Genomic DNA, 57,133 nt, shown 5'->3' on the forward strand with positions numbered 1-57,133 from the left:
TCTGACACCGGCGTGGCGAAGTCGGCCAGCACGGCGCCTTCACGCGAGAGCTTGTGCAGGCGCACGCCGTTGAGCGCGACGATCGCGCCGTCGTCGGCCTGCGTGACGTCGGAGTAGCCGCCGGTCGAGGTGACCTGGTACTGGCGGGCGCCGTCGGGCGTGGTCAGCCAGACGTTGCCGTCCTTGATGTAGGCGATGGAATCGGCCGAGGCGCTCGACGCGCACGCCAACACGAGGAAGGCGGCGGCGAGGCCGGAGAAGAGGGAGCGGAGCATGCCCGCCATGGTGCGGAGCGGCGCTTGCCGCCCGCTTGCCGCGACCTTGCCGCGTTTCCTAAAGAGGGACAGTCCCTCTTTAGGAAACGGAACGCAGCCGAACCTGAACGGCGCCTGGCGCCGTTCAGGAAGCGCCCTGGGCCAGCAGCCACAGGGCGAGCGACGTGAAGCCGACCATCACGCCGAGCATCCAGTACTGCGAGCGCACCGCGAGCTTCGCTTCGCCGTACAGCGTGAGCGCGCGGTCGTGCGCGAGCGCGAGCGCCGCGACGTGGCCGATCACGACCACCGCGACCTGCACGTACCACGTGTTCTCCTGCGGGAAGACGGTGTAGTCGATGCCGTTGTCGACGGTGCCGAACAGGTTCCAGCCCTGCTCGAACGGGTCGCTGGCCAGGTAGCTGATGGCCTGGCCCTCGTAGAAGATCAGCGTCAGGTAGTGCGCGGCGACGTAGACGGCGGCGATCGGCACCAGCGAATGCACGAAGCCGTACTCGAGCTTGTGCAGGCTGAGATTCCCGCCCACCGAGCGGGCGCCCTCGATGCCGAGCCGGTAGAAGCCCCACACGATCAGCACGCCGAGCAGCATCCCGAGCGTGCCGGCGATCCGGGTCGCGGTCAGCACGCCGATGCCGACGCCGTCGAGCGAGTCCACCACGCCGGTCTGCAGGTCCCGCCACAGCTGGCCCTGGCTGAGCCCGTCGAACGTGACCGTGCCGATCATCACCATCACGAACGCGACGGTCCCCGCCACGTCGTCCAGCCGCGGCAGCCCGCCGAGCGGGCGCCGCAGGCCGAGCGTGCCGCCACGCGTCTCGAACACCGACATGCGCGCGAACAGGCCGAAGTAGACCGCGAACGCCTCGCCGTTGCGCGTCCACGTCTCCACGCCGAAGTAGCACTGCGCGGCCAGCGTCAGCACCGTGTAGCCGAGCGCGGCGGTGACCAGCAGCGACGGGTTCGTCTCACCCCACTTGCCGACGAGCTCGATCCAGACGAACGCGAACAACAAGATCGCGGCCGGCCAGCGCCCGAGCTTCTCCGGATACGGCCGGTTCAGCGACGGCAGCAGCCGCCCGAGCGCCCGCCACGGGCTGAGCGCGCGGAACACGTCGCCGAACAGGATCGAGATGAACACGAGCCCGACCCAGAACGTGATCAGGATGAACGTCGACGAGAAGTGGTTGAGCGCGAGCCCTTCCGCGATGTAGCCGGCGAGGACCGTCACGGCGAGCAGGAAGATGCCGAGCGCGCCCCACAGGATCTGCAGCGGCAGGCTGCCCCAGCCCTTGCCGAACGGCAGCGGGCGCCAGTTGTCCTGCTCGAGCCGCGGCGTCGGCCACAGCACCGCGAGCGCGAAGAACGAGATCACCAGCACCGCCGCGGCGGCCCACGCGAACAGCCACTGCGGGATCGGCAGCGGTGGGCGCTGGACGAGGCCGTGCGCCTCGGCTGCAGCGGGAAGGAGGACGAGCAGGGCGGCGCCGAGCGCCGCCGGGGCGAGCTTTCTCACAGCCCGGTCTTCACCGCGTCCTCGAACTGCTGGACGCCGATCGAGCCCTCGAGGCGGGACGTGATCTTCCCGCGCTTGTCGACGACGAACAGCCACGGCTCCGACGGGAGGTTGAACTGGCGCAGCGGCTCGCGCAGCCCCTTGCTCACGTCGTTGTCGACGTAGACCTCCTGGTGGATGAAGCTCATCCGGTCGCCGTACTTGGCCTTGATCTGCAGCGCGATGTCCGCGACCGGGCCGCACACCTGCGAGGCGCACAGCTGCGGCGTCGCGAACAGCAGCGCGACCGGCTTCTTGCCCACCACCTGCGCGAAGTCCTCGTGCATGTCGCTGGGCGGCTCGCGCGTGTCCAGCAGCGCCTCGTCGCCCTTGGTGGTCTCCAGCGTGTCCGTGGTGACCTTGGGCGCCTCCTCGCCGACGGCGGGGATCGGGTCGGCGCCCTTGCTGGACACCTGGATCTGGCTCGTGGCGCCGACGAACTTGCCGTCCGCGCCCTTGGTCGCCGACAGCACCGAGTACTGGCCGCGCTTCGGGAAGCGGACCTGCGCGGCGTAGATCGCGGCGAACGGGCTGTCCTCGGTGGCGGCCTGCTTGGAGCGGTAGCGCGCGTCGGTCAGCAGCACGTCGGCGGGCGCGACGAACGGGCCCTCGGCGGGCGAGTCCGGCGTCGGCGCGATGTAGACGGCGGTCGGGCCGTAGACGGGGAGGCCGTCCTGGCCGATCACGCCGAACGCCATCCGGCTGTCGCCCCCCGTGGTGAAGATCGAGGTGGCGAGCGCGAAGTCCGGGCCGGCGGTCATCTCGTTCGCGAGCTGCTCGAGCGTCTTGCCCGCGGGCGCGGGGAACTCGGCCTCGTCCGGGTTGACGGCGACCTTCACGCGCTCGCGCACGCCCGCCTCCTGGGGCACGTTCTCGACCGGGTCCTTCGGCGCGTCGTTGTCGCCCGCGCCACCGCACGCGGCGGCGAAGACGGCCAGGACAGCAGCGAGCAGCACGACGAACCGAGGCATGAGCGGGCCTAGGTTAGTCGGCGGCGGGTCGAACGGACGTGAGTGCGTCGACCAACGAACGGGCGTCGAACGCTTCGGTGTGGTGGACGCCGTTGACGAAGAACGCCGGCGTGGAGGCGATGCCGTTCGCGCGCGCGGCGTCCGCGTCGCGCGCCACGCGGGCGGCGGGCGCACCGGACGCCAGGTCGGCGCGGAAGCGGTCGGGGTCCAGCCCGATCCGGTCGGCGAGCGCGAGCAGGTCCGCGTCCGAGAAGCGGCCGCCGTTGGCGTAGAGCGCGTCGTGCATCTCCCAGAACGAGCCCTGCAGCGAGGCGGCCTCGGCCGCCTCGGCGGCGCGCTCGGCGTCCGGGTGGACCTCGGTCAGCGGCAGGTGGCGGAAGACGAACCGCAGGCGCCCGTCGAGCCGCTCGCGCACGCGCCGGACGATCGACTGGGAAGCCGCGCAGTACGGGCATTGGAAGTCGCCGTACATGACGAGCTCGAGCGGCGCGTCGAACGGGCCGGCGACGTGGTCGTGTTCATCCAGGGGCGGCTGCAGGGGCATCGTCGGTTTCGATCCTAGACTTTCCGCCTCCGTGGGCGAACTCGAGCTGTTGTTCGCGCTCCTGTTCGCTGCCGTGCTGCTCGTGCGTGCGGCCGACCGGCTGCGCATCCCGTACCCCATCGTCCTGGTGCTGGGCGGGCTCGCGCTCGCGTTCGTGCCGGGCATGCCGCGCGTGAACATGGACCCGCACGTCGTGCTGCTGGTGTTCATCCCGCCGCTGCTGATGAGCGCCGGCTGGAACTCCTCGCCGCAGGAGCTGCGCGCGGAGGGCCGGGCGCTCGGACTGCTCGCGCTGCTGCTCGTGCTGGTGACGACGAGCGTCGTCGCGGTCGCCGCACACTGGCTCGTCGACGGGTTGAGCTGGCCGGCCGCGTTCATGCTCGGGGCCGTGGTCGCGCCGACCGACGCGGTCGCGGCCGTTGCGACGTTCTCCACCGTCCACGTGCCCGAGCGCGTGCGGCGGCTCGTGGAGGGCGAGTCGCTGATCAACGACGCCACGGGCCTGACCGGGTTTCGCGTGGCGCTCGGCGCGGCCACCGCAGGCACGTTCTCGCTGCTGGATGCGACGGTCGAGTTCCTGATCGCGGCGATCGGCGGCGCGGCGATCGGCCTCGCGGTGGCGCTGGGCGCGCTGCGGGCGATCCGCCGCCAGCCCGACGTGACGATCTCGGTGCTGCTGACGATCCTCGCCGCGTACGCGAGCTACATCGCGGCCGAGGAGGTCCACGCGTCCGGCATCCTCGCCGCGGCCACGTGCGGCGTCGTCGCGGGCTGGAAGCAGTCGACGTACTTCGACGCCGACACGCGCCTGACCGCGAACGCGTTCTGGCGCATCCTCGTGTTCGGGCTGGAAGCGATGCTGTTCGTCCTGCTCGGGCTTCAGCTCGAGGAGGCCGTGGAGAGCATCCGCGGGCAGGTGGGCACGCTGGTGGCGATCGGCGTCGCGCTGGCGCTGCTGACGATCGTCGTGCGGATGGTGTTCGCGCTGCTCCCGGTGGCGCCCGGCCTCGGGCTGCGCGAGCGCGTGGTGGTGGGCTGGTGCGGCATGCGCGGCGCGATCTCGCTCGCCGCCGCGCTCTCGATCGCGACCGACATCCCGGGCCGCGACGAGGTCGTCTTCCTCACCTTCGTCGTGATCCTGGTGACGCTGGTCGGCCAGGGCCTCTCGCTGCCCATGGTTGTCCGCGCGCTGCGCATCCCGAGCGAGCGCGAGTGGTCCCCGGAGGAGGCGATCGCCCGCCTGGAAGCCGCCCAGACCGCGCTCGACCGCCTCGACGAGCTCGAGGACGACGACCGCATCGCCGAGGAGCCGCTGCGCCGCCTGCGCGAGCTCTACCGCGCCCGCTTCCAGCAGTGCGTGGCCGTGCTCGGCGGCGAGAAGGCGCCCGACCTCGCCGACGACGCGCGCATGCGCTACTCCAACGTGCGCCGCGACCTGATCCGCTCCGAGCGCTCCGCCGTGCTGACCTTGCGCAACGAGGGCCGCATCTCGCAGGAGACCCAGCGCGTGATCGAGCGCGACCTCGACCTCGAGGAAGCGCGGCTGCGCTAGGCGGGCTCGTTGTCGAGCGAGCGCCAGAGGTAGAGGCACGCCCGCGTGCGGTGCGGGCGCCACGGCTCGGCGAGCTCGGTCAGCGCGTCCGGGGTGGGGACCGCGTCGAGGCCGTAGGCGGTCATCACGGCGTTCTTGATGCCCTGGTCGCCGGTGGGCAGGACGTCCGGACGACGCAGCGTGAACATCAGGTACATGTGCGCGGTCCATTCGCCGATGCCCTTGACCGCCACGAGCTCGCGGATGACCTCCTCGTCGGGCAGCGCGTCGAGCTGGTCGAGCTGGAGGCGGCCGTCGATGACGTGCTCGGCGAGGGAGCGCAGCGAGGCGGTCTTGGCGCGGGACAGGCCGGCCGCGGCGCGCAGCTCTTCGGGGTCGTCGGCGAGGAGCTCCTCGGGCGTGGGCGCGCGGTCACCGAAGCGCGCGATCAGGCGGCCGTAGATCGCCGCCGCGGCCTTCACGGACAGCTGCTGGCCCGTGATCGAGCGCAGCAGGGCGCCGTATAGGTCGGTGCGGGGCTCGCCCTCGTCGGGGCCCAGCGGGCCGCCGAAGCGCTCGATGAGGTCCGCCATCACCGGGTCCTGGGCGAGGTGGGCGTCGGCGGCGTCCATGGCCGCGGGAGCGTAGCCTCCCGCGCGTGTCCGTGATCGTCAGCTGCGCGGTGACCGGTGCGATCCACGTGCCGTCGCTCTCGCCACACCTGCCGGTCACGCCGGAGCAGATCGCCGAGCAGGCGATCGGCGCGGCCGAGGCGGGCGCGGCGATCCTGCACCTGCACGCGCGCGACCCCGAGACGGGTCAGCCGACCGCCGACCCGGAGGTGTTCGAGCGCTTCGTCCCGCACATCGCCGAGCGCACCGACGCCGTGATCAACATCACCACCGGCGGCGGGCACGGCATGTCGCTCGACGAGCGGCTCGCGGCGGCGCGCCGCTTCCAGCCCGAGCTGTGCTCGCTGAACATGGGCTCGATGAACTTCGGCATCTTCGGGATGCTCGACCGCATCGACACGTTCCAGCACCCGTGGGAGCCCGAGTACCTGGAGATGACCCGCGACTACATCTTCCGCAACACGTTCGCGGACATCGAGCAGATCGTCGGCGAACTGGGCTCAGCGGGCACGCGCTTCGAGTTCGAGTGCTACGACGTCGGCCACCTGTACAACCTCGCCCACTTCGCCGACAGGGGCGTCGTAGAGCCGCCGTTCTTCGTCCAGGCGATCTTCGGCATCCTCGGTGGGCAAGGACCGCACCCGGAGAACCTCCTGCACTTCAAGGCGCTGGCCGACAAGCTGCTCGGGGACGATTACGTGCTGTCCGTGCTCGGCGCCGGCCGCCACCAGATGCCGCTGGCGACGATGAGCGCGATCCTCGGCGGGAACGTGCGCGTCGGCCTCGAGGACAGCGTCTACCTCGAGAAGGGCCGGCTGGCGAGCAGCAACGCCGAGCAGGTGGCCAAGATCACGCGCATCCTCGGCGAGCTGTCGCTGCAACCAGCGACGCCCGCCGAGGCCCGCGAGCGGCTCGCGCTCAACCGTCGGCGTTGATCTTCGCGATCAGCTCGCCGAGGACGCGCTCGGCGTCCTCGTTCTCGACCTGGCAGGTGCCGGCCGCCTCGTGGCCGCCGCCGCCGTAGCTGAGCATCAGCTCGCCGACGTTCGTCTTGGAGCTGCGGTCGATGATCGACTTGCCCGTCGCGAACACCGTGTTCTGCTGCCTGAGGCCCCACAGCACATGGATGGAGATGTTGCACTGGGGGAACAGCGCGTAGAGCATGAAGCGGTTGGTCGGGTGGATGATCTCCTCGTCGCGGAGGTCGAGCACGACCAGGTTGCCGTGCACGGTGGCGCAGCGCTTGATCTGCTCCTCCGCCTGCTCGGCGTGGGCGTTGTAGAGCGCGACGCGCTCGGCGACGTGCGGGTTCTCGAAGACCTCCTCGATCGACATCGCGACGATGACGTCGATCAGCTGCATCATCAGCTGGTAGTTGGAGATCTCGAACTCGCGGAAGCGGCCGAGGCCGGTGCGCGGGTCCATCAGGAAGTTGAGCATGACCCAGCCGGTGGGATGCAGGATCTCGTCGAGGTCGAACTGGGCGGCGTCGCCCTTGTCGACCGCATCCATGAGCTCCTCGATGCCGGGGAAGACCTCGGCGCCACCGTAGTAGTCGTACACCACGCGGGCCGCGGAGTCGGCGTCCGGGACGATCACGTGGTTCGGCTTGTCCTCGCCGACGCGGACGGCCTCGGAGTGGTGATGGTCGAACGAGATCGCCGCGTTCGGGTTGTACGGCACGTTCGTCGTGATGTCGTTCGGGCCGATGTCGACCTTCCCGTCCTGCACGTCCTTCGGATGGACGAAGAGAATGTCGTCGAGGATGCCGAGGTGCTTGAGCAGTGCGGCGCACACGAGCCCGTCGAAGTCCGAGCGGGTGACGAGCCGGTACCGCTCGACGTGCGTGGAGGTCATAGTCGTACTCATCCCCCGGGTACATCGGCGGTACGCGCTGAAAGTTCAATGAGCGGGTACCTACCGGGCCATGAAGGAGAGAGGCCTCTACAAGCAGCTGTGGTTCTGGGTGATCATCGCGATCGCCCTCGGCATCGTGTTCGGGCTGGTGGCGCCAGGGCCGGCGGAGAGCTCGAAATGGCTCGCCGACGCCTTCATCCAGCTGATCAAGGCCGTCACGGGCCCGGTGATCTTCCTCACGGTCGTGATCGGCATCGCCTCGCTCGGCAACCTCGCGCGCGCGGGCGGGCTCGCGCTGCGGGCGCTGGCCTACTTCTTCGGCATGACCGTCATCGCGCTCAGCCTCGGCCTGCTGGCGGCGAACGTGTTCAAGCCCGGCGCGGGCTTCGAGGGCGAGCCGAGCGAGTCCGCGCGGCAGAGCGCCCAGGAGTCGATTGACGAGGCCGGCGCGTCCGAGGAGGGCGGCCTGGTCGGCTTCATCACCGACGACCTGCTGCCGACGAGCTTCGTCTCCCCGTTCGTGGAGAACGAGATCCTGCGCGTGCTGGTGCTCGCGATCCTCGTCGCCGCGGCCATCTCGATGCTCCCCGACGCCACGCGCAAGCCGATCATCAGCGTCTTCGAGACGCTGTCGAAAATCGTCTTCGGCGTGATCCGGCTGATCATGTGGGTCGCGCCGCTGGGCGCGTTCGGCGGCATGGCCTACACGGTCGCCGTGTTCGGCGCCGAGTCCCTTTCCAACCTCGCCGCGCTGATGGCCGTGTTCTGGGGCACCTGCGCGTTCTTCGTGTTCGTGGTGCTGGGCGCCGTCTCGCGCGCCGCGGGCTTCTCGATCTTCCGCCTGGTGCGGCTGATCCGCGACGAGCTGCTGATCATCGTCGGCACCTCCAGCTCGGAGACCGTGCTCCCGCGCCTGCTGGCCAAGACCCAGGCGGCGGGCGCCTCCAAGCAAGTCAGCGGCATGGTCCTGCCGACCGGCTACTCCTTCAACCTCGACGGCACCTGCATCTACCTCACGCTCGGCGCGCTGTTCATCGTGCAGGCCACCGGCCAGGACATGGCGATCGGCGAGCAGATCGCGCTCGCCGGCCTGATGATCCTGACCTCCAAGGGCGCCGCGGGCATCACGGGCGCGGGCCTGGTCACGCTGACCGCCTCGCTGACCGCGTTCGGCGGCACGTTCTTCAGCGCCGAGGCGATTGCGGTCGGCATCGCGCTCGTCGTCGGCATCGACCGCATCATGTCCGAGGGCCGCGCCCTCACCAACGCGATCGGCAACACGGTCGCGGTGATGGTCATCGCCAAGTGGCAGAACGAGCTCGACGTCGAGCACTTCGACAAGGTCCTGCACGATCCGACGATGATCGACCGCGAGGTCGAGGCCGCGATGCGCGGCGAGGACGTCTCGGAGCCGACCGGCCGCTTCGACCGCGACCGGGACCGCGAGAAAACGCCCGAGCTCGCTACGCCGTGACGGTGGCGGTGGCGCCGTCGAGCGCGTTCAGCGCGCGCTCGACGGACATCGCCACGCACGTGAACGTCGGCGTGTCGCGCTTGGTGAAGGCGGAAGCCTCGGTGGTGCGCAGGCGCTGCACGAGGTCCAGGAATACGGCGGGCTCGTCACCCTCGAAGGCGACCACGAACTCCTGGTCGTCCAGCCCGAAGGAGTACGACGTGTTGAGGTCGATGCTCGGGTACTCGCGGCCCACGCGGATGTGCTCCTGCATGATCCGCCAGCGCTCCTTCGGGTCCAGCCCGTACCACTCGCGCGTCTTGACGAAGGGGTAGACGAACAGGTACTTCGAGTGCGCCTCGCGGACCTCCAGGCGGGACTCGTCGGAGTACTCGCTCGGCTTGGTCATGGCCAGGAAGCTGTAGGGCGTCGTGGCCCAGCTCATCAGCCCGGACTGGGCGAGCACGACGTGGAACTCGTGGATGCGCTCGAGGTTGGTGGCCTGCGTGAGCAGCAGCAGGTCCGCGTCCCCGCGCGTGCCGACGGTCGAGAACGCGCGCAGCAGGCGCTCGGACGCGAAGTCCTCGCACGCGGCCATGAACTCGCGTTTGTGGGTGGCTCGCTCCTCCGCGTCCAGGCGCCGCCAGGCGGGATCGACCTTGAGGAACGTGTACTTGACGAACTGGCGCTCGGGCATCTCTGTGGTCTGCAGGATAGGTGAAGAGCGGTTAGCCGCACCCTGGATTCACGCGCGAACACATAGGATCGCGGAATGCGGGTCGCGCTGGTCTCCCCGTACTCCTGGACATATCCCGGCGGGGTGACCCGCCACATCGAAGCGCTGAGAGCCGAGCTGGACCGTGCTGGTCATGACGTTCGCGTGTTCGCGCCCTTCGACCCTGATCGGCGCCTGACGGCGGCGCTGCACCGCGGTGCGCGCCCGCAGGACCGCGAGGTGCCGGAGTGGCTGACGCCGCTGGGCCCGACGATCGGCTGGCCGTCCAACGGCGCCGTCTCGAACCTCTCGCCGTTCCCGTCGGCCGTCTCGACCCTGCGCCGCGAGCTGCGCGCGGGCGGCTTCGACGTCGTCCACCTGCACGAGCCCGTGGCCCCCGTGGTCGCCTGGGACGCGCTCACGAGCGTCGAAGCGCCGCTCGTCGGCACGTTCCACTGCTACTCGGAGTCCGTGCCGCCGCACAAGGTCGCGGCGCTGATCGGCGCGCGGCGCAAGCTCAACCGGCTCAACGTCCAGATCGCCGTCAGCGAGGCGGCGGCGTGGACGGGGCGCCGTTTCTACGGCGGTCGCTACCGGATCGTCCCGAACGGCGTCGCGCTGCCGGAGGGCGGCGTGCCCGCGCCGCGTGAGCGCGCCGCCGGCGAGCCGCTGCGGATCGTCTTCGTCGGCCAGGCCGTCGGGCGCAAGGGCCTGCCGGTGCTCCTGCGCGCGTTCGAGGCGCTGCGCGGGCAGGTTCCGGCCGAGCTCACCGTCATCGGCCTGACGCAGGCGGAGTTGGCGCCGCTGCTCGTCGAGGGCGAGGGCGTGACCGCGCTCGGCCGCGTCGACGACGCGGTGAAGGCCGCCGTGCTGCGCGACGCCGACGTGCTGTGCGCGCCGTCGCTCGGCGGCGAATCGTTCGGGATGGTGCTGACGGAGGCGTTCGCGGCGGGCACGCCGGTCGTCGCCTCCGACATCGCGGGCTACCGCGACGTCGTCACCGCCGGCACGGACGGCGTGCTGGTCCCGCGCGGGAACGCGACCGCGCTGGCCGAGACGCTGCGGGACCTGGCGCTGGACCCGGGCCGCGTGCAGCGGATGGCGCAGGGCGCCGCCGTGAGCGCCGAGCGCTACGCGTGGCCGCGCGTGGCCGAGCAGGTCGTCACCGCCTACGAGGACGCGCGCGCGGTGCCGGAGCCGTCCACCGCGACCCAGCGCGTGGCCGTCAAGCTCGGCGCGGTGCCGCGCGACGGCCTGCCGCGCGTGGGCGCCCAGCGGCTGCCGTCGCTGGAGCCGGTGCCCGAGCGGCGGCGCGGCGCGCTGGTCCGGCGCGGGGCGATCGGGCTGGCCGGGCTGATGACGGTGGTCGGCGCGGTGCTCGCGGTCGATCACATCGGCCCGGCGCGGATCGGCGACGCGCTCGTGCGCTCGAGCCCGCCGTGGGTGCTGTTCGGGCTCGCCCTGATGTGCCTGTCGATGCTCGCCCGCGCGGTGAGCTGGCACGCGATCTTGAAGGCGGCGCTGCCCGGCGCCCGCCCGAAGCTGGCCGACGCCGTGCAGGGCACGACGATCGGCGTGCTGATGAGCGCGACGCTGCCCGCCCGGCTGGGCGAGCCGTCACGCGCGTTGATCGTGGCGCGGCGATTGGGGCGCGCGCGGGACCGGTTGCCCGTGGTGCTGGGCACGATCGTGTCCCAGACGCTGATCAACGTGCTCGCGCTGGTGATCCTCGGCGCGGTGATGTTCATCACCATCGGGCTCTTCGCGGGCCGCCAGCAGGCGCTGGTCTGGTACGCGCTCGCGCCGATCGGGTTGCTGGCGCTCGTGCTGGTCGCGCCGGCGCTCGTGCGCTCAGGCCGGCCCACGAGGTCGCGCTGGGTGCGGCAGGGCCGCCAGGCCATCGCGCGCGTGCGCTCGGGCCTGGTCGTGTTCCGGCGCCCGCGCGAGGGGTTCGTGGCGATCACGATGCAGCTCGGCGCGTGGGCGCTGCAGTGGGTGGCGTGCTACGTGCTGCTGGTGGCCCTCGGGCTCGAGCACAAGGCCGACCTCGGCGCCGCGGCCGCGATCCTGTTCGCCGTCAACGTCACCGCCGTGCTGCCGGTCACGCCCTCCAACGTGGGCGTCTTCCAGGCCGCATGCATGGCGGTGCTGGTCGGCGCGTACGGCGTCGCGCCCGCGCAGGCGCTCGGCTACGGGATCATCCTGCAGGCGGTCGAGGTCGCGTGCGCGGTCGTCATGGGCGGTCCGGCGCTGGTCAAGGAAGGGCTGAGCTGGCGCGAGGTGCGCCTGCGCGCCCTGCACAGCGCGCCCGTGCGGCTGTCGGCGCCGAAAGCGCCAGAGCCCGCCGAGGCCTAACCGTCAATCAGCCAGCGGCCGCCGACCTTGCGCAGCTGCTGCGTCCAGCCGTGGTCGGTGTAGACGGTCGCGGTGTCGCCCTGGATGCGGATCTCCTCGTTCGCGACCGTCTCAGCATCGAGTGAGACGAGGATCGCCTCGCCGAGGGGCTCGCCGTCGCTCGGCTCGATGGTCTCCTCGGCGTGGCTTGCCAGGGTGCGGATGCCCTCGGCGCAGTCACGCGCATCGCCGGCGTAGGCGCGGCGCAACGCCTCGGTCATGCGCGCGCACGCGGCGTCGTAGTTCAGCTGCTCCCACGCGCGGTCGTAGTCGCGCAGGGCCTGTTGGACGTGCTGCTGCTCCGGCGCGCCGCAGCCGGCAAGGACGACGGCGAGGACCGCAAGGCGGTGCACGCGACTTGACCTTGCCCTCGGGGGAGACATGACAATCCCATTGTGGCCAGACCAAGCGACCTGATCGGCGCGTTCGCGCGGCGGGTGCGGCTGAGCCCGCGCCAGCTGCGCGACTACGACGAGCTCGGCCTGCTCGCGCCCGCCTACGTCGACCCCGACAGCGGCTACCGCTACTACCACCGCGGGCAGGTACGCAGCGCGATCACGATCGGGCTGCTGCGCTCGCTGGACGTGCCGCTGCCGGAGATCCACGCGCTGCTGGTGGCCGACGAGGTCGCGCCGCTGCTGGAGCGCCAGCGGGCGCGGGTGGAGGCGGAGCTCGAGCGGGCGCAGCAGGCGCTGCGGGCGCTGGACCGGCTGATCGGGTCCGACGAGCTGATCCCGTACGCCGTGGTCGAGCGCGACGAGCCGGCGCTGTCGCTCACGGTGCTGCGCGGCCGCTGCGACGCGGCCGAGCTGGACGGCGCCGCGGCGACGCTGATCGGCGAGCTGCCCGACGGTCCCGTGACCGGCCTGTACCCGCTCGACCTCGAAGGCGAGGTCGAGTTCATGGTCGGTGTGCCGGGACCCGGAATGGAGCTGCCGGCGGCACGCGTGGCGGTCGCGACCCACCGCGGGCGCTACGCCGAGCTGCCGCTCGCCTACTTCGCGCTGCTCGCGCACGCCGAGGAGCGCGGCCGCCGGCCGGGCGCCTGGGTCCGTGAGCGCTACCTCGAGGCGGCGTCGCCGGAAGCGGCCGTCACCGAAGTGCTGTTGCCCTACGAATAGGAGGCTGACGATGTCCGTCACCGCGCTGTACCCGGTCCTGATGACCGATCGTCCCGCCGTGCTCGCGCGCTTCTACGCGCAGCTGCTGGACCTGGAGCCCGTGTTCGAGGCCGACTGGTTCGTGCAGCTGACGGGCCAGATGGGCTTCGTCGCCCGCGACCACGACTCCGTGCCGGAGCGCTTCCGCGGCGCTCGCACCGCCGGCCTGCTCGTGACCGTCGAGGTGGAGGACGTCGACGCCGTGCACGAGCGTGCGCAGGCGATGGCGCTGCCGATGGAGCTCACGCTGCGCAGCGAGAACTGGGGCCAGCGGCACTTCATCACGGCCGACCCGGACGGCACGGCCGTCGACGTCGTGCAGGTGATCCCGGTGACCTCCGAGGAGATCGCCGCGCAGTACGTCAGCCCTCCGAGTCGATGAGCCAGCGGTCGTCGACCCTGCGCAGCCGCGTGACCGAGTCGCTGTCGTAACGCACCGTGGCGCGGTCGCCATCCACGTCGATGTCGGTCACGTGGCCCTCGTGGACGTAGAAGACCGCGACCGGCTCGTTGCCGAGCGTGACGTCCATGTCCGCGTCTTCCTCGGGGCAGAACCCGCGTTGCGCGGCGCCCGTGCGCAACGCGCACATCGCGTCCCAGTCGCGGCGCTCGGCCGCCCGTGCGTCCGCGTCGAGCGTCGCGCGCACGGCATCCTCCTCACCGCAGCCGGTGAAGGCGAGCGCGAGCAGCACGGCGGCGACGCGTTTCACAGGGCCTCAGCATAAGCGCGGGCCTCGGCGAACCGGCGCGCGAAGTCCGCGGGCGTGTGGTGGGCGTTGAGCCCGCTCGTGTTCGGGAGGATCCAGACCGGGCGGCCGCCGATGGTCTCGGCCTGCAGGCCGAGCGCGGCCCGGCGGCGCCCGAAGGCGGTCCGGTAGGCGGTGACGCCGACGATGGCGACCAGGCGCGGCCGGAGCTCGGCGACGAGCCGCTCGAGCTCCGCCGCGCCCGCGCGCAGCTCGTCCGCGCTGAGCTCCGACGCCGCGCGGGTCGGCCGGGGCGCGATGTTCGTGATGCCCAGGCCGTACTCGGGCAGCGTGACGTCCTCCTCGGGGGCGAGCAGGCGCGGCGTGAATCCCGACGCGTGCAGCGCGGGCCAGAACCGGTTGCCGGGCCGCGCGAAGTTGTGTCCGGTCTGGGCCGAGCGCAGGCCGGGGTTGATGCCGACGAAGAGGACCTTCAGGTTCGGGGCGACGATCGGTGGGAGCGCCTGCGTCACGGCATGCACGATGACGTAGCCCGCGTCGCCGGACGCCGGGAGGGGGAGCGTCGGGCCATGTCCCACATGCACGGTCCCGCCACGGACTTCGATCGCGCCCGCACCCCGGCGCAGTGGTATTGCCTGCTCGCCGGCGCAGCACTCGCGCTGGCCGGCCTCGCCGGCTTCATCGCCGACGCGAGCTTCGAGTTCGGCGACGGCATCGACGGCGGCTCGCTGCTCGGGTTCGAGGTCAACGGGGTGCACAACCTCATCCACCTGGCGTCCGGTGCGCTGCTGCTGGTGGCGTCGCCGCGGCGCGACACCGCCAAGGCGGTGGCGATCGCGTTCGGGGCCACCTACGCGCTCGTCGCCGTGATCGGCCTGATCGACGGCGATGACGTCCTCGGGCTGATCCCGATCAACAGCGCCGACAACGTGCTGCACGTCGGCCTCGCGCTGGTCGGCCTGGTCGCCGGGCTCGTGTCGCGCAGCGCGAGCCGCCGCGACAGCGACACGCTCGTCGATCGCACCTCGCCGACCGCCTGAGTCACAACTTCAGGGCCCACGCGATACATAGAGCGTGGGTCCTGAGGATGCTCGCACCGATGAAGCGCTGCTGGCCGCGACCGCGACCGACCCGCAGGCGTTCGCCGTCTTCTACCGGCGCCACCTGCGGGCCGTGCTCGCGTTCCTCGTGCACCCACCGACGTCCGCACGCTGGTCCCGTCGCCCGTCGGCCACGCGATCCTCGCCGTCTACCGACGGGGACTTCGTCTCCGGCAGCCTCCGGCTCACCGCCCATCTGCAGGGCGGCGGGACCTGGACGCAGGAGTGCCCGCTGGGCTTCTAGCCGATGCGCCACCGGTCGCCCGGGCGCTTGCGGCCGCCCGGAGCCGACGGCGACCCAACCGGGTCGCCGTCGTCGCAACCGGGTATGGTGCGCCGGGGAGAGCGCGTGACGCGGTCGGTCACAGAAGAACGCGTGGAGCAGAGCCGCGAACAGGCGTGGGATGAGCTCGTGCGCGTGCTCCGCGAATCCGGGATCACCGACGGCAAGGGCCCGATCGCGGAACGGATGGCCGAGCGTGTCTTCACGTTGCCGTCGTACCGCAACGTGGACCCCGAGCTCGTCCGCCAGGGCTGGCTGCGCAACATGAGCGTGTCGATGGTTGGGATGCTCGAGCACCGCGTGCCGGACGAGGACGACGACGACACCCCGCTGCGCGTGACGGGCGAGTCCCGCGCACGCTCGGGCGTCAATGTCGCCGAGATGCTGCAGACCGCCGTTCAGAACCAGTTGATCTTCATGGAGATCGCGGCCGAGCTGGCGCCTGAGTCGCCCTGGCGCGACAGCCTGCTGCTCGAGCTCTTCCAGCTCTACCAGGCGTGGTCGGCCTGGGGCTCGGCCGCGCTCGCCGCGGGTCATCGCGACGCTGAGCTCGAGATGCAGCGCCGCCAGCAGGAACGCCAGGACAACTACGTCAAGCACATCCTGCTCAGCGGCGCGGCCCAGTCGGAGATCGGCGACGGCGCCGAGGCGTACGGCCTGGACCCCGACGCCAACTACCACGCCTTCCGCGCGCGGCTGACCGTCGCGACCGACGTGCGCGCGGTCGAGCGGTACCTGCACGTCGCGCCGTCGGCGGGCCGCCGTGCCGGGTTGATGGCGATCATCGACGGCGACCTGTGCGGGTTCGCGACCAAGCTCCCGGACGCTCCGGCGCCGATGCCGATCGGCATCTCCCACGCCGTGCACATGGAGGAGCTCGCGTCCGTGTTCCGGCTCGCGACCCGAGCGCTGGAGACGGCGCACGCGATCGGGCGGGAGGGGATCGTCGGCATCGACGACCTCGGCCTGCACGCGGCCGTCGTCGCCGACCGTGACCTCGCGGAGCTGATGGTCGCCCGCTACCTGAAGCCGTTCGAGGAGCTCGGGGCCTCCGGCACCGCCGTGCTGGAGACGGTCGAGCGCTACATGGACAACAACAGCGCGCTGGAACGCACGGCCAAGGAGCTCTACGTGCACACCAACACGGTGCGCTACCGGCTGGCGCGGTTCGAGACCGTGACGGGCCGCTCGCTGCGCGACACGCAGACGCTGGTCGAGGTGTGGTGGGCGCTCGCCTGCCAGCGCCGTCCGCACGCTTTGTAGCCGCCCACAAATCCGCGCCGCGAACTTCGGCTCCGCCGCCGTAGCCACGGGGCCACGCGCGCGCGAGCGTTCCGCGGCATGAGGAGAGCCGTGAACCGGGCCAACAACGTGGAGGATCTGCGACGCATCGCCCGCCGGCGATTGCCGAAGGCGGTGTTCGACGTCATCGACGGAGGGTCGGGGGACGACGTCACCCTGCGCGGCAACCGCGCCGCGTTCGAGACCCTGTGGCTGCGGCCGCGCCCGCTCGAGGACGTCAGCCGCGTCGACCTGCGCACGACCGTGCTCGGGGAGGACGTCTCGATGCCGCTGCTGCTGGACCCGTGTAGCTTCGCGCGCATGTGCCACCCGCAGGCCGAGCTGGCGGTCGCTCGGGCGGCGGGCCGGGCGGGCACGATCTACACGATCGCGGGCGGCGCGAGCGAGAAGCCCGAGGACATCGCCAAGGTCGCGATCGGCTCCCTCTGGTACCAGCTGTACATGATGCCCGACCAGGGCATGAACGAGGCGCTGCTGGACCGCGTCGAGGCCGCGGGCTACCGCACCCTGGTGGTCACGGTCGACACGCCGATCAAGCCCTACCGCGAGCTGGACCTGCGCAACCGGATCGAGCTGCCGCTGCAGATCACGCCGCGGCTGATCGCGGCCGGCGTCTCCCGCCCGCTGTGGGCCCGGGACTTTCTGATGGGCAACTCCGGCTCGTCGAACTTCAGCCTCACGCAGGCCAAGAAGGCCTACGACAACTTCGCCGACGCGATCATGCACATGAAGTCGGTCACGCGCACCGACGTCGCGTGGCTGCGCGAGCGCTGGAAGGGGCCGCTGGTGATCAAGGGCGTGCTGCGCGGCGAGGAGGTGCCGGAGCTGCTCGCGCTCGGCGTCGACGGGATCGTGGTCTCCAACCACGGCGGCCGCAACCTGGACGGCGTGCCGCCCACGCTGCAGGTGCTGCCGGAGATCGTCGAGGCCGCCGACGGGCGCGCCGAGGTCCTTCTCGACGGAGGCGTCCGGCGCGGCACCGACGTCGTGAAGGCGCTCGCGCTCGGCGCCCGCGCCGTGCTCACGGGCCGCCCCTACATGTTCGCGCTCGCGGCCGGCGGCGAACCCGGGGTGGACCGCGCCCTCGAGCTGCTGCGCAACGAGATCCACCGCGCAATGGCCTTCTGCGGCGTCACCTCGATCGCCCAGATCGACGCTTCGCTCGTCCACCGTCCCGAGCCCGCGCTCACCCCGCTCGCCGTCTGAGGAGAGACCCTTGACCGTCGTCAAATACCCGATCGTCGACACCGACGTCCACCCCGCCATGAACCCGGCGGTGCCCGGCGTGATGGCGTACCTGCCCCAACGCTGGCGCGACTACGTCGGCGAGATCGGCATCATGCGCAACTTCATGACCGGCGGTGAGCGCCCGCGCCACCGCGAGTTCGCGAGCCGATGGGACGCCACCCCGCCCGCGGGCGGCGCGCCCGGCTCGAACCCGGAGTTCGCGCGCGCGCAGCTGCTCGACCAGTTCGACATGAGCGGCGCGATGCTCAACGACATCGCGCCGATCTTCCTCAATGGCGGCAAGCACCAGCCCGCGGAGCTCGCGGCCGCGTTCTGCTCGGCCGTCAACGACCATCGGCGCGACGAGTGGCTGGCCTCGGACCCACGCTGGTACGGCTCGATCAACACGCCGTACGAGCTGCCGCACCTCGCGGTGGAGGAGATCCGCCGCTGCAAGGAGGACATGGGCGAGTACAACGATCGCTGGAAGCAGGTCATGTTCGCGCCCGACAACGCGCGTCCGCCCGGGCATCCGTCGTACTGGCCGATCTACGAGGCCGCCGAGCACTACGGGCTGCCGATCGGCTTCCACGTGCTCGCCAGCCGCAAGCTCACCTCCTCCGGCAGCTGCAACTTCTACTTCGAGGAGCACTGCGACTGGGCGGCGTTCAACTTCCCGCTGTTGTCGAGCTTCGTCTTCGAAGGCGTCTTCGACCGGTTCCCGAAGCTCAAGGTCGCGATGATCGAGCTGTCGTGGTCATGGGCGATCCCGCTCGCCTGGCGCATGGACCATGCCTACCGCGTCATGAAGAGCGAGGTGCCGCACCTGCAGCGCCTGCCGTCCGAGTACATCCGCGACCACGTCTGGTACTCGACGCAGCCGATCGAGGAGCCCGAGGATCCGCGCCACATCGACGACGTGCTCGAGCTCTTCGAGGTCTCCGGGATGGCGGACAAGCTCATGTACTCGTCGGACTATCCGCACTGGGACTATGACCCGCCGTCGGCGTTCCCGAAGGCCGTGAGCGGCGAGCGCATGGGCCGGATCCTGGGCGAGAACGCCGCTGCGCTCTACGGCATCGACCTGATCGAGGGCACGGGCTGGACGCCCGAGCAGCCCGCGGTCGCCGCCGCCGCGTAGCGAGGGACGAGGGCGCTCGCCGCGACCGCCGCGGCGAGCAGCCCCGCGATCACCCAGAAGGCGGGGGCGAACCCGTGCGCGACGACGATCGTCGCGCTCAGCGTCGCGCCGACGCTGCCGCCGATCGTCCGCATGATCTGGTTGACGCCGGTGGCCACGCCGCTCTGCGTCAGGTCGACGGCGCCCATCACGAGGTTGACCATCGCGGCGTAGGAGAGCCCGATGCCGGCGCCCATCACCGCCGAGGCGACCGCCACGCCGGCCACGCTGCGGTACGCGACCGCGCACAGGACGAACGACAGGCACGAGCACAGCGCGCCGGCCGTCAGGCACGCGCGCGAGCCGAAGCGTGCCTCCAGGCGCCCCGCCGCCGAGCTGAACGCGAGCAGCGTCACCGTCGACGGGAGCAGCAGCAGCCCCGCGCCGGTCACGTCGGTGCCGAGCAGCGGCGCGAGCTGCGGGATCAGCAGCCCGAACGCGAACAGCCCCGCACCCAACAGCAGCGTGGTCAGGTTCGTCGTCCAGACCGTGCGCCGCGCCAGCACGCGCATGTCCACGAGCGGAACGGGCGCCCGCCGCTCCGCCCACACCCACGCCGGGAGCAGCGCCAGACCGGCGGCGCCGAGCACCGCATCGCCCCAGGTCAGGGCGAGCAGCGCCGCCGACAGCCCGGCGGCCATCAGCGCCATGCCCGTCCAGTGGATGCGCCCGCCGCTCGCCCGCACGGGGGAGGCCGGCACCGTGCGCCAGACGGCGACCGTCGCCAGCGCGATGCCCGCCAGCGGAAGCCAGAACAGCCAGTGGTAGGACAGGTGCTCGACGACCGGGCCCGCGAGGACGATGCCGGCGCCGGCGCCGGCGCTCAGGATCCCCGAGAGGAACCCGAGCGCGCCCGGCACCGCGCGCGGCTCGAGCTCGTCACGCACGATCGCGAAGGCGAGCGGGAACACGCCACCGCCCGCGCCCTGCACGAGCCGCGCGGCGACGAGCACCTCGATCGAGCTCGCGAGCGCGCCGAGCAACGTGCCGGCGCACAGCACCAGCAGCACCGCGAGCAGCACGCGGTGCTTGCCGTAGAGGTCGCCGAGCCGGCCGATCACGGGCGTCAGCACCGAGGCGCTGAGCAGGTAGCCCGTCATCACCCAGCTCGCGGTCGCCGGGGTGATCGCGAACGCGCGCTGAAGGTCGGGAAGCGCCGGGGCCAGGAACGACTGCATCAGCGCGTAGCCGGCTCCGGCGGCGGCCAGCGCGGCCAGCAGGCGCCGGCGCGTCATCGTGGGGCGAACGTGCCGGCCGGGAAGGAGGAGCGCCCGGCCGGCACGTCGCCCCGCGGGCTCACGCGATCGTCTCCGCGACCCCGCCGCTGAGGTAGGACTCCTCGATCTCGTCGATGCGCTCGCGCATCTCCGCGGCGTGGCCTGACAGGACGATCTCGCCGCGCCGCATCACGTAGACGCGGTCGGCGTACTTGAGCACCTTGCGCACGTGCTGCTCGACCAGCAGCACCGCCGTGCCGTTCTCCCGCGCCGCGGCGCGCACCGCCTCGAGCAGGCGCGTGACGACCTTCGGCGCCAGGCCGAGCGAGAGCTCGTCCGCGAGCAGCACGCGCGGGGAGCGCGAGAGCGCGCGGGCGAGCGTGAGCATCTGCTGCTCCCCGCCCGAGAGCAGGCCGCCCCGCACGTCGATGCGGCTCTGCAGCTCCGGGAACAGGTTCAGCGCCCGCTGCTCGTCACAGCGGCCGACGCGCAGGTTCTCGGCGGTCGTCAGGCCCATGAACACCGACCGTTCCTCGGTCACGAACGCGAGCCCGTCCCGCGCGCGGGCGTGCAGCGGCGCGCGCGTCGCCTCGCCGTGCAGGCGAACCTCGCCGCCGAGCAGCGGAAGCTCGCCGGCGAGCGCGAGCATGGTCGTCGTCTTGCCCGCGCCGTTGGGTCCGAGCAGCGCGACGATCTCACCGGGCTCGACGCACAGATCGACGTCATTGACCACGGGTTGGCCCGCGTGGTAGCCGACGCACAGGCCGGCGGCCTCGATGGCGTAGCTCACAACGTCTCCTTCACACGGGTGGGCTCGGACTCGATGACCTCGTCGGAGCCGAGATAGGCCTTGATCGTCGCGGGGTCGGCGCGGACGACCTCGGGCGTGCCCTGCGCGATCGTGCGGCCGAAGTCGAGCACCACGATCTCGTCGCACACCGCCATGACGAAGTTCATGTCGTGCTCGACCAGCAGCACCCCGATGCCCCACTCGTCGGCCAGCCGCCGCACCAGCCGCGCCAGCTCGCGCGACTCACGCTCGCCCAGGCCGGCCGCCGGCTCGTCCAGCAGCAGCACGCTCGGCTGCGTGGCCACCGCCCGCGCGATCGCGACCAGCCGCCGGCGGCCATAGGGCAGATCGGACACGAGCCGGTCCAGGTCGCCCTCGAGCTGGAACTCGTGCACGGCCGTCACCACCGCGGCCGGCAGCGGCGGCGTGAGCGGATATACCATGTCGCGCACGTAGGACAGCCGGTCGCGCGGGTCCGAGGCCGTGCGCAGGTTGTCCAGCACGGTCATGTCCTCGAACAGCTCCAGCGACTGGAACGAGCGGCTGACGCCGACCCGCGCGCGTTGTGCGGCGTGCAGCCCGGTGATGTCGACGCCGTCGAGGTCCAGGTGGCCGGTGGCCGGCTCCACGAACCCGGTGATGGCGTCGATGGCGGTCGTCTTGCCGGCGCCGTTGGGCCCGATCAGCCCGACGATCTTGCCCGGTGGGACCGTGAGTGACAGGTCGCTCAGCGCCACCACGCCGCCGAAGCGCACGGTGACGCCCTCCACGGTGAGCGTCTTGGACGCCACCTTCTCGATCCGCGTCGGCTTGTCCAGCGCGGTCGCGGCCGCCGGCTTCTCGGCCTTGCGACGCAGCTTCTTCGCGATGGCCCGGAACTGGAGGATGTTCTGCTTGGCCGCGCCGTCCTCGTTCTGCATCAACAGCAGGATCAGGATCAGGCCGCCGATCGGGATGATGTACTCGGTGACGTTGCCGAACAGGCTGTTGCCGATCTGGGTGCCGAGCGCGCTCGGCGCGAGCGTCGCGCCGATGATCGGGCCGAACACGTAGCCGATGCCGCCGATCACCGTCCACGCGACCGCGTTGATCGACGTGAAGTTCGTGAACTCGGAGAAGATCACGACGTCCGACCGGTAGGCGATCGCGATGCCGCCGAGCGTGGCCACCGCGGCCGAGAAGCCGAACGCGAACGTCTTGGTCTCCGAGACGCTGATGCCCAGCGCCGCCGCGGCCCGCTCGTTGGTGCGCACGGCCAGCATGCGCCGGCCCGAGCGCCCGCGCCGCACGTTGGCCACCGCGAGCGCGGCGACCGTGAACAGCGCCAGGCAGAACAGCGCGTAGCGCGTCGGGTGCATGATCGGCTCGATCGAGAACCCGAGGATCTTCGGCTCGTGGACGTCGGTGCCGAGCAGGCCACCCGACAGCGTGCCGTTGTTGAACACGATCAACTCGATCGCCGCGCCCAGGCCCAGGGTGGCGACGGCGAGGTTGAGCCCGCGGGCGCGCACCGCCGGCAGCGCGAGCAGCATGCCGATCGGGAACGCGAGCGCGAGTCCGATCAGGCAGGCGAGCACGAACGGCACGTCCTGGGTCGCGTCCAGGCGCGCCACGATCCACACGCCCAGGCCCGCGACCGCGTACTGGGCGAGCGAGATCTGGCCCGCGTAGCCCGTCAGCACCACGATCGAGAGCAGCACGAGCGCCATCCCGAACGTGATCGCGAACGACTCCTGCCAGGTCGGCGGGACGACCGCGATCAGCGCCGCCGCGGCCGCCACGCCGGCCACGACGAGCCCGGGCCGGATCCGGCCGGTGCCCACGCCCGGCAGGCGCTGCAGGAAGAAGTCGCGCGTCGGCAGCGCCTTGCCGCGCAGGACCATCACGGCGACGATCACCGCGAACGGCACGGACTGGCCGATGCCGGGCGTGGCGACGTATCGCGTGACCTCGGTCTGCGCGATGCCGATCACGATCGCCGCGACGAACACGATCGGGAACGAGCGGAAGCTCGCGACCAGCGCGGCCGCCAGCGCGGCGATGACGAGGTTGGTCATCGTCGCCGCCTGCAGCTGGACGATCGGCGCGATCAGGATCGCGGCCAGGCCGGCGAGGCCGGAGCCGAGCGCCCAGTTGATCGTCGCGATCCGGTCCGGCGACCAGCCCAGCGACGCCGCGACCCGCTGGTTCTCCGCGACGGCCGCGGTGCCGAGGCCGAACGACGTGTACTTGTAGACCCACCACAGCGCGGCGGTGAGCGCGCCCGCCACGGTCACGAGGATCACGCGGTCGGCGGTGATGGTGATGTCGCCGCCGAGGCGGATCAGGTCCGTCGGCAGCGCGCTGGAGATGGTGATGATGTCCGGGCCGTAGCGCAGGACGACGAGACCCTGCAGCAGGATCAGCACGCCCAGCGTCGCGACGATCCGGGCCAGCGACGACGCGCGCCGCAGCGGCCGCATCACGAACAGGTGCGTGAGCGCGCCGATGCCGGCCGAGACGGCGACGCCGACGACCAGGCCGAGCGCCCACGGCAGGCCCTGCTCGACCCAGATGTCCCACGAGATGAACGCGGCGACCATGCCGATGGCGCCGTGGGCGAAGTTCAGGACGCCCGACCCGCGGTAGATCAGGACCAGGCCCTGCGCGGCGAGGGAGTAGAGCGCGCCGAGCCCGAGGCCCAGCAGCGCGAAACGGATGACTTCTTCCATGCCGGGGCCCCCCTACTGGGCGCTCGCCTGCGCGATCTTGTCGCTCAGGTCGTTGAACTTGCCGTTCTCGAGGGCGGTCAGCTTGCCGTCCTTGAAGGTCTCGAAGACGAGGCTGCGGTTGAACATGCGCGGGAAGTCCTCGACGCTCCACGGCGTGCTCGTGTCGACCGGGGCGAGCAGGCCGTCGGTCTGCACGTCGGAGGTCTTGTTGAACATCGCCAGCACCGACTCGTTGTTGACCGGCTGGCCGGACTTGGCGACGCGGCGCGCCACGTCGACGAACGCGAGGAAGTTCAGGTAGGAGCCCTTGGTGAAGCTCGACGTGAAGTTCGTCAGCTTCTCCTTGTTGATCGGGTCCATCGTCTCGTTGAACTTGTTCCACTTGGGGTCGTTGAACGGGTACGACATGTCGACCGCGACCATCCCCTCGAGCAGGTCCGGGAACTTCTCCAGGATCTTCTGCGTGTACACGCCGCCCTGGTAGCCGGCGAGCTTGTTGGAGTCGTTCTTCCAGCCCGTCTGCTGCAGCGCCGGATAGAACGCCGTCATCAGTGTCTCGCTGAGGTACGGGACGATGCAGTCGGGCTTGGAGGACACCGCCTGCGCGGCCGTCGGCGCCCAGTCGGTGGCGCCCAGCGGCGCGGCGACGATCTTCGCCGGCGGCTTGCCCGCGGCCGCGAAGCCCATCGCCGAGAGCTCTTTGACGTAGTCGAGCTGCGGCGTCTGCACGCTGATCAACACCGGGTTCTGGCAGTTCAGGCCCGCGATGTAGGAGCCGGCGATCTGGGTCAGCACGCCTGCGGCCATCGGGAACGCGACGTCCGAGTGCAGGTCGGCCGGGTCGAACGCGAACGCCGGCAGGTACGCGGTCTTGCCCTGCTCGAAGACCGGCGGGATCTTGGCTGTGCCGAAGCTGGCCTGCACGAGCGCGGCCGAGGCCTTGTCGTTGAGCGCGTCACGCGCGCAGCGCGACGCCTGGTCGGGCAGGTTCTGCAGATCGCAGGTCTTGATCTCGACCGGATGCCCCTCGATCCCGCCCTCCTTGTTCACGCGCTCCGCAGCCGCCTTGATGGCGGCCGGGATGCCGGAGTAGGACAGGCCCGTCTGCGACGTCTCGTCCCCGATCACCCACAACTTGACCGGGTCCTTGGTCAGCCCCGCGTTCGCGGCGCCGCCACCCCCCTCGTCGCTGCCACACGCGACCAGTCCGAGACCCATGGCGGTCGTGGCACACAAGGCCAGCGCCCCACGGCGGAAGTGGTAGTTCATCTCTCTCCTCCTTTGACCGGATTCCCAGGCCGGATTGGTCGCGAATGTAAGTCAGCCGCGCCGAGGAGGCACTGTGTGATCTGCCAAGGCTCAACTGTGAATGTTCGGCTGATCTGCCGATGCGGCGCTACGGGCGGTGAGCGACCGTTGGGTGCGAGGCACCCGAGGAGAGCGGAGGTTCCGAATTGCCCAGAAACAAGCTCCGGCAGCAGTGGGACGCTGGGGAGATCGCCATCGATTGCTGGCTGAGCGGGTCGTCGATGACGGCCGCGGAAGCCGTCGGACGGCTCGGCTTCGAGTCCGTCGTGATCGACACGCAGCACACGATGGCGGACTTCCGGGACGTCGCCGGCTGCCTGATGGCCCTGACCGGCACGGGCACGACCGCAATCGTGCGCGTGATCGGCAACGAGCCCTTGATGATCCAGAAGATCCTCGACGCGGGCGCGGACGGGATCATGTGCCCGATGGTCTCGACGGCCGCGGAGGCCGAAGCCTTCGTCGGCGCGTGCCGCTATCCGCCGCTCGGCTATCGCAGCGTCGGCGCCTACCGGCCGGCGGAGGGAATGCTCGAGTACTTCCGGTCCGCCAACCAAGAGCTCGTGACGCTCGCGCAGATCGAGACGGTCGAGGCGATGGACAACCTCGACGCGATCGCGGCCACGCCTGGCCTGGACGTGCTGTTCATGGGTCCGGGCGATCTGTCGGTGTCCTACGGCGGCGAGCCCGTCATCGACTACACCGACCCGGTCACCGCCGACCGCCACCGGCGCGTCGTCGAGGCCGCGCACGCGGCGGGCAAGAAGGCGGGCATGCTCGCCCTCGGCCCGGGCGACATCGCGCGCGCCGTCGACTTCGGGATGGACATGGTCTCGGTCGCGATGGAAGGGCTGCTGGTCGTGGTCGGCGCGGCCGCGAAGCTGGCGGAGGGCCGGGAGGCGGCTGCGGCCCGGGCGGAGGCCGTTCCCGCATGAGCGTTCCGTCGACGAATCCTTCAGAGCCCGGCGGCGCTTCGCGCCGCGTGGACAAGCACGTCGTCGCGCGCGTCGCGGACGTCCCCGACGGGGGGCGCGTCATCGTCGAGGTCGGCGGGCGCTCGATCGGCATCTTCAACGTCGGCGGCGAGTTCTTCGGCTTGCTGAACCGCTGCCCGCACAAGGGCGCGCAGATGTGCAAGGGCAACATCGTCGGGCGGCTGTCGTCCAGCGCGCCCGGTGAGTACGACTACGACCCGTCCAGCAAGCTGATCATGTGCCCGTGGCACGGCTGGGAGTTCGACATCCGCAGCGGGCAGTCGTACTTCGATCCGCGCGGCACGCGCCTGCGGGCCTACAACGTGCAGGTCGAGGGCGGCGACGTCGTGGCCGGGGAGATCGAGAGCGGATCGACGGCGCTGACGCCTGCCCAGTACGCCGCAGCCAACCCGTCGGCGCTGCTGCACGAGAACGGGCTCGCGCCCGGCCCCTACCAGGCCGAGACGATCCCGATCACGGTCGAGGACGAGTACCTCGTCGTCAACCTGCGCCCGGCCCGGCCGGCGCGCCGCCCGCGCGCGGAGGCCGTGTCATGACCACGGCGCTGCTCGAGAACACCAGTCGCGACGCGGTCTGGGACGGCGCGGTGATCGACGTCGACGTGCACGCCAACGTGCCGTCGCTGCAGGCCCTGTACCCGTACATGGACCAGCTCTGGATCGACTGGTGCGAGGAGCGCGGGTGGAAGGGGCCGAGCGGCGCGGCCGCGCACTATCCGCCCAAGTCCAACCGTGCCTGCCGGCCCGAGTGGCGCCCGGCCGAAGAGGCGGCGGCCTCGCGCGTGGAGCTGCTGCGCGAGCACGTGCTGGACCCGTGGAAGCCCGACTACGCCGTGCTCAACTGCTACTACGGCATCGACAGCCTGCGCCACCCCGACTGGGCGTCCGCGCTCGCCCGGGCGGTCAACGACTGGGTGCGCAGCGAGTGGCTGGACCGCGATCCGCGGCTCGTCGCCTCGCTCGTGGTGCCCGCGCGGGACCCGGTCGCGATGGTCGAGGAGATCCGCCGCGTCGGCTCGCACCCGCAGTTCGTGCAGGTGCTGCTGCCGGCGCGCAACGACCAGCTGTGGGGCCAGCGCGTGTTCCATCCGGTGTTCGCGGCGATGGTCGAGCACGACCTGGTGGCCGGCCTGCACTACGGGGGCACGACCGAGGGTGCGCCGTCCACGACGGGCTATGGCTCATGGTTCGTCGAGGAGTACGCGGCCGAGTGGCAGGCGTTCGCGCCACAGGTCACGTCGATCATCTCCGAGGGCGTGCTCCAGCTGCACCCCGAGCTGCGGGTCAGCGTGCTCGAAGGCGGCTTCCTGTGGGTGCCGTCCTGGGGCTGGCGCATGAACAAGGAGTGGAAGGGCCTGCGACGCGAGGTGCCGTGGCTGGACCGCGCGCCGCTGGACCTGATCCGCGAGCACTTCCGCTTCTCGGTCGCGCCGACGGACGCCGGCCCGCCCGAGCTGCTGGCGAAGGCCGTCGAATGGCTGCGCTCGGACGACATCCTGATGTTCGCGACCGACTACCCGCACATGCACGACGACGACATCACGGCGTTGCTGGCGGCCGTCCCCGAGTCGATGCGGCCGAAGCTGATGGCCGAGACCGCACGGGATTGGTACCGCCTCTGATGGACGTCGTGCAGGCACCGCCGGTGCTGTCGTTGACGGTGGCCGAGGTGAAAGAGGAAGCGGACGGCGTCGTGTCCCTGCGGTTCGTGGCGTCCAGCGGGGAGCGACTGCCCCGCTGGGCGCCCGGCGCGCACGTGGACCTGCGGCTAGCGAACGGCATCGAGCGTCAGTACTCGCTCTGCGGCGATCCCGCCGACCACGACGGCTGGCGTGTGGGGGTGTTGCGCGAGCCCGAGAGCCGCGGCGGCTCGGCGTTCATCCACGAGCAGCTGAGCGCGGGCGACTCAGTCGTCGTGCAGGGGCCGCGCAACAACTTCCCGCTGGTGGCGGCGGACGCGTACGTGTTCGTCGCCGGCGGGATCGGGATCACGCCGCTGCTCCCGATGATCGCGGCCGCGGACGCGCGCGGCGCCGAGTGGCAGCTCGTGTACGGCGGGCGCACGGCGGCGTCGATGGCGTTCACGGCCGAGCTCGCGGCGTACGGGCCGCGCGTGAAGCTGTGGCCGCAGGACGTGCATGGGCTGATCGACCTCGACGGGCTGCTGGGCGCGCCGCGCGACGGCGTCGCGGTCTACTGCTGTGGGCCCGAGGTGTTGATCGCGGCCGTGGAGGAGCGGTGTGCGGCGTGGCCTGCGGGCGCGTTGCACGTCGAGCGCTTCCGGCCGCGGCCGGGCGCGCTGGACGGCGCCCGCACGGCGTTCGAGGTCGAGTGCGAGTACACCGGCATCACGGTGCTGGTCCGCGCGGACCAGTCGATCGCCCAGGCCGTCGAGTCCGCCGGGATTGAGGTCGCCACGTCGTGTCGCGAAGGCACGTGCGGCACGTGCGAGACGGTCGTGCTGGAGGGGGTCCCGGACCACCGCGACTCCTTCCTCTCATCCGAGGAGCGGGAGGCGAACGACGTCATGATGATCTGCTGCTCGCGGGCGCGGTCGGAGCGGCTGGTGCTGGACCTATGAGCGTGCCGGAGACCATCGAGGAGGTCGTGGCGAGCGGCCTGTGCACAGGCTGCGGCCTGTGCGAGAGCGTCGCCGGGCGCGAGCACGTGCGCATGGGCCTCTCGCTGCTCGGGCACTCGCGGCCGTACGTGCCGGAGCCGCTCGATCCGGCCGTGGAGCGGCGGGCGCTGGCGAGCTGCCCGGGCGTGCGGGTCGACGGCCCGGGGCGCCCGCGCGGGGTCCAGGTGCACCCGGTGTGGGGTCCGGTGCGCGAGCTGCACCGCTCGTGGGCGACCGACCCCGCCGTCCGCTTGAAGGCCGCGGCGGGCGGGACGCTGTCGACGCTGGGCCGCTACCTGCTGGCCAGCGGCGAGGTGGAGGCGGTGCTGCACGTGCGCGCCCGTGGCGATCGCGCGTGGCTGACGGAGGGCGTCGTGTCGCGCAGCGAGCAGGAGGTGGTCTCCGGCGCGCAGTCGCGCTATGGGCCGTCCGCGCCGCTCGTGCACGTGCGCCGGCTGCTCGACGAGGGCGTCGTGTTCGCCGTCATCGCCAAGCCGTGCGACATCTCCGCGGTGCGGCGGCTGGCGAAGGTCGACCCGCGCGTGGACGCGCAGGTCAAGTACCTGCTCACGATCTTCTGCGGCGGCGTGCACGGCGCGCACATCCCCCGCGCGATCATCCGCTACCACGACCTCGAGGAGTCCGAGATCGGCGTCTTCCGCTATCGCGGCGAAGGCTGGCCAGGTGCGCTCAGCGTGCAGACCCGCGACGGCGTGCGCAAGGACATGACCTACCTCGGCGGCTGGACGGGCAAGCCCTACAGCTACGACATGCAGTTCCGCTGCAAGATCTGCCCGGACGCCGTCGGCGAGGTGGCCGACCTCTCGGTCCCGGACGGGTGGATCCTCAAGGACGGCAAGCCGTGCTACGACGAGGCTCCCGGGCGCAACATCGCGGTCGCGCGGACCGAACGCGGGCAGCGGCTCCTTCACGCCGCGGTCGCGGCCGGCTACCTCGAGCTGGCGCCCATGACCATGGCCGAGCTGGACCCGATGCACGCCAACCACCCGGACCGCAAGCTCGGCGGCCCGGTCCAGCTGCTCGCGCTGCGGCTCACGCGGCAGAAGCGGCTGGTGGCGACGGGCTACCGGCCGCTGTCGACGCTGCGCCGCGCCGGCGTGCGCGTCGCGTGGCGGCAGTTCACGGGCACGCTGCGCCGGATCGCCCGGCGCGACAACCGTGAGCCGCTGATCTAGCCCGCGACCGGCGCGCTCAGCTCGTCAGGGCCTCGCTGTCCGCGAACGTGGAGGGGTCGCGCGGGGTGCCGCGGATGACGTCGTCGGGCGAGCCGTCCACGAGCAGGCGGCCGTTGCGCATGCCGTAGTAGGTCGCCTGCGGGTGGTGGGCGACGATCGCGAGCGTCGACTGCTCCGGGATCGGCGCGTAGCCGTCGGAGATCGTCATGCCGATCTGCTCCAGGCCCAGCAGCTGCTCGACCTTGAGGTGCTCGGACTGGTCCGGCACGGCCGGGTAGCCCCACGAGTAGCGGCGGCCCTGGGTGACCGGGATGCTGAGGTCGTTGCGCACGCGCCAGTGCAGCCACTCGGCCAGGCCCTCGGCCGTCTGGACGCCGAGGCCGTGGACGAACAGCTGCTCGGCGAACTCGCCCTCGGCCTCGAGCTTGGCCATCAGCTCGGTGACCTCGTCGCCGACCGTCACGGCCTGCACGGCCACCACGTCCAGCTCGCCGCTGTCCTTGGGCCGGTAGAAGTCGGCCAGGCACAGGCGGTCGTTCTTGGGCTGTCGCGGGCAGGTGAAGCGGGTGAGCACCGTCTCGCGATCGGACGGGTCCAGGACGACGATGTCATTGCCCTCGGAGTAGCACGGGAAGTAGCCGAGCAGCGCGCGCGGGTGCAGGTAGTCGGCGCTCGCCCACATGCGTTCCAGGCGCGGGCGGAAGTCCTCGTTGAGGAGCTTCTTCCACTCCTCGCCCTTCACGCCGCGCCCGCCCCAGTGGAGCTTGAACAGCACGTGCGTGTCGAGCTGGGTGTAGAGCTCCTCCATGTCGACCTCGATCTCGCGCACGCCCCAGAACGGCGGCGTCGGGACCGGGACGTCGGTGCGGACGGCCGAGCGGACGGAGTCGTCGCTGGTGTCCAGGACCTCTTCTTCCTCGCCCGTCTCGCGCAGCTTGGCGCCGGCGGCGAGGACCTCCTGCACGAGCGCCTCGCGCTTGTCGCCTTCGATCAGGCGGTCCATGACCGCCAGGCCCTCGAACGCGTCCTGGCAGTAGAAGACGCCCGGGCCGTAGACCGTGTCGTCCTCCTTGCCGTTCGGGTACAGCGCGCGCAGCGCGAACTTGCGGTTGATCGCGGCGCCGCCGAGCAGGACCGGGTACTCGAGCCCCTGTGAGTGCAGCTCCTGCACGGCCAGCGGCATCTGCTTGGACGTGGACACCAGCAGCGCGCTCAGCCCGATGGCGGTCGCGTCGTGCTCCTTGGCCGCGTCCAGGATCGTCTGGATCGGCACCTGCTTGCCGAGGTCGATGACCGTGTAGCCGTTGTTGGTGAGGATCGTGTTCACCAGCGACTTGCCGATGTCGTGCACGTCGCCGAACACGGTCGCGAGCACGACCGTGCCCTTCGTGTAGCCCTCGAGCTTGTCGAGGTACTGCTCGAGCTGCGCGACGGCGCGCTTCATCACCTCGGCGCTCTGGAGCACGAACGGCAGGATCAGCTCGCCCGCCCCGAACTTGTCGCCGACCTCCTTCATGGCCGGCAGCAGCACGTCGTTGAGCGTCGGGACGGCGCCGATCTTCTCGACGGACTTGTCGATCTGCGCCTCGACGCCTTCCTTCTTGCGCCGCAGGATGTGCCAGTGCAGCGCCGCCTCCGGCTCCATCTCGGCGGTCGGATCGGCCTTGTCGGCCTCGGCCTCCGGGCCCTTGGACTCGAAGTGCGCGATGAAGCGCTCGAGCGCGTCCTCACGGCGGTTGAAGACGAGGTCGTCGGCCAGCTCGCGCTCGACGTCCGGGATCTCGCTGTAGGGCGTGATGTGGTTCGGGTTGACCATCGCCAGGTCGAGCCCGGCTTCCACGCAGTGCGACAGGAACACGCTGTTGAGCACCGAGCGGGCGGCGAGCCCGATGCCGAACGACACGTTCGAGACGCCCAGCGACGTCTTGACGCCCGGCAGCTCCTGCTTGATGAGCCGGATGCCCTCGATCGTCTCGACCGCGGACGGCTTCCACTCCTCGTCACCCGTGGTGAGCGTGAACGTGAGCGCGTCGAAGATCAGCAGCTCGGGGTCCATCCCGTGCTGGTTGCAGACCAGGTCGGTGATGCGGCGCGCGATCTCGAGCTTGCGCTCGCGCGTCTTGGCCATGCCGACCTCGTCGATGGTGAGCGCGATCAGCGCCGCGCCGTGCTCCATCGCGATCGGGACGACCGTGTTGAGCTTGTCCTCGCCGGCCTCGAGGTTGACCGAGTTGACGATCGCGCGGCCCGGGATCTGGTCCAGCGCGGTGGCGATGACCTCGGGCTCGGTCGAGTCCACCTGGATCGGCGCGGGCTGCGTGAGCGACACCTTCTTGGCCACGAGCCGCATCTGCTCGTCCTCGTCGGTGCGCTCGGTGAGCGCCACGCACAGGTCGAGCACGTGCGCGCCGCCCTCGACCTGGTCCTCGGCGACCTGCAGCAGGCCGTCGTAGTCGTCGGCGAGCAGCAGCTCCTTGGCCTTGCGCGAGCCCTGCGAGTTCACGCGCTCGCCGACGATCGTCGGGGCCGGCTCCTGCACGAGCGGCGCGGCGGCGATCATCGAGGACACGTGCGGCGTGCGCGGGGAGGGGCGCTCGCTGATCGGGTGCGACGCGCAGCGCTCGGCGATCGCGCGGATGTGCTCGGGCGTGGTGCCGCAGCAGCCGCCGACGATGCTCACGCCGTAGCGCTCGACGAACTCGCCCAGGCTCTCGGCCAGCGGGCCGGGCTGCTCCGGGAAGACGGTCTCGCCGTCCGGGCCCTGGTGCGGGATGCCGGCGTTCGGGATGCAGTGCACCGGGACGGGGGAGTGCTCGCCGAGGAAGCGGATCGCGTCGCGCATGTCCTCGGGGCCGGTGGAGCAGTTGAGGCCGATGACGTCGACCTTCAGGGCCTCCAGCGTCGTGAGCGCGGCGTTGACGTCCGTGCCCAGCAGCATCTTGCCGCCGTTGGGCAGCAGTGACACCGACGCCTGGATCGGCACCTTGCGGCCGGCGTCCTTGAACGCCTCGCGGATGCCGAAGATCGAGGCCTTGACCTCGAGGATGTCCTGCGCGGTCTCGACGATCAGCAGATCCACGCCGCCCTGCAGCAGGCCGGCGGCCTGCTCGCGGAAGATCGCGACCAGCTCGCGGAAACGGATCTGGCCGAGGCTCGGCTCCTCGGACGCGGGGAGGAACCCCGTCGGGCCGATCGAGCCGGCCACGAAGCGGTCCTCGCCGACGGCCTTGCGCGCGATCTGCGCCGCCTTGACGTTGATCTCGGTCGTGTACTCCGCCAGGCCCCACTCCTCGAGCTTGAGCCGCGACGCCTGGAAGGTGTCGGTCTCCACGACCTCCGCGCCCGCCTCGACCATCGACGCGTGCACGCCCTCGATGACGTCCGGCCGGTTGAGGATCAGCGCCTCGTGGCAGCGCCCGGGGAGCTTGTAGTCGTGCTCGAGCGAGAGGTCGAACTGCTCGAGCGTCGCGCCCATACCGCCATCGAAGACGATGACGCGGTCACGAGTGGCGGCAAGGAAATCGCGCATTGCCGCAACAGGCTAGCGAACCTTGACACAAGTTTGGCAAGGTTGGACGACTACGCCGCCTAGGTCTCATCTGATACACAGTCGCCAAGGGGACCAACAAGGGGGGAACCATGGGATACCGAGGGCGCGCGCTCGTCGCCGCCGTCGCTGTTTCGTGCGCGCTGCCGGTCGCGGCGGGCGCGCAGAGCACCACGCCGCCGCGCGGGCCGGACGAGGGCAAGGGCCCGTTCACCAAGCTCGTGATCCGCGGTGTGAACGTCATCGACGGGTCGGGCGGGACCGTGCAGGGGCCGCGTGACATCGTCATCCAGGGCAACCGGATCACCGAGATCCGCTCGGCCGGGACGCCCGGGCTGCCGATGCAGCCCAACCGGCCGCCGCGCGACTTCGACCACGAGATCGACGCGACCGGCATGTGGGTGATGCCGGGCCTCGTCGACGAGCACGTGCACGCCGAGCAGGGCGGCACGCCGCTCACCTACGCCTACAAGCTGTGGCTCGCGCACGGTGTGACCACGGTGCGCGGCGTCCAGCTCACCGGCAACGCCGCCGCGGTGCGCGACAAGGCCGCGTCCGAGGCGAACACGATCGTCGCGCCGCGCATCATCAACTACCAGCGCCCGGGCGCCGCGTGGCCCAACGGCTCGCCCAACACCCCCGAGAAGGCGCGCGAGTGGGTGCGCTGGGCGTCCGTCAACGGCATCGACGGCGTCAAGTTCGCCGGCACCGGCGTCGACCAGGACAAGCGAATCCTGGCCGCGATGATCGACGAGGCGAAGAAGCTGGGCCTCGGCACGACGATGCACCACTCGCCGCCGGTCTATCCGGAGGTCAACGCGGTCGAGACCGGGCGCATGGGGCTCGGCACCGTCACGCACTTCTACGGGCACTTCGAGTCGATCCTCAAGAGCGGCCGCGTGCACCCGTTCCCGGACGACTACAACTACGCCGACGAGCAGTCGCGCTGGCGCCACGTGGCGAAGGTGATCGACTACACGTTCGAGCCGGGCTCGCCCGAGTGGTGGGCCTACCTGCGCGAGCAGAAGGCCAACAACGTGACCTTCGGTCCGACCATGAGCGTGTACGAGGCCGGACGTGATCTCATGCGCGCGCGCACGCAGGAGTGGCACCGCACGTACGCGATGCCGTCGATCTGGAAGTTCTGGGAGCCCAACCGCGAGAACCACGGCTCCTTCTACTACGACTGGACGACCGCGGACGAGGTGAGCTGGAAGCGCTTCATCCATCGCTACATGCAGCTCGTCAACGACTACAAGTCGATCGGCGGGCGCGTCGCCGCCGGCACCGACGCGGGCTTCATCTACTCGCTGTACGGCTTCGCCGCGATCCGCGAGCTCGAGCTCATGCAGGAGGCGGGCTTCACCGCGCACGAGGCGATCAACGCCTACACGCGCCAGGCCGCGCGCACGCTGATGGAGCCGAAGGGGATCACCGACCCCGAGTTCGGCATGGTCCGCGTCGGCCAGATCGCCGACCTGATCATCGCGCCGGAGAACCCGCTCGCGAACTTCAAGACGCTCTACGGCACCGGCACCTCCCGCCTCAACGACGCGACCGGCAAGATCGAGCGCGTCGGAGGCATCCGCTACACGATCCGCAACGGTGTCGTCTACGAGCCGCGCGAGCTGCTCGCCGACGTCGCCGAGATGGTGCAGACGCAGAAGGCCGCGGGCGGCTGCGCGGGCATCGACCTCGACTGGAGCGCCGCCGGGCCGTGCGGCGGCCCCGGCCCGACGACGCCGCCGATCCCGACGCCGGAGCCCACGCCGACGGTCGTCGCCGGCCCGCCCGGTCCTCCCGGCCCCGTGGGGCCCGCGGGTCCGCAAGGGCCCAAGGGCGACAAGGGCGACACGCCGAACGTGCGCGTCACCTGTGACCTCTCCGCCGACGGGCGCTCGATCACCTGCTCGATCACGGCCGTCCCGCCGACGACCGGGGCCAGGCTCAAGGGCGCGGTGCGCGTGCAGAACACCAAGCGCACCGTCACCCGCTCGGGCACCGGGTCGGTGAAGGTCAAGTTCAAGGCGGCGAAGAAGCTGCGCCGCTCGCACAAGCTCGTGGTCAACGTGACGTCGGGCAAGGCGGCCAAGCAGTTCACCGTGCGCGTGGGCAAGGCGGCCACGGGCGCGCTGGTCGTCAAGAAGTCGTGACATGCGCGGCGGCGCGCCAACCGGCGCGCCGCCGCAGGTCCTCATGCGTATCCCATCTGGCAACCTCACGTGAGGTTGGTCAAACGTTCTGTGGGAGGGTCGGATGACGGATCTTGAGCGGTATCTCGCGGAAGAGATCGCCGAGGACCACGTCGACGGGATCATCACCCGTCGCGAGGCGCTGCGGCGGCTCGGGCTGATGGGCGTCACGGCCACGGCGGCGACGGCGATGATCGCGGCCGAGGTCGAGGCGCGCGAGCGCGGCAAGAACACGAGCGGCGGCGATCACGGCCACGGTGGTGGGCACGGCCGGCCTGACCGCCGCAAGACGGACTGGGCGCCGGCGGCCACGACGCCGATCACGTTCCCGGGACCGAACGGCGTGGTGCTGCAGGCGGCGTGGGCGGCGCCGGCACCGGGCACGCGGATCAAGGGCGGCGTGCTCGTGATCCACGAGAACCGCGGCCTGACCGACCACATCCGCAACGTGGCCGGGCGCTTCGCCGCCAACGGCTTCGCGGCGCTCGCGCTCGACCTGCTCTCGCATGAAGGCGGGACCGCCGCGCTGGCCGACGACGCGGCGCGCATGGCCGCGCTGGCCGCGGTGTCGCAGGCGAACCCGGCGCGCTTCGACAACGATATGAAGGCCGCGATCAGCGAGCTCGGCAAGCGCCTCGGGCGCCACACGCCGCTCAACGCCATCGGCTTCTGCTTCGGCGGCGGCATGGTCTGGCGGCTGCTGGCGGCCAAGGAGACGCGCCTGGCCGCGGCCGCGCCGTTCTACGGCCCGTTCCCGACCGGCGGCGACCTGCGCGGCATCCGGGCCGACGTGCTCGGCGTGTACGCGGGCAACGACGAACGCGTGAACGCGACGCGCGACGCGGCCCAGGCCGCGCTCGAGGCCGCGCGCGTGGACTACGAGATCCTTACGTTCACCGAGGCCGCGCACGCGTTCTTCAACGACACCGGCGGGTTCCCGCCGACCGGCCGCTTCAACGCCGCCGCCGCCGAGGAGGCGTGGCGGCGCGTGAACGACTGGTTCGGCGACCATCGCAAGTCCCGCGACTGACCCAAGTTGTGGCCGGGCCGTGTGCGCGGGTTCGCACGGCCCGGCCGCGTCGAAGGCGGTGACGGTCGACGGGCTACGGCTGCGCGCGCCCGCTCGACGCGTCCGAGATCGCGGCGCTGGTGTACGCGTCCGCGAGGTAGGCGGCGGCGTCCTCCACGCCCACGGCCCGGGTGCGGATGGCGCCGTTGGCCTCTAGCAGGGCCTCGGTCGCGGGGTGCAGCTCGGGAAGGCGGGAGCGGATGAGCTCGCGCACCGGGACGCGCTCGCCGGTCTCGAGGTCGGCGAACGTGGCGTCCACGCCGTCGCGCATCGCGGCCCAGCGGTTCTCGTCGATCCGCCACGAGTCGTGCACGGGCAGCGGCTCGCCCGCGTCGAAGCGCGCGGCCAGCGCGTGCATGAGGTCGTGGGCGAAGGCGGCCACGCCGTGCACGTCCGTGATGCTCGACTGGGCGTCGGGAGCGCGCAGCTCCAGCGTGCCGTAGGTCGCGTGCAGGCGCAGCTCGAACCACCAGCGGCGCGCGTCCGGGATCGTGTCCGAGGCCTGGCCCCAGCGCAGCGCGTCCGCGAACCAGTCCCAGCTCGGGATCGCGGGCGGGACGCCCTGGCGCTGCAGGTAGACGGCGATCGACGGCCGCACGGAGGCGAGGCCGGTGTCGCGGCCCACGTGGAACGGGGCGTTGGCGGCCAGCGCGGACAGCTCGGGCAGGTACGAGCGCAGCGCGTTGTAGACGGCGAGCGTGCGGTCCGCGCCGCCGAGCGAGACGTGCAGGTGCAGGCCGCAGACGAGCTGGCGGCGCGCGCGGTCGCCGTACTCGTCGAGCGTGCGGCGGTAGCGCGCGTCGTCGGTGACGACGCCGTACTCGGCGGTCGTGGGATGCACGCCGGCCGTCATCAGCCGCCCGAACGGCTCCGCGGCGCGCGCGAGGTCGGCGCGGGCGGCGGCGAGCGCGTCCACGGCGGAGGTGACGTCCGGCAGCGGCGGCGTGATGATCTCCAGTTGCGCGGCGGGCAGCTCGAGCTTGAAGCGCGCGTCGCCGTCCAGGCTCTCGACGAGCTCCCGCGCGCGAGGCAGGAGATCGAGCGTCTCGGGATCGAGCAGGAACAGCTCCTCCTCGATGCCGATCCCGAGCGCGTCCGGCGCGTCGAAGCGCGCGCGCAGCTCGTCGCCGGCGATCACGTCGCCCAGCCGCCGTGGTCGCGCTCGGTGTTCGGGCCGCCCTGGCGGGTGAAGCGGCTCGGCGGCAGCGGCGCGAACGTCTCCGCGTCGTCCTGCGGGACGAACCCGATCTCCGTGTCGGCCGGCCACCAGCGGCGCGTGTTGGCGGAGGCGCCGTAGACGATCGCGAACTCGACGTCGGCGGTGAGCGCCGCCTGGAACAACCGGATGCCGTCCGCGTGCGAGAGCCACGTCGACAACTCGCGCTCCTCCTGCGGCTGTGCCTTGAAGGACCCGATGCGCAGGCATACGGCCCGCATGCCGAAGCGGGTCACGTACATGCGCGCGAGCGCTTCCCCGAACACCTTGGACGCGCCGTAGAGGCCATCGGGCCAGGGGGCGACGGTTCCGTCGAGCGGCTCACCGACCGGGTACATGCCGGTCGCGTGGTTCGAGGACGCGTAGACGATCCGGTCGACGTCGGCGCGTCGCGCGGCCTCGAAGACGTGATAGGCGCCGTGGAGGTTCGGACCCGCGATGACGTCGAACGGCGCCTCGTTCGGAACGGCGCCGAGGTGGACGACGGCGGTCACGCCTTCGACCGCCCGCTGGACCGCCTCGAAGTCGGTCAGGTCGGCCCGCACGAACGTCTCGTTGCCGGCGAGGTCGTCGATCTCCACCACGTCGGTGAGCCGCAGCTCCCGCAGCCCTTCCCGCAACGCCGGCCGCAGCACGGTCCCGATGGCGCCCGCCGCGCCCGTGATGAGCACACGCTCCATGCCTCGCACGCTATCCGGGAAATCCCGGACGTACTCTCCGGGCGATCACGACTGGCGCTCGCTCCGACCGCGGCACACAATGCTCAGCGATGGATGAAGCACTTCCCACACCGCTCGTGCGTCACCGCCGCGGCCGCTGGCTCGGCGGCGTCTGCTCGGGCCTCGCGGCGCGCTGGACGGTTCCGGTCGCGCGCGTGCGCCTCGGCTTCGCCGTCGCGGGCCTCATGTTCGGCCTGGGCGTGATGGTGTACATCGCCGCGTGGCTCATCCTGCCCGGGGAGAGCGAGGACGGCGTCACGCCCGGCCAGCGCGGCATCGTGCTGCTGGCCCAGGCGGGCGGCGCGCTGATCGCCCTCGCGACGCTCGCCGGGCTCGGCACGGCCGCCACGATCTTCGGCTTCGGCTGGGTGATCGTCGCGCTCGCGGGCGCGATCCTCGTCGGCGTGCTGGCGGGATGGAGCAGGCTCGGACCCGCGTGGGCGTTGCTGCCGATCGGCGCGCTCGTGCTGCCCAGCGCGGCGCTCGCGATCGGTGGCGTCGAAGTGGACCCGAGCGCGGATTCGGTCACCGTGGAGCCGCGGACCTCCGCCGAGCTCGGCACCTACAAGAGCGGTCTCGGCCTGCTTACGCTCGACCTGCGCCGGACCACGTTCCCCGCGAGCGGGCGCGTCGAGATGCGGGTCGAAGCAGGTCTACGGCGCACGCTCGTCGCGCTTCCGCATGACCGGTGCGTGCACGTCGAGGTCCAGCAGCGCAACCCGCCGCTCGCGCTGCGGGCGGGCGCCGTCCTGCTCGGCGAGGGCAACCTGGCCTCGCCGACCCCGATCGTGTTCGGCCAGTACGGCGCACGGTCGGACCTGGAGGCCGCGCACCGCAACGGCCGGGCGACGCCGCGGGTGGGGCCCACGCTCGTCATCGACTACTCGACCATGGGCGGCGAGCTCATCGTGCGCGACTATCCGAACAGCGTGTCCCCGCGCTCGTACCCGGATTGGCCGGGTTACGAGGTCTACCCGGAGGAGCGGCCGGACACGACGGGACTGTCGGACGAGGGGGCGCGGCGGGTGATCGACGAGTGGACTTCGCGGCGCACGGAACAGGTGGCGGACCAGGCGCGGATCGAGCGCCTCATGTCCGGCCCGTGCGCGGAGGCGCCGGTCGCGGAACCGCGGGCCAAACGCAAGCCGAAGAAGCGGAAGTCCCGATGAGCGTCATCGCCGATCCCGCCGGTCGCATCACCGCGCTCGCGGGCGCCCTGCTCGTCGCCGCGCTCGCGGTCGCACTGGGCGACGCGGGCGACACGCTGCCGCTCGCGCTGCTCGGCGCGGGCACGGTGCTCGGCTTGTTCGTCCTCGCCCCGCGGGCGCTCGCCGGCGTGCGCCGGCACCCGGCGCTGCTCGTCGGCGCGCTCGTGGCCGGGGCGCCGTTCGCGCTGCTGATCTTCTTCGGGTACTTCGCCGACGGGCGCGTCCTGTGGGCGCTGCCCGACGCCCTGATGGCCCTGACGCCGCTGGCGATCATCGCGTTGGCGGCGCTCGGCGGGTTGATCCTGATCGCCGATGACCTGCGCGCGCGCTTCGGGCTCGCGCAGCGCGGCCTGACCCCGTGGCAGCGGCTCACGGGAACCAACGACGTGCCGATGCCCGCCCCTTGGCGCGCGCTCGGCGGACTTGCACTGGTGGCCCTGGCTGCGTTCCTCGGCCTGGCGTACATCGGTGCGAGCAGCAGCGGGCTCTTGTCCCTGGCCCTGCTGCTCGTGCTGGGCGGCGGCGCGGCGGCCCTCATCGCCGTGCCCCTCCTCATCGCGGGGCTGGCCCGCTCGGACCGCGCGCGTCTGACCACCGCGCGCGAGGACGAGCGCCGCCGCGTCGCCGCCCACCTGCACGACTCCGTCCTCCAGACCCTCGCGCTGGTCCAGCGCCAGGCGCACGATCCCGCCGCCGTGCAGCGGCTCGCGCGCCGGCAGGAGCACGAGCTGCGCGCGTGGATGGCCGGCGAGGTCGAGCTCGGCACCGAGACACTCGGCGCCGCGCTGCGCAAGGCGGTCGCCGAGGTCGAGGACGACCATGATGCGACCGTGGAGTTGACGATCCTGGGCGAGCGGCCGCTGGACCGCGAGACGGAGGCGCTGGCCGCCGCGGCGCGCGAGGCGCTGCGCAACGCCGCGCGGCATGCCGGCTCGCCGATCTTCGTGTTCGCCCAGGTCTCGCCCGACGGCGCGGAGGTGTTCGTGCGCGACGAAGGCCCTGGATTCGAGCTCGCGACCGTCCCGACCGAGCGGCGCGGCGTGCGCGACTCGATCATCGGGCGGATGCGGGCCGTCGGCGGGAGCGCGGAGATCGACTCCTCGCCGGAAGGCACCGAGGTCGCGCTGCGGATCGGGGTGACGGGATGAGGATCGTCGTCGTCGACGACCATCACCTGTTCCGCGCGGGCGTGCGCGCGGAGCTCGCGCCGCACCACGAGGTCGTGGGCGAGGCCGCGACGCCCGCGCGGGCCCTGGCCGTGATCGCCGAGACGCAGCCGGACGTCGTCCTACTCGACGTCCACCTGCCCGAGGGCGGCGGCGTGTCGGTGCTCGAGGCGCTGCCGCGCGAGGGTACGCCCAAGGTGCTCGCGTTGAGCGTGTCGGACGCCGCCGAGGACGTCGTGCCGATGATCCGCGCGGGGGCGCTCGGCTACGTCACCAAGACGATCGACACGAGCGAGCTGCTGGACGCGATCAGCACCGTCGCGGCGGGCGAGGCGTGCTTCTCGCCGCGGCTGGCGGCGTTCGTGCTGCAGGCGTTCTCCGCGCCGGCGCCGGAGAAGAACGAGCTGGAGTCACTCACGCCGCGCGAGCGCGAGGTCCTGCATCACCTCGCGCGCGGGTACGCGTACAAGCGGATCGCGCAGCGGCTCGGCATCAGCGACCGCACCGTCGAGACCCACGTGGGCAACGTCCTGCGCAAGCTGCAGCTCTCCTCGCGCCACGAGGTCTCCCACTGGGCGGCACAGCGCGGGCTCGTAAACGGCGATTAACGGCGACCGGCCCCGCTCGGGAGAAGGCGGGGCCGTGCCGGGGTTATTGAGGGGAGGGTGAGCCCGATGAGAGGGGGGTTGTTGTCGGGCTCACTCACTTCATCGGACGCTCGGCGTCGGAGCTTGAGCCCTCTTTTCGCGTTTCCGACAATCGTTCAGTAACGACGTCTGGACCGGGCCGGTGGGCGACAAGAACCGCGCCAAGGCCAGCAATCGCGGCCTTCCCAGCTCGATCACATCTTCGTGTACTGATCAGGGGCGCAGCCGGCTGAGCTCGCGACGGTCGTTGACGCCGAGCTTGGTCATCGCCCGGTACAGGTGCGATTCGACGGTCCGCACCGACAGCACCAGGCGCTCGGCGATCTCCTTGCTGGTCAGGCCCTCCGCCGCGAGCTCGACGAGCTGGTGCTCGCGCGGTGTGAGGGCCACGTCGCCGAGCCCTTCCAGCCGTGGCGGCTCGGTGCCGTGGCCCGGAGCGTGGAGGGTGGCCGCACGGGCGGCGGCCCGTCGCGCCCCGTCCACCGCGCCCACGCGCAGCAGGGCGCGGCCGGCGTCCACGCACGCGAGCATCGCGGCGCGCTGCGCGCCGACCCCTTCAAAGCAGTCGACAGCGGCGAGCAGCCGTTCCGGGTCGTCGTCGGCGCGGCCGCGGGCGTGTGCGGCGTATCCCTCCACGAGCGGCGCGTCGCAGTGCTCGCGCAGGGCCTCGAGCGTGGCGGCCGCGGGCGCGGCGTCGGCGCCCACGAGCAGCGCGTCGTGCGTGAACTGGGCCGCCCACAGCGGCACGTGCGCCACCGCGCCGGCGGCTTCGGCGAGCAGCGTGCGGGCGTCTTCCCGATCGCCTTCGGCGTCGGCGATCGCGGCCTGCGCGCAGGCGAAGAACGGGGCGTCGCGCGCGAGCCCGGCGCGGCTCTCGAATGTCACGCGCAAGCGCTCGAGCGCGAGACGCGCCGTGTCCACGTCCCCGGCGCCGGCCTCGGCCTTCACGCGCATCACCAGCGCGATGGGCAGCATGTCGACGGCATCGTGGCGGCCGAGGTGGAGCTCGGACTCGGTCAGCCAGCGCCCGGCGTCGACGAACCGGCCGGCGGCCAGCGCGATCGTGCCCAAGCCGAACGCGGCCAGCCCGGCCCCGGCGTGGTCGTCCGCTCGTACGGCCTCGACCAGCGCGTCCGGCAGCTCCGCGGAGAGCTCATCCCACTGATAGCCGCACTGCACCGCCGATGAGACCCAGACCGCGAACGCGACCTCGTCGCTGAAGTCGCGCAGCGGCAGCCGCGGCCGCCGGCGGCGCGCCCACGCGTAGGCCGCGCGCGTGCGGCCGGAGTACAGGAGGTCGCGACCGTGGAACGGCGCGATCTGGCGGCGCGTGGCCTCGTCGAGCTCGGGGTCCTCCAGCGCGGCCGCCGACGCCTCGGCCATGCGGGCGTAGTCGCCGTCCAGCGCGTTCACGTGCATGCGCACGAACACCAGCCGGCGCCGCCATTCCGGCTCGGGCCACCAGGTCTCGGCGCGTTCGAGCAAGGCGGGGAGCTCGTCGTGGCGCTGCAGCCCCCAGAACAGCACGATCACGCGCTGCTGGAGGTACTCGAGGGTCTCGTCCTGGTCGGAGAGCCGGCCTTCGAGCGGCGCGAGCACGGCCTCGGCGGACGCGAAGCGGCGGGCGTCGATGTGAGCTCGCGCGAGCGCGAGCGCGGCGCGGGGGGAGGCGCCCGCGGAGAGCGCCAGCTCCGCCAGCCGGACCGCGAACGCGGGGTCGCCGGCCGCGTTGGCCGCGCGCGCCGCGTCCGTCAGCAGCTCCGGCTCGACGGGCTCGCCGGCGTCCAACAGCCAGCGCGCGAGCTTGAGCGCGTCGCGGCCGCGCAGCGGGGCGCGCGCCCGCAGCGTGCCGGCCAGCCGCACGCGCAGCTCGTGGCCGCGCAGATGCGGCAGCGTCGCGCGGATCACCTCGCCGTAGAGCGGGTGCGCGAGCCGGACCGGGTCACCGTCGGCGTCCGCGATCACGACCAGCCCGTCGCGCTCAGCCTCGATCAGCGCGGCTTCCCCGGCGATCTCGATCATGTCGGCGAGCGCCAGCGGCTCGCCGAGCGCGAGCGTCTGCAACGCGCGCAGCGCGTCGTCGCCGAGGCCCGCGATGCGGTCGTTGACGAGCTCGGTCAGCGAGCGGCTGAGCGGCGGGTGCTCAGGGAGCCGCCAGAGTCCGTCGCGCGCCGCCAGCGCGCCCCCCTCGAGCGCGCCGACGAGCAGCTCGCGGATGTAGAGCACGTTGCCGTGGCTGCTCTCGAACAGCCAGCGCTTGGCGGCCTGCTCGACCGGCCCGTCGAGCACGGCCTCGATCAGTGCGCCGGTCTCGGCCTCGTCCAGCGTGCCGAGCTCCACGCGGTGCGCCCCCGCGTCCTTCCACAGCGCCGCGATCGCGTCCGGAACCGGCTCGCCCGAGCGCAGCGTCGCCAGCACGAACACGGTCCGGGTGGTGACCAGCTGGAGCACGAGCGCGGCGGACGCGGGGTCGAGCAGCTGGGCATCGTCGACCCCGAGCACGATCGGCCGGTCGCCTGCGCGCTCGCGCAGGCCGTCGGCGGTCGAGCGCATCACGTCCAGCGGGCTCGTCGACCGGGTCTCCGCACCCAGCAGGCCCGTGAGCGCGCCGAGCGGCACCGCGGCTGCGCTGCGCGTCGCCTGCACCCACTCCACGTGCGCGCCGGCCGCCGCGGCGGCGGCCAGCGCCTCGCGCGCCAGCCGCGACTTGCCGATGCCCGCTTCGCCGCTCACCACCACCCCCGGCGCGGCGCCGCGCAGCCGGTTCAACCGGTTAAGCTCGCCCGTCCGGCCCACAAGCGGCCATTGCGTGGATGACAACCGGTGGGGCACCTCTTTCGCAACGGTACCGGCACCGTTAGGGTCGCGGCATGCCGGACTCCACCGCTCCGCCTCAGAGCTGGCCGTTCGTGGCCCGCGAGGCCGAGCTCGAGCACATCGCCCGGGCGCGCACGCTCGAGCGCGCGCGGGGGGTGACGGTGCACGCGGGCGCCGGCGTGGGCAAGTCTCGGCTCGCCCGCGAGGCGCTGGCGGCGGCCGACCTGGACGGCGCGCTGACGATCTGGGTGCAGGCGACCCGCAGCGCCGCCACGCTGCCGCTCGGCGCGTTCGCCCCCGTCCTCCCGTCCGAGGTGCGGTCCGACGACCGGCTCGCGCTGCTGCGCGGTGCGACCGAAGCCCTGCGCGCTCACAGTGCGGGGCGGCCGCTCGTCCTCGGCGTCGACGACGCGCACCTGCTGGACCCCGCCTCGGCCGCGCTGCTGCTGAACCTGCAGCTCACCACCACGGCGTTCGTCATCACGACCGTGCGCACCGGCGAGCCCGTCCCGGACGCGGTCACCGCGCTCTGGAAGGACGGGGCGGCGCTGCGGCTGGACCTCGAGCCGCTGACCGAAGAGGCGACCGAGCGGCTCGTCGAGGCGGCGCTCGGGGGCCCGGTCGAGCGGCGCACGCTCGGCTGGGCGTGGGCGCGCAGCCGCGGCAACCCGCTCTACCTGCACCAGATCGTCTCGGGGTGGCTGGAGGAGGGCGCGTTCACGTTCGCCGACGGCCTGTGGACGCTCGCGCAGCGGCCGGTGCCGAGCCAGCCCCTGCTCGAGCTCGTGTCCGAGCGCCTGAACGGGCTGGACCGTGAGCAGCGGCTCGCGATGGAGCTGCTCGCCCTCGGCGAGCCGCTCGGGCTGGCCGAGGTGATGCGCCTGGTGGACCCGGAGGCGCTGATCGCGCTCGAGACGCAGGGGCTGGTGACGGCGTCGGCGCGCGAGTTCTGGCTGGCGCATCCGCTCTACGGCGAGATGCTGCGTGCGGCGCTGCCGGTCACGCTCGCGCGCTCGCTGCGGCTGCGGCTGGCCGCGGCGGTGGCCGGGCGCGCGACCCGGACGGCCGACGATGCGCTGCGGGTCGCGCGCTGGCAGCTCGACGCGGGCGCCGAGGTGGAGCCGGAGCTCGCGCTCGTGGCCGCGCGCGCCGCAAGTCGCTCGGCCGATCCCGCGCTGGCCGCGGAGCTTGCGCAGCGGGCGCGTGACGGAGGCGCGGGCAGCGCGGCCGGGCTCATTCTCGCGCGGGCCCACGCGTTCCAGAAGCGCTACGCGGAGGCCGAGGCCGTGCTCGCGGGCCTCGAGGGCGAGCTGGACTCCGAGGACGTCGCCTACGACTACGTGCAGCAGCGCGCGTCGGTGCTGTTCTGGAACCTTGACCGGGCGGCGGACGCGGTCGCGCTGATCGAGCGGGCGCGCGGCTGGTGGGCGGCGACCACGTGGGAAGCCCGGATCGAGCCGCTGCGGCTGCAGTTCATGGCGCTCGCGAGCCGCCCGGGGACGGTGTCCGCGCTCGCGGAGGAGATCCGCGGGCTGCCGACGCTCACGGTCGCCGCCCGCAACTGGGTCGAGCGCACGCTCGCCGCCGACTACCTGTACGCGGGCCGGGTACGGGAGGCGCAGGCGCTGATCGAGCCGCTGCGGCCGGAGCTGCCGCTGCGCGACGAGTACGACACGCTCGCGCTCGCGACGTGGGTGATCGCCGGCACGGTCTCAGGGATCTCGCTCGCGACCACGGTGCTGACGGCGGAGGAGCAGTTCACGCTCGCCGTGGCCGCCAACGACCATGCGGCGGCAGGGATGTGCGCTGTCGCCGCGGGCGAGCTGGCGCTGATGGGCGGGCGGTTCGCCGACGCCCGCCGCTGGCTGGCGGAGGCGGCGACCCACTTCGAGCGCCAGGACCCGTTCGGGAGCATCCTGGCGGTGCGTGCGTTCCAGATCGCGGTCGCGCTCGGTACGGGGGCGGTCGAGGCGGCGGCGGACGCGGCGCTGCGGCTGGAGGTTGCCGCCGACGCGCTGCCGCTGACCGATCCGCTGCGCCCGTATCTCGCGCTGGGCCAGGCCTGGGCGCTCGTGGCGCGCGGGGATGCACTGCGCGCCCAGCGGCATCTGCTCGAGCAGGCCGCGGAGCTGGAGTGGATGCCGGTGTACGCCTGCCGGCTCGCCTACGAGGCGTTACGGCTCGGCACGCACGGACGCGAACCGTGCCTGGCACTGGTCGCGCTGTCCGAGCGCTGCGACGCGCCGCTCACCGAGGGGTACGCCGCGCACGCGGCCGCGCTCGCCCGGCGCGACGGGGCCGCGCTGCTGGACGCGGCCGAGCGGCTCGCGGCGCTCGGCGCACTGCGCTATGCGGCCGAGTGCGCCGGGCACGCCGCCGACGCGCACGTCGCTGCCGGCCGGCACGACTCCGCCCGTCGCGCCGCCGCCCGCTGCCGCGAGCTTCAGCCCGACGGCCACGGCGCGCCGCCGATCGTGATCGCGGGTCTCGACGACACGCCCTCGGGCTTGACGCCGCGGGAACTGCAGATGACCACGCTGGCGGGGCGCGGGATGTCCAACGCGGAGATCGCCGACCGGCTCGTGCTCTCGATCCGCACGGTCGAGACGCACCTGTACCGTGCGATGCAGAAGCTCGGCGTCAGCGATCGTCGTCAGCTGGGGGCTTAGGGACCCGCGACCACTCCGACGCGTACTCGGCGCCGAAGACGAGGATCAGCGACACCGCGTAGATGAAGATCAGCAGCGCCATCAGCGCGCCGAGCGACCCGTACAGCGCGCCGAAGTCGGCCAGGTGCTCGAAGTAGAGCTCCAGCGCGCCGCGGGTGAGACTGATCAGCAGCGCGGCGACGACGGCCCCGGGCCAGATCTCGCGCGTCTTCGGTCGCGGGCTCGGCAGCACGCGGTACAGGAACAGCACGACGAGCACGCTGAATATGAACGGCAGCGCGTCGCCGACCAGGTCGAGGATCCAGCCCGTGTCCTCGAGGTCGTCGGCGGTCTCGCGCGTGGCGCTGATGCTCAGGCAGAAGACCACGAACGCGGCCGAGCCGAGCACGAGCGAGAGGTCCAGCAGCTTGCGGCGGACGATCGGCGGGCGCGTGTGGATGTCCCACGCCTCGTTGATCGCGTGCCGCAGCGCGCCCATCACGCCGCTCGCGGCCACGATCAGCAGCACGATGCTGATGGGCCCGAGCTGGCCCGTGTTGTCCAGCGCGTCGTCGACCGTGCGCTCCAGCCGTCCCCGGTCGGACTCCTGCGAGAGCGGCACGTTGTCGAAGATCACGCGCACGACCCGCTCGCGGATCTCCTCATCGTCGAAGAACAGCCCGAACCCGCCGACGAGCAGCATCGCGAGCGGCACGAACGACAGCGTCGCGAAGAACGCGATCTGGGCGGCGTCGCGGTGCCCGCGGTCGTCCACGAACTCCAGGCACGCGCGCTTGAGCGCGAACAGGCTCTTGTCGAGGATCCGCCGTGCGCTCACCGCGAGCCGTCATCCCCGCACATGCGTCGACTCAGTCACCGGTTGTCTCAGCGCGACGACACCGCGCTCCGATGCAGTGCGTGATGGCTCTCAACGTGAACGGCGCGAGCCTCGCGCCGGCCCGCTACACGCCGCCGACGCCGCCGCCGGTGAACGAGCTCACCGCGCGCGACATGGCCGCCGCCACCCGCCTCGGGCTGCAGGCCGTGCCGGTCCGCAACACCGACCCGGTCACGGGTCCGGCCAAGCGCGAGAAACGCGGAGAGACCAACGACGAGAAGCGCGCCGCCGAGGATGCCGACCGGCTGGACATGCTGCGCCTGATGGCGTTCAAGCGCGACATCGCGTCCGTCCTCTCCGACCGGGACCGCACCTAGCCCGACGTCCACAGCGTTCAGTGCTGCTCGAGCACCTGCCGGAGCTCGTCCGGCGGGACGGTCACGTGCCGCTGCGTCTCGGCCGAATGCAGGATCGCGATGATGTGCCCCTGCTCCTCGGCCTCCGGCAGCGTCGCCTCGAGGAAGTTGTCGAGCTCGACGAAGTGCGGCTCGTAGTCGGCCCAGTTGCGCACCCGGCACGCCTCGGCGTAGCGTTGATGCGGCCACACGGCGAGCGCGGGCCGGTCGCTCTCGATCATGGCGAGCTCGTGCGGAGGCTTCGCCAGCACCCACACCTGGCCCCAGTCGGCGACCTTGCCGACGAAGTAGTCGAACGTGCGCTCCATGCACTCGGCGAGCACGGAGTTCATCTCCTCGTCGGTGAGCTCCCAGGTGTCCATGGCCGCCGCGTGCCCGCACGCGGCGGCCTGGAAACGGGCGCTCCTACTTGATGAAGAGGATCTCCGAGTACTTCGGGAGCGGCCAGAGGTCGTCCGGCACGATCTTCTCGAGCTTGTCGGCGATCTCGCGGACGCCGTTCATCGCCGGGATGACCGTGCCCTGGACGTACTTGGCCTCCTCGAGCGCGTCGACGCCCTCGGGGTGGTCGCGGTTCGCGGCCTCGAGCACGAGGATCGCCTCCACGAACTCGTCGACGAGCGGGCCGGTCTCCTCGGTGAGCTTCGCCACGCCGACCTGCTGCAGCGTGCCGAGCCAGCGGACGGCGGCGGGCAGGAGCATCGTGCGGGCGATCGCGGCGGCGGTCTCGCCCTCGATGTTGATCGTCGTCACGTACTGCTCGACGGCGACCTCGTAGCGGGCCTCGAGCTCGCGCTCGGACAGCACGTTGTACTTGGAGAAGACCTCGACCGTCTGCTCCTTGACGAGCCACGGGAGGGCGTCGGGGGACTGGCGCAGGTTGGCCAGGCCGCGCGACTCGGCCTCGGCGTGCCACTCGTCGGAGTAGCCGTCGCCGGAGAAGACGATCCGCTTGTTGTCGGCCCAGGTGGACTTGACGATCTCCAGCACGGCCTCCTCGATCGAGGTGCCGCCGTTGGTCGCGGACTCGAGCACGTCGCTCAGCTGATCGATGGCCTGGGCGGTGATCGTGTTGAGGATCGTGTTCGGCATGCCGAGCGACATGGACGAGCCGAGCGCGCGGAACTCGAACTTGTTGCCGGTGAAGGCGAAGGGCGAGGTGCGGTTGCGGTCGCCGCCGTGCAGCGGCAAGCGCGGAAGCACCGAGGCGCCCATCTCCAGGAACGCGGCCGGGGTGGCGGCGTCGCCGCTGCCGGTCTCGATCGCGGTGAAGGCCTTCTCGAGCTCGGCGCCGAGGAAGATCGAGATGATCGCGGGCGGGGCCTCGTTCGCGCCCAGGCGGTGGTCCTGGCCGGCGTTGGCGACCGACGCGCGCAGAAGCTCCTGGTGCGCGTTGACGGCCTTCAGCACGGCGCTGCAGAAGAACAGGAACAGCAGGTTCTCGTGCGGCGTGTCGCCCGGATCGAGCAGGTTGATTCCCGTGTCGGTGCCCATCGACCAGTTGTTGTGCTTGCCCGAGCCGTTGACGCCGGCGAACGGCTTCTCGTGCAGCAGGCAGACCAGGCCGTAGCGGCGCGCGATGTTCTGCAGCACCTGCATGGTGATCTGCTGGTGGTCGGCGCCGATGTTCGAGTTCTCGAAGATCGGGGCGACCTCGTACTGGCCCGGGGCGACCTCGTTGTGGCGGGTCTTGATCGGCACGCCGAGCTTGGCCAGCTCACGCTCGACCTCGAGCATGTAGGCGAGCACGCGCTCCGGGATCGAGCCGAAGTAGTGGTCGTCGAGCTCCTGGCCCTTGGGCGGCTTGGCGCCGAACAGGGTGCGACCGGTCGTCAGCAGGTCGGGGCGCTCGAAGTAGTACTGCTCGTCGATCAGGAAGTACTCCTGCTCGGCGCCGACCGTGGTGAACACGTGCTGGGCGGTCTCGCCGAGCAGCGAGAGCGCGCGGACGGCGCTGCGCGACAGCGCGTCCATCGAGCGCAGCAGCGGGATCTTGTTGTCGAGCGCCTCGCCGCTCCAGGAGGTGAAGGCGGTCGGGATGCAGAGCAGCGCGCCGTTCGGGTTCTCGAGGATGAACGCGGGCGAAGACGGGTCCCAGGCCGTGTAGCCGCGGGCCTCGAACGTCGAGCGGATGCCGCCGGACGGGAAGGAGGACGCGTCGGGCTCGCCCTGGATGAGCTCCTTGCCGGAGAACTCGGCGATCGCGGTGCCGTCGCCGGTCGGGCCGTAGAACGAGTCGTGCTTCTCGGCGGTGGATCCGGTCAGCGGCTGGAACCAGTGCGTGTAGTGCGTCGCGCCGCGCTCCATCGCCCACTCGCGCATCGCCGAGGCGACCGCGTCGGCGAGCGCCGGCTCGAGCGGCTGGCCCTTGGCGACCGTCGCCTCGAGCTGCCGGAAGACCGCCTTGGGCAGGCGCTGGCGCTGGACGGCGATCGAGAAGACGTTGTCGCCGAAGCGGTTGGCGCTGGCCTGCGTCAGGTCCGCCTGGCCAAGGGCGCCGCCGTTCGGGCTCCACTGGGCGGCGGTGACATTCGGCGTGCGGGTACGGGTCGGCATTCGGGCGTGGTCCTCCTCAGGATCTCGAGACAGCGGCCCTTAACCTAGGCGGACCGCGGCCTGGGCTCTTTGTCCACGTGTCCAAATCGGAGTGCGCCCACTTCGCCGCACGCCATAGAGTGCCCCTTCGTGCGCCGACCCTGGGGCCTCCGTGTACGCGTGCTGGCCGCCGGTGGCCTGATCGCGGTCGTGTCCGCGATCACGTTCGCGCTGCTGCTCAACGCGCTGCACGAGCAGCAGCGCGCGGCCGGGCCGGCGCGTGAGGTGACCGACGCCCGGAACGCGATCGCCAGCGCGCAGCGGCTCACGCGCGACATGCAGCGCGGCGTGCGCGGCTACCTGCTCACCGGCGACGAGTCGCTGCGCACGCCGTTCGACCTCGCGCGCCGCGAGCTGCCGTACCAGATCGAGGCGCTCGCCGCCGTGCGCGACGACACCGAGCAGCGGCCCCGGATCGACCTCCTGCGCCGCCAGGCCGAGACGTACACGGCCTCGCTCGACAGCATCGTCGCGCGCATGGACCGCTCGCGCGAGACCGCCCTGGACGAGCGGCTCGACTTCGACGAGCTGCGCCTCACGCTGATCCAGCTCGACCGCTACGAGCGCCGCGAGCTGATGCGGCGCCGCGAGGTGACCGCGGACCTGCGCCGGCAGGCGATCGTCACCGCCAGCGGCGGCCTGGCCGTCCTGCTCGCGCTGATCGCGCTCATCTCCTACGGCGCCGTGCGGAGCGTCGTGATCCCGGTCGGCCGCCTGCAGACGTTCGCACGCGAGCTCGGCGCCCGCCGCTACGGCGCCCGCCTGCCCGAGTCGGGCCCGCCGGAGACGATCGAGCTCGCGCAGGCGTTCAACGCCACTGCCACGAACCTGGCGGCTTCCGAGGCCGAGCTGCGGCGGATCGGCGAGCGGTACCTGGCCGAGCTCGATGCCGTCTTCGGCGAGGCGCCGCTCGGGCTCGCGTTCGTGGACCGCGACCTGCGCTACCTGCGGGTCAACGACGCGCTCGCGCGGATGAACGGGCGCGCGGCGGCCGACCACATCGGCAGGCGCGTTCAGCACCCTGACGCGGTCGCGGCGCTCGAGCGGGTGCTCGCGACCGGGCAGCCCGTGCTCGACATCGAGATCGCGGTCGACGGCCACCGCTTCGAGGCCAGCTACTTCCCGGTCCTCGCGGGTGGCGAGGAGCCGGTGGCGGTCGGCGCCGCGGTGTCCGACGTCGAGGCGCGCCGGCAGGCCGAGGACGCGCGCCAGCGACTCCAGCACGCGACCGCGACGCTCGCCGCGGCCGTCACGGTCACCGACGTGGCCGAGACGGCGGTCGCGGAGGCCCGGGCGGCGTTCGACAGCGACGGCGCCGCGCTGCTGCTCGTGCGCGGCGAGTGGCTGGAGCTGGCCGCGATCGACGGGCTCAACGCCTCCAAGCACGGCCGGCTCGCGCAGGTCGCGCTCGGCGCGCGCCGGCCGACCGCCGAGTCCGTGCGCACCGGGCGTCCCGTGCACGTGCGCACGCCGGAGGAGATGGCCGAGCGCTTCCCGGAGCTCGCGGACGTGCCGGCGCTCGTCGCGTTCCCGTTGGTGACCGCGGGCGACCCGCTCGGCGTGCTGCTGATCGACTTCACCCGCCCGCGCACGCTCGAAGCGGGCGAGCACGACCTGCTCGCCGCGCTCGCGACCCAGTGCGCCATCGCCCTCGCCCGCGCGCAGCTCTACGAGCGCGAGCGCGACGTCGCGCAGACGCTGCAGGCCTCGCTGCTGCCTCGCGGCCTTCCGAGCATCCCAGGACTGGACCTCGCGGCGGAGCTCAACGCGGGCACCATCGGGCTCGACGTCGGCGGCGACTTCTACGACGCGTTCACGATCGCGCCGGACGTGTGGGGGATCGCGATCGGCGATGTGTGCGGCAAGGGTGTCGACGCCGCCGCGCTGACGGCGCTCGCCCGTCACACCGTGCGCGCGGCGGCGGTCGAGGGCGCGGCGCCGAGCCACGTCCTGCGCGCGCTCAACCGCGCCGTGCTGGCGGAGGGGCGGCCGGGGCAGTTCCTGACCGCGGTCTTCGCGCGGTTGATCGCGCACGGGGACGGCTTCGCGGTCACGCTCGCGTGCGGCGGGCATCCGCCCCCGGTGCTGCTGGACCCGGACGGGAACCTGCGCGCGCTGGAGTGCACGGGCACGCTGCTGGGCGTGCTCGAGGACCCGCGCGTGCACGACGTCGAGACGCGGTTGGCCCCCGGGGACACGCTGCTGCTCTACACGGACGGGTTGACCGAAGCGGGTGCTCCGGCGCGCACGCTGTCCACCGAGGACGTGGGCGATCTGCTGCGCGCCGCGCGCGCCTCACACGCGCGGGAAACGGCGCTCAACTGCCTGGCTGCGGCGGCTCAGGCGGGCGGCGGCGCGGTGCGCGACGACGTCGCTGTACTGGTCGCACAAGCGGGATCGACCGCAGGGAGAACTGCGCCTAGCGAATCTTCGACACGGGGACAATGATGCGCTGACCCTCGCAACGGAGACTGCTCCTCGATGCTGTTTCACAGAGGAGGAACGATGCGTAGGACCCGTTGGGCGACCGGTATGGGGGCCGGGCTGCTCGCACTACTGGCCGTGCCCGCGGTAGCGATGGCGGACCCGGCGACCCTGCGGATGGCTGATGAGGGCCAGCTGCCCGTCGAGGTCGGAATCAACTCGATCTGGGTGATGGTCGCGGCCGTCCTCGTGATGTTCATGCAGGCGGGCTTCGCCTTCCTGGAGATCGGCTTCTCGCGCGGCAAGAACGCCGGCACGATCATCGCGAAGATCCTGGTCAACTTCTCGATCGCGGCGATCTGCTTCTGGGCGGTTGGTTTCGCCTTCGCGTTCGGTGACGGCGGATCTCTGATCGGCACGAGCGGCTTCTTCCTGGCCGGTGACAATCCCACCGCCGACTTCCCGCTCATCAGCCTGCCGGACGGCACGATCACCGTCGAGGCGCTGTTCTTCTTCCAGTTCGTGTTCTGCGCCGTGTCGCTGGCGATCGTCTGGGGCACCACGCTCGAGCGCGTCAAGTTCGGCGTGTACGTGATCTACGCGATCGTCTTCTCGGCGATCATCTACCCGATCGGCGCGCACTGGATCTGGGGCGGCGGCTGGGTCGCCGAGCAGTTCTCGGTCCAGGACTTCGCCGGCTCCACGGTGGTCCATCTGATCGGCGCCTCCGGCGCGCTCGCCGTGCTCCTGCTGCTCGGCGCCCGCCGCGGCAAGTACGGCAACGACGGCAAGCCGCGCGCCATCCCGGGCCACAGCATGCCGCTGTTCGGCCTCGGCGTCCTGATCCTGTGGCTCGGCTGGTTCGGCTTCAACCCCGGCTCGACGCTCGGCGCGCTCGACGGCCGCTTCCCGGAGATCGCCGCGGTCACCAACCTCGGCGCCGCCGGCGGCGTGCTCGCCGCGGTCGCGGTGATGTGGCTCAAGGTCCGCAAGATCGACATCGGCATGGCGGGCAACGGCGCGATCGCCGGCCTGGTCGCCATCACCGCCCCGTCGGGCTACGTGGAGCTGTGGGCGGCGCCGATCATCGGCCTGGTCGCCGGTGTGGTCGTCGTCTTCGGCATCCTCGCGATCGACAAGGTCCTCGACGACCCGGTCGGCGCGCTCTCCGCGCACGGCCTGGCCGGCATCTGGGGCACGCTCGCGTGCGGCCTGTTCACGTCCGATCGCCTCGCCGCCAAGAACGCGGTCGGCGAGCCGGGCCTGTTCTACGGCGGCGGCCTCGGCCAGCTCGGCAACCAGGCGGTCGGTGTGATCGTCGCGTTCGTGTTCGTGTTCAGCGCGTCCTTCGTCACCTTCTGGCTGATCAAGAAGACCTACGGCCTCCGCGTGTCGGCCGAGGAAGAGGAAGCCGGTCTGGACATTTCCGAGCACGGCATGTACGGGTATCCCGAGCAGTTCATTCCGGCCCCGGAGCTCGTGGGCTACTCCCCGGCGAACGCGCCGGTCGGTAGCGCGACTCCGAAGGCCACGACTCGGGAGGTTCCGGCGTGAAAAAGATCGAGGCGTTCATTCGGCACGAGGCATTCGAGCCGATCCGGATGGAGCTCCTGGAACTGGGGTTCCCGTCCCTGTCGATCTCGGAGGTCAAGGGCTCCGGACGGCAGAAGGGCATCACGGAGCGCTACCGCGGCGCCGAGCTGACCAACTGGCTGCGGCCGAAGGTCAAGCTCGAGTGCGTCGTGGCCAGCGGTGACGTGCAGACGGTGGTCGAGGCCATCCTCAAGCACGCCCGCACCGGCTCGATCGGCGACGGCAAGGTGTTCGTCCTGCCCGTCGAGGAGGCCTACCGGATTCGCACGGGCGAGTCCGGCGAAGAGACCCTGCAGGCCCACCCGGGCGTCGCGCAGGCGGCGACCTAGCGGGTCTGACCTAGTCAGACGGCGGATGCGCGGGGCGGCTCACCACAGCCGCCCCGCGTACGAAGGAGGCGTATTGAACGTGGCGATGGAGGCCCCCCGCGACGACCGCGGAGCCACCGTGATGGAGCGGGTCCGCGCGATCCACCTGCGCATGGTCGACGCGGTGCTCAGCGGCGACGGCCTGGAGGGGGTCGCGACGCTCGCGGCCGGCGAGACCGGCGGAGTGGTGGCGATCGTGGTGCCCCGCCTGGGCGCGGCGGCCGCGTCCGGCCCGGTGGCCGAGCTGCCCGCGCTGCGACGGTACGTGAGCGAGCGGGCACGCAACCGCGCGGCGGCGGTCCCGCCGGGAATCTTGGCCGAGGTGCCGATCGCTTCCGGCGACGAGCAGCTCGGCGCGGTGCTGCTGCTCGGCGAGGAGGACCCCGCCCCCGAGGCGCTGGAGTTCCTGCACGTCGCGGCCGTGGCGTGCCTGACCGAGGTCGCGGTCGAGGAGGCCCGGCTGGAGGTCGAGCAGAACCTGCGCGGCTCCTTCCTGGAGGAGCTGCGCGGGCGCGATGACCTGGAGGCCGACGAGGTGCTGCGGCGGGCGGCGCGGCTGGGCTGCGACTTGAGTCGCGGCGCGGTGGCGCTGTGCGCGGAGCTGTCGTCTGACCGTCCCCGGCACGTCGTGGCGACGATCGCGGGCGAGCACCCCGGCGCGCTGGCCCAGCACATGGACGGCGGCGGCGGGTCCGGCCGCGTCTACGCGCTGCTGCCGGCCGTCGGCGGGGCGGACGCGAGCGCCACCTTGGCCGCGGCGCGCCGGCTGGCGGCGCGGCTGCAGCGCCACGGGACCGTGGGCGTGTCCTCGTTCTACGCGGACGTCGCCGACCTGGGCCGCGCGATCCAGGAGGCCGAGCTCGTGCTAGACGTGCTGCGCCGCAGCGACGTCCCGATCGACGAGGACATCGGCACGGGCACCTACCGGCTGCTGTTCCGCGTGCTGGCCTCGCACCCCGAGGAGGTGCGGTCCTTCTACGAGGACACCGTGGCGCCGTTGGTCGCCTACGACGCGCAGTACTCGACGGACCTGGTCGGCACCCTGAGCGCCTACCTGGAACGCAACTGCAACATGAACGCGACCGCTTCGGCGATCTACGCGCACCGGCATACGGTCGCGTACCGGCTGGAGCGGGTGAAGGAGCTGACGGGCTTGGACCCGTTGCTGAGCGAGGATCGCGAGCGGCTGGGCCTCGGCCTGAAGGCCTATCGCATCATCGCTCCGCGCCTGCACCGCTGACGGCTGGGGGTGCGTCGAGAACGCGTCCTCACAGGACGGTTTCTCGACGCACCCCCGCATCGCCGGGCCCTGTCGCGGGTTCAATAGAGCACGTGAACGGATGGATCGCGGCCGCGGCCGCCACACTCGCGCTGAGCGCTGCGACGATCGAGGGCACGGACCTCACCGACTTCCTGCAGGGCACGCCCGGGGCGGATCAGGTGCTCGCCAAGGGCGGGGACGACGTGGTCTTCGGGCTGGGGGACGACGACCGGATCGACGGCGGGCCCGGGCGGGACGTGCTGCACGGGGACGGCGTGTGCCCGCCGGGGACGGAGCGGCCGGACGTGTGCACCGACGACGACGACCGGACGGGCGGGGACGACACGCTGCGCGGCGGTGACGGGGACGACACGCTGATCGCGGGGCGCGGGAACGACCAGCTGCTGGGCGAGGCCGGCGTGGACTCGCTGTCGGCGGACGCCGGCAACGACGAGGTCGACGCCGGCGACGATGACGACGAGATCGACGGCGGGACCGGGCTCGACCGGATCGACGCGGGTGCCGGGGACGACTGGATCGCCACCGGAGCGGGGTCGGACCGGATCGAGGGCGGGGCGGGGAACGACCTGATCGCGACGGAGTCCGGCAACGACCGGATAAGCGGCGGCTCCGGCAACGACCAGATCGAATCCGGGGGCGGCAAGGACCGGATCGACGGGGGCTCCGGGC

The 57,133-nt window shown here is 71.9% G+C and carries 49 protein-coding genes (2 of these 49 running past the window's edge); 28 read left to right on the forward strand and 21 right to left on the reverse strand.

The features are described from left to right. The 4 genes from OJ962_RS08060 to OJ962_RS08075 form a co-directional block, all read right to left on the reverse strand. A protein-coding gene (locus tag OJ962_RS08060; RefSeq protein WP_202955773.1) for a TolB-like translocation protein crosses the window boundary here: on the reverse strand, positions 1–275 show its beginning. 1,090 nt of this gene lie to the left of the window's left edge; the window shows 275 of its 1,365 coding nt (coding positions 1–275); its start codon is at positions 273–275; its stop codon lies off the left edge, out of view. Positions 276–399: 124 nt separating this feature from the next. Further along, positions 400–1,788, reverse strand: coding sequence for a fenitrothion hydrolase (locus OJ962_RS08065; protein ID WP_202955774.1), 1,389 nt, complete (start codon positions 1,786–1,788; stop codon positions 400–402). Then, positions 1,785–2,798, reverse strand: coding sequence for a hypothetical protein (locus tag OJ962_RS08070; protein ID WP_202955775.1), 1,014 nt, complete (start codon positions 2,796–2,798; stop codon positions 1,785–1,787). Before OJ962_RS08070 ends, OJ962_RS08065 begins: the two co-directional genes overlap by 4 nt. Positions 2,799–2,811: 13 nt before the next feature. Beyond that, positions 2,812–3,342: a DsbA family protein gene (locus OJ962_RS08075; protein WP_202955776.1), complete on the reverse strand. Its 531-nt coding sequence runs from the start codon at positions 3,340–3,342 to the stop codon at positions 2,812–2,814. A 31-nt stretch (positions 3,343–3,373) separates the two neighbouring features. On the opposite strand from OJ962_RS08075, the gene OJ962_RS08080 reads away from it, so the two are divergent. Continuing rightward, complete coding sequence (locus OJ962_RS08080; protein ID WP_202955777.1) at positions 3,374–4,894, forward strand: Na+/H+ antiporter; 1,521 nt, start codon at positions 3,374–3,376, stop codon at positions 4,892–4,894. Here the strand turns inward: OJ962_RS08080 and OJ962_RS08085 are convergent. After that, positions 4,891–5,505, reverse strand: coding sequence for a DNA-3-methyladenine glycosylase family protein (locus OJ962_RS08085; protein ID WP_202955778.1), 615 nt, complete (start codon positions 5,503–5,505; stop codon positions 4,891–4,893). The two genes, OJ962_RS08080 and OJ962_RS08085, sit on opposite strands and share 4 nt — an antisense overlap. A 26-nt stretch (positions 5,506–5,531) precedes the next feature. Between OJ962_RS08085 and OJ962_RS08090 the strand changes: the two genes are divergently transcribed. Beyond that, entirely contained in the window at positions 5,532–6,440 is a 909-nt protein-coding gene (locus OJ962_RS08090) for a BKACE family enzyme (protein ID WP_202955779.1), read from the forward strand. On the opposite strand, the gene OJ962_RS08095 is transcribed toward OJ962_RS08090, so the two are convergent. Next, the gene (locus OJ962_RS08095; RefSeq protein WP_202955780.1) at positions 6,424–7,362 is read right to left on the reverse strand and encodes a DHH family phosphoesterase; all 939 of its coding nucleotides are present in this window, start codon (positions 7,360–7,362) and stop codon (positions 6,424–6,426) included. The two genes, OJ962_RS08090 and OJ962_RS08095, sit on opposite strands and share 17 nt — an antisense overlap. A 70-nt stretch (positions 7,363–7,432) precedes the next feature. Between OJ962_RS08095 and OJ962_RS08100 the strand changes: the two genes are divergently transcribed. Next, positions 7,433–8,836, forward strand: a complete 1,404-nt coding sequence (locus tag OJ962_RS08100) for a cation:dicarboxylate symporter family transporter (RefSeq protein WP_202955781.1) — start codon at positions 7,433–7,435, stop codon at positions 8,834–8,836. On the opposite strand, the gene OJ962_RS08105 is transcribed toward OJ962_RS08100, so the two are convergent. Then, positions 8,826–9,512, reverse strand: coding sequence for a chlorite dismutase family protein (locus OJ962_RS08105; RefSeq protein WP_202955782.1), 687 nt, complete (start codon positions 9,510–9,512; stop codon positions 8,826–8,828). The two genes, OJ962_RS08100 and OJ962_RS08105, sit on opposite strands and share 11 nt — an antisense overlap. 75 nt (positions 9,513–9,587) lie before the next feature. Here OJ962_RS08105 and OJ962_RS08110 point away from each other — a divergent pair, with 75 nt between their 5' ends. Next, entirely contained in the window at positions 9,588–11,885 is a 2,298-nt protein-coding gene (locus OJ962_RS08110) for a lysylphosphatidylglycerol synthase domain-containing protein (RefSeq protein ID WP_202955783.1), read from the forward strand. Here OJ962_RS08110 and OJ962_RS08115 read toward each other — a convergent pair. Continuing rightward, positions 11,882–12,277: a hypothetical protein gene (locus OJ962_RS08115; protein ID WP_202955784.1), complete on the reverse strand. Its 396-nt coding sequence runs from the start codon at positions 12,275–12,277 to the stop codon at positions 11,882–11,884. The genes OJ962_RS08110 and OJ962_RS08115 overlap by 4 nt on opposite strands. A 42-nt stretch (positions 12,278–12,319) precedes the next feature. Here OJ962_RS08115 and OJ962_RS08120 point away from each other — a divergent pair, with 42 nt between their 5' ends. Together OJ962_RS08120 and OJ962_RS08125 are read left to right on the forward strand one after the other, a co-directional pair. Then, the gene (locus OJ962_RS08120; protein ID WP_202955785.1) at positions 12,320–13,045 is read left to right on the forward strand and encodes a MerR family transcriptional regulator; all 726 of its coding nucleotides are present in this window, start codon (positions 12,320–12,322) and stop codon (positions 13,043–13,045) included. 10 nt (positions 13,046–13,055) lie between these two features. Next, positions 13,056–13,466, forward strand: coding sequence for a VOC family protein (locus OJ962_RS08125; RefSeq protein WP_202955786.1), 411 nt, complete (start codon positions 13,056–13,058; stop codon positions 13,464–13,466). On the opposite strand, the gene OJ962_RS08130 is transcribed toward OJ962_RS08125, so the two are convergent. Next, complete coding sequence (locus OJ962_RS08130) at positions 13,447–13,794, reverse strand: hypothetical protein (protein WP_202955787.1); 348 nt, start codon at positions 13,792–13,794, stop codon at positions 13,447–13,449. The two genes, OJ962_RS08125 and OJ962_RS08130, sit on opposite strands and share 20 nt — an antisense overlap. After that, a complete protein-coding gene (gene mug, locus OJ962_RS08135; protein ID WP_270006282.1) occupies positions 13,791–14,303 on the reverse strand; it encodes a G/U mismatch-specific DNA glycosylase in 513 nt (170 codons plus the stop codon). Before mug ends, OJ962_RS08130 begins: the two co-directional genes overlap by 4 nt. Before the next feature lie 57 nt (positions 14,304–14,360). On the opposite strand from mug, the gene OJ962_RS08140 reads away from it, so the two are divergent. The 5 genes from OJ962_RS08140 (at position 14,361) to OJ962_RS08160 (ending at position 18,844) form a co-directional block, all read left to right on the forward strand. After that, on the forward strand, positions 14,361–14,831 hold the full coding sequence (locus OJ962_RS08140; protein WP_202955788.1) for a DUF4383 domain-containing protein: 471 nt from the start codon (positions 14,361–14,363) through the stop codon (positions 14,829–14,831). A gap of 34 nt (positions 14,832–14,865) precedes the next feature. Beyond that, positions 14,866–15,135 carry a hypothetical protein gene (locus tag OJ962_RS08145; RefSeq protein WP_202955789.1) on the forward strand — a complete coding sequence of 90 codons (270 nt, stop codon included), beginning with the start codon at positions 14,866–14,868 and terminating at the stop codon, positions 15,133–15,135. Positions 15,136–15,267: 132 nt separating this feature from the next. After that, positions 15,268–16,437: a PucR family transcriptional regulator gene (locus tag OJ962_RS08150; RefSeq protein ID WP_202955790.1), complete on the forward strand. Its 1,170-nt coding sequence runs from the start codon at positions 15,268–15,270 to the stop codon at positions 16,435–16,437. Positions 16,438–16,515: 78 nt separating this feature from the next. Continuing rightward, the gene (locus OJ962_RS08155) at positions 16,516–17,682 is read left to right on the forward strand and encodes an alpha-hydroxy acid oxidase (RefSeq protein WP_202955791.1); all 1,167 of its coding nucleotides are present in this window, start codon (positions 16,516–16,518) and stop codon (positions 17,680–17,682) included. A gap of 10 nt (positions 17,683–17,692) precedes the next feature. Further along, positions 17,693–18,844, forward strand: coding sequence for an amidohydrolase family protein (locus OJ962_RS08160; RefSeq protein WP_202955792.1), 1,152 nt, complete (start codon positions 17,693–17,695; stop codon positions 18,842–18,844). Here the strand turns inward: OJ962_RS08160 and OJ962_RS08165 are convergent. The 4 genes from OJ962_RS08165 to OJ962_RS08180 form a co-directional block, all read right to left on the reverse strand. Then, positions 18,775–20,118 carry an MFS transporter gene (locus OJ962_RS08165; protein ID WP_202955793.1) on the reverse strand — a complete coding sequence of 448 codons (1,344 nt, stop codon included), beginning with the start codon at positions 20,116–20,118 and terminating at the stop codon, positions 18,775–18,777. The two genes, OJ962_RS08160 and OJ962_RS08165, sit on opposite strands and share 70 nt — an antisense overlap. A gap of 61 nt (positions 20,119–20,179) precedes the next feature. Then, positions 20,180–20,890 carry an ABC transporter ATP-binding protein gene (locus OJ962_RS08170; protein WP_202955794.1) on the reverse strand — a complete coding sequence of 237 codons (711 nt, stop codon included), beginning with the start codon at positions 20,888–20,890 and terminating at the stop codon, positions 20,180–20,182. Continuing rightward, positions 20,887–23,601, reverse strand: a complete 2,715-nt coding sequence (locus OJ962_RS08175) for a branched-chain amino acid ABC transporter permease/ATP-binding protein (protein WP_202955795.1) — start codon at positions 23,599–23,601, stop codon at positions 20,887–20,889. The genes OJ962_RS08170 and OJ962_RS08175 overlap by 4 nt, the downstream gene beginning before the upstream one ends. Before the next feature lie 12 nt (positions 23,602–23,613). Further along, entirely contained in the window at positions 23,614–24,870 is a 1,257-nt protein-coding gene (locus OJ962_RS08180) for an ABC transporter substrate-binding protein (RefSeq protein WP_202955796.1), read from the reverse strand. A gap of 185 nt (positions 24,871–25,055) precedes the next feature. Between OJ962_RS08180 and OJ962_RS08185 the strand changes: the two genes are divergently transcribed. From OJ962_RS08185 to OJ962_RS08205, 5 genes are read left to right on the forward strand one after another with little or no spacing between them, the layout of a single operon-like run. After that, positions 25,056–25,844 (forward strand): HpcH/HpaI aldolase family protein, encoded by a 789-nt coding sequence (locus OJ962_RS08185; RefSeq protein ID WP_202955797.1) that lies wholly within the window; start codon positions 25,056–25,058, stop codon positions 25,842–25,844. Then, positions 25,841–26,440, forward strand: coding sequence for a Rieske (2Fe-2S) protein (locus tag OJ962_RS08190; protein ID WP_202955798.1), 600 nt, complete (start codon positions 25,841–25,843; stop codon positions 26,438–26,440). The genes OJ962_RS08185 and OJ962_RS08190 overlap by 4 nt, the downstream gene beginning before the upstream one ends. Further along, positions 26,437–27,525, forward strand: a complete 1,089-nt coding sequence (locus tag OJ962_RS08195; RefSeq protein WP_202955799.1) for an amidohydrolase family protein — start codon at positions 26,437–26,439, stop codon at positions 27,523–27,525. Before OJ962_RS08190 ends, OJ962_RS08195 begins: the two co-directional genes overlap by 4 nt. Further along, on the forward strand, positions 27,525–28,484 hold the full coding sequence (locus tag OJ962_RS08200) for a PDR/VanB family oxidoreductase (RefSeq protein ID WP_202955800.1): 960 nt from the start codon (positions 27,525–27,527) through the stop codon (positions 28,482–28,484). Before OJ962_RS08195 ends, OJ962_RS08200 begins: the two co-directional genes overlap by 1 nt. After that, the gene (locus tag OJ962_RS08205) at positions 28,481–29,719 is read left to right on the forward strand and encodes a Coenzyme F420 hydrogenase/dehydrogenase, beta subunit C-terminal domain (protein ID WP_202955801.1); all 1,239 of its coding nucleotides are present in this window, start codon (positions 28,481–28,483) and stop codon (positions 29,717–29,719) included. Before OJ962_RS08200 ends, OJ962_RS08205 begins: the two co-directional genes overlap by 4 nt. A 16-nt stretch (positions 29,720–29,735) precedes the next feature. Here the strand turns inward: OJ962_RS08205 and OJ962_RS08210 are convergent, their stop codons facing one another. Beyond that, positions 29,736–33,248: a methionine synthase gene (locus OJ962_RS08210; RefSeq protein ID WP_202955802.1), complete on the reverse strand. Its 3,513-nt coding sequence runs from the start codon at positions 33,246–33,248 to the stop codon at positions 29,736–29,738. Between the two features lie 110 nt (positions 33,249–33,358). Here OJ962_RS08210 and OJ962_RS08215 point away from each other — a divergent pair, with 110 nt between their 5' ends. Further along, on the forward strand, positions 33,359–35,419 hold the full coding sequence (locus OJ962_RS08215) for an amidohydrolase family protein (RefSeq protein WP_202955803.1): 2,061 nt from the start codon (positions 33,359–33,361) through the stop codon (positions 35,417–35,419). A 103-nt stretch (positions 35,420–35,522) separates the two neighbouring features. Further along, a complete protein-coding gene (locus OJ962_RS08220) occupies positions 35,523–36,488 on the forward strand; it encodes a dienelactone hydrolase family protein (protein WP_202955804.1) in 966 nt (321 codons plus the stop codon). Between the two features lie 73 nt (positions 36,489–36,561). On the opposite strand, the gene OJ962_RS08225 is transcribed toward OJ962_RS08220, so the two are convergent. Together OJ962_RS08225 and OJ962_RS08230 are read right to left on the reverse strand one after the other, a co-directional pair. Next, on the reverse strand, positions 36,562–37,665 hold the full coding sequence (locus OJ962_RS08225; protein WP_202955805.1) for a carboxylate-amine ligase: 1,104 nt from the start codon (positions 37,663–37,665) through the stop codon (positions 36,562–36,564). Further along, positions 37,662–38,423: an NAD-dependent epimerase/dehydratase family protein gene (locus OJ962_RS08230; protein ID WP_202955806.1), complete on the reverse strand. Its 762-nt coding sequence runs from the start codon at positions 38,421–38,423 to the stop codon at positions 37,662–37,664. Before OJ962_RS08230 ends, OJ962_RS08225 begins: the two co-directional genes overlap by 4 nt. A gap of 89 nt (positions 38,424–38,512) precedes the next feature. Between OJ962_RS08230 and OJ962_RS08235 the strand changes: the two genes are divergently transcribed. Genes OJ962_RS08235 through OJ962_RS08245 form a run of 3 tightly spaced genes read left to right on the forward strand, consistent with a single transcriptional unit; the run spans position 38,513 to position 41,444 of the window. After that, positions 38,513–39,631: a PspC domain-containing protein gene (locus OJ962_RS08235; protein WP_202955807.1), complete on the forward strand. Its 1,119-nt coding sequence runs from the start codon at positions 38,513–38,515 to the stop codon at positions 39,629–39,631. After that, positions 39,628–40,818, forward strand: coding sequence for a sensor histidine kinase (locus OJ962_RS08240; RefSeq protein ID WP_202955808.1), 1,191 nt, complete (start codon positions 39,628–39,630; stop codon positions 40,816–40,818). Before OJ962_RS08235 ends, OJ962_RS08240 begins: the two co-directional genes overlap by 4 nt. Then, positions 40,815–41,444, forward strand: a complete 630-nt coding sequence (locus tag OJ962_RS08245) for a response regulator (protein ID WP_202955809.1) — start codon at positions 40,815–40,817, stop codon at positions 41,442–41,444. The genes OJ962_RS08240 and OJ962_RS08245 overlap by 4 nt, the downstream gene beginning before the upstream one ends. A gap of 252 nt (positions 41,445–41,696) precedes the next feature. On the opposite strand, the gene OJ962_RS08250 is transcribed toward OJ962_RS08245, so the two are convergent. Next, positions 41,697–44,315: a helix-turn-helix transcriptional regulator gene (locus tag OJ962_RS08250; protein ID WP_322101329.1), complete on the reverse strand. Its 2,619-nt coding sequence runs from the start codon at positions 44,313–44,315 to the stop codon at positions 41,697–41,699. A gap of 38 nt (positions 44,316–44,353) precedes the next feature. Between OJ962_RS08250 and OJ962_RS08255 the strand changes: the two genes are divergently transcribed. Then, positions 44,354–46,969, forward strand: coding sequence for a helix-turn-helix transcriptional regulator (locus tag OJ962_RS08255; protein ID WP_202955811.1), 2,616 nt, complete (start codon positions 44,354–44,356; stop codon positions 46,967–46,969). Here the strand turns inward: OJ962_RS08255 and OJ962_RS08260 are convergent. Continuing rightward, entirely contained in the window at positions 46,941–47,786 is an 846-nt protein-coding gene (locus tag OJ962_RS08260) for a YihY/virulence factor BrkB family protein (protein ID WP_202955812.1), read from the reverse strand. The two genes, OJ962_RS08255 and OJ962_RS08260, sit on opposite strands and share 29 nt — an antisense overlap. 83 nt (positions 47,787–47,869) lie before the next feature. Between OJ962_RS08260 and OJ962_RS08265 the strand changes: the two genes are divergently transcribed. Continuing rightward, entirely contained in the window at positions 47,870–48,163 is a 294-nt protein-coding gene (locus OJ962_RS08265; RefSeq protein ID WP_202955813.1) for a hypothetical protein, read from the forward strand. Positions 48,164–48,180: 17 nt separating this feature from the next. Here OJ962_RS08265 and OJ962_RS08270 read toward each other — a convergent pair whose 3' ends face one another. Then, the gene (locus tag OJ962_RS08270; protein ID WP_202955814.1) at positions 48,181–48,564 is read right to left on the reverse strand and encodes a DUF2750 domain-containing protein; all 384 of its coding nucleotides are present in this window, start codon (positions 48,562–48,564) and stop codon (positions 48,181–48,183) included. Between the two features lie 43 nt (positions 48,565–48,607). Continuing rightward, a complete protein-coding gene (locus tag OJ962_RS08275) occupies positions 48,608–50,758 on the reverse strand; it encodes a glutamine synthetase III family protein (RefSeq protein ID WP_202955815.1) in 2,151 nt (716 codons plus the stop codon). Positions 50,759–50,887: 129 nt separating this feature from the next. Between OJ962_RS08275 and OJ962_RS08280 the strand changes: the two genes are divergently transcribed. The 5 genes from OJ962_RS08280 to OJ962_RS08300 all read left to right on the forward strand — a co-directional run. Further along, on the forward strand, positions 50,888–53,245 hold the full coding sequence (locus OJ962_RS08280; protein WP_202955816.1) for a SpoIIE family protein phosphatase: 2,358 nt from the start codon (positions 50,888–50,890) through the stop codon (positions 53,243–53,245). Positions 53,246–53,302: 57 nt separating this feature from the next. Further along, positions 53,303–54,775, forward strand: coding sequence for an ammonium transporter (locus OJ962_RS08285; protein ID WP_202955817.1), 1,473 nt, complete (start codon positions 53,303–53,305; stop codon positions 54,773–54,775). Further along, on the forward strand, positions 54,772–55,143 hold the full coding sequence (locus OJ962_RS08290) for a P-II family nitrogen regulator (RefSeq protein WP_202955818.1): 372 nt from the start codon (positions 54,772–54,774) through the stop codon (positions 55,141–55,143). Before OJ962_RS08285 ends, OJ962_RS08290 begins: the two co-directional genes overlap by 4 nt. Positions 55,144–55,228: 85 nt before the next feature. Further along, a complete protein-coding gene (locus OJ962_RS08295; protein WP_238931984.1) occupies positions 55,229–56,422 on the forward strand; it encodes a PucR family transcriptional regulator in 1,194 nt (397 codons plus the stop codon). Positions 56,423–56,514: 92 nt separating this feature from the next. Then, positions 56,515–57,133 carry the 5' portion of a calcium-binding protein gene (locus OJ962_RS08300; RefSeq protein WP_202955820.1) on the forward strand. Its footprint extends 149 nt past the window's final position, so only the first 619 of its 768 coding nucleotides appear in the window; its start codon is at positions 56,515–56,517; the stop codon falls past the right edge of the window.

It is taken from the genome of Solirubrobacter deserti (genome assembly GCF_027587175.1).
Taxonomy (GTDB): domain Bacteria; phylum Actinomycetota; class Thermoleophilia; order Solirubrobacterales; family Solirubrobacteraceae; genus Solirubrobacter; species Solirubrobacter deserti.

Excerpts from the sequence above, each read along its gene's own strand:
- OJ962_RS08070 (WP_202955775.1), bottom strand. The coding sequence starts at position 2,798 with ATGCCTCGGTTCGTCGTGCTGCTCGCTGCTGTCCTGGCCGTCTTCGCC.
- OJ962_RS08075 (WP_202955776.1), bottom strand. The coding sequence starts at position 3,342 with ATGCCCCTGCAGCCGCCCCTGGATGAACACGACCACGTCGCCGGCCCG.
- OJ962_RS08085 (WP_202955778.1), bottom strand. The coding sequence starts at position 5,505 with ATGGACGCCGCCGACGCCCACCTCGCCCAGGACCCGGTGATGGCGGAC.
- OJ962_RS08095 (WP_202955780.1), bottom strand. The coding sequence starts at position 7,362 with ATGACCTCCACGCACGTCGAGCGGTACCGGCTCGTCACCCGCTCGGAC.
- OJ962_RS08100 (WP_202955781.1), top strand. The coding sequence starts at position 7,433 with ATGAAGGAGAGAGGCCTCTACAAGCAGCTGTGGTTCTGGGTGATCATC.
- OJ962_RS08105 (WP_202955782.1), bottom strand. The coding sequence starts at position 9,512 with ATGCCCGAGCGCCAGTTCGTCAAGTACACGTTCCTCAAGGTCGATCCC.
- OJ962_RS08110 (WP_202955783.1), top strand. The coding sequence starts at position 9,588 with ATGCGGGTCGCGCTGGTCTCCCCGTACTCCTGGACATATCCCGGCGGG.
- OJ962_RS08125 (WP_202955786.1), top strand. The coding sequence starts at position 13,056 with ATGTCCGTCACCGCGCTGTACCCGGTCCTGATGACCGATCGTCCCGCC.
- OJ962_RS08140 (WP_202955788.1), top strand. The coding sequence starts at position 14,361 with ATGTCCCACATGCACGGTCCCGCCACGGACTTCGATCGCGCCCGCACC.
- OJ962_RS08155 (WP_202955791.1), top strand. The coding sequence starts at position 16,516 with ATGAGGAGAGCCGTGAACCGGGCCAACAACGTGGAGGATCTGCGACGC.
- OJ962_RS08165 (WP_202955793.1), bottom strand. The coding sequence starts at position 20,118 with ATGACGCGCCGGCGCCTGCTGGCCGCGCTGGCCGCCGCCGGAGCCGGC.
- OJ962_RS08175 (WP_202955795.1), bottom strand. The coding sequence starts at position 23,601 with ATGGAAGAAGTCATCCGTTTCGCGCTGCTGGGCCTCGGGCTCGGCGCG.
- OJ962_RS08180 (WP_202955796.1), bottom strand. The coding sequence starts at position 24,870 with ATGAACTACCACTTCCGCCGTGGGGCGCTGGCCTTGTGTGCCACGACC.
- OJ962_RS08190 (WP_202955798.1), top strand. The coding sequence starts at position 25,841 with ATGAGCGTTCCGTCGACGAATCCTTCAGAGCCCGGCGGCGCTTCGCGC.
- OJ962_RS08195 (WP_202955799.1), top strand. The coding sequence starts at position 26,437 with ATGACCACGGCGCTGCTCGAGAACACCAGTCGCGACGCGGTCTGGGAC.
- OJ962_RS08200 (WP_202955800.1), top strand. The coding sequence starts at position 27,525 with ATGGACGTCGTGCAGGCACCGCCGGTGCTGTCGTTGACGGTGGCCGAG.
- OJ962_RS08205 (WP_202955801.1), top strand. The coding sequence starts at position 28,481 with ATGAGCGTGCCGGAGACCATCGAGGAGGTCGTGGCGAGCGGCCTGTGC.
- OJ962_RS08210 (WP_202955802.1), bottom strand. The coding sequence starts at position 33,248 with ATGCGCGATTTCCTTGCCGCCACTCGTGACCGCGTCATCGTCTTCGAT.
- OJ962_RS08215 (WP_202955803.1), top strand. The coding sequence starts at position 33,359 with ATGGGATACCGAGGGCGCGCGCTCGTCGCCGCCGTCGCTGTTTCGTGC.
- OJ962_RS08220 (WP_202955804.1), top strand. The coding sequence starts at position 35,523 with ATGACGGATCTTGAGCGGTATCTCGCGGAAGAGATCGCCGAGGACCAC.
- OJ962_RS08230 (WP_202955806.1), bottom strand. The coding sequence starts at position 38,423 with ATGGAGCGTGTGCTCATCACGGGCGCGGCGGGCGCCATCGGGACCGTG.
- OJ962_RS08235 (WP_202955807.1), top strand. The coding sequence starts at position 38,513 with ATGGATGAAGCACTTCCCACACCGCTCGTGCGTCACCGCCGCGGCCGC.
- OJ962_RS08240 (WP_202955808.1), top strand. The coding sequence starts at position 39,628 with ATGAGCGTCATCGCCGATCCCGCCGGTCGCATCACCGCGCTCGCGGGC.
- OJ962_RS08245 (WP_202955809.1), top strand. The coding sequence starts at position 40,815 with ATGAGGATCGTCGTCGTCGACGACCATCACCTGTTCCGCGCGGGCGTG.
- OJ962_RS08255 (WP_202955811.1), top strand. The coding sequence starts at position 44,354 with ATGCCGGACTCCACCGCTCCGCCTCAGAGCTGGCCGTTCGTGGCCCGC.
- OJ962_RS08265 (WP_202955813.1), top strand. The coding sequence starts at position 47,870 with ATGGCTCTCAACGTGAACGGCGCGAGCCTCGCGCCGGCCCGCTACACG.
- OJ962_RS08270 (WP_202955814.1), bottom strand. The coding sequence starts at position 48,564 with ATGGACACCTGGGAGCTCACCGACGAGGAGATGAACTCCGTGCTCGCC.
- OJ962_RS08275 (WP_202955815.1), bottom strand. The coding sequence starts at position 50,758 with ATGCCGACCCGTACCCGCACGCCGAATGTCACCGCCGCCCAGTGGAGC.
- OJ962_RS08285 (WP_202955817.1), top strand. The coding sequence starts at position 53,303 with ATGCGTAGGACCCGTTGGGCGACCGGTATGGGGGCCGGGCTGCTCGCA.
- OJ962_RS08295 (WP_238931984.1), top strand. The coding sequence starts at position 55,229 with ATGGAGGCCCCCCGCGACGACCGCGGAGCCACCGTGATGGAGCGGGTC.